A 56,020-nucleotide genomic window follows, 5' to 3' on the forward strand; every position below is an offset into this window, starting at 1 on the left:
GGCATCACCTTGTACTCACCGCTGCGGCACTGGAATGCCGGCCCCGGCAAGAAGGTCGCCATCATCGGGTTCGGCGGCCTCGGTCACGTCGGTGTGAAGATCGCCAAGGCGCTCGGCGCGGAAGTCACCGTCCTGAGCCAGACGCTCGGCAAGAAGGAAGACGGCCTTCGTCTCGGTGCCGATCACTACTACGCGACCAATGACCGTGAGACGTTCAAGGCTCTTCGCGGCGAGTTCGACCTGATCCTCAACACGGTCTCGGTCAATCTCGATATCGACGCCTACATGTCCTTGCTCGCCATCAACGGCACTCTCGTCGAACTGGGCCTGCCGGAGAAGCCGATCGAAGTTCGAGCATTCTCGCTCGCCGCAAACCGTCGTAGCCTCGCCGGCTCCATGGTGGGCGGCATCCCGCAGACGCAGGAGATGCTCGACTTCTGCGCCGAGCACGGCATCGGTGCAGAAATCGAACTGATTCCGGCGAGCGATATCAACGACGCTTACGAGCGCGTGATCAAGAGCGACGTTCGATACCGATTCGTGATCGACACCGCAACAATCTGACCCGCTCGGTCCCGCTCAGTCGAGTTGCTCGCGAAGATTACTCAATGTCTTCGCGAGCAATCTCGACACGTGCATCTGGGACACACCGACCTTCTCGGCGATCTGTGTCTGCGTCAGGTTTCCGAAGAATCTGAGCATCAACACCGTCCTCTCTCGCTCGGGAAGCTTGTCGAGAAGTGGACGTAATGCCTCGTGATTCTCGACGTTCTCGAGTGCGGCGTCGTAGTCACCGAGTGTTTCGACGAGCGGAAGATCGTCGGTGTGATTGGACGCGGCACCATCGACCGAGACGGTCTGGTACGCGTTGCCGGCGATCAGCGCCTGGGCAACTTCTTCACGTTCGATCCCCAACGTCTCAGCCAACTCGTCGACGGTCGGCGCGTGCCCGAGTTGTTGTGACAGCTCGCTGATGGCTTGCCCGAGTTGGAAGTGCAACTCCTTCATCCGGCGTGGAACCCGCAATGCCCAACCGGTGTCGCGGAAGTGTCGTCGAACTTCGCCCATCACGGTGGGAACCGCGAACGAGACGAAATCGGATCCGCGCGTGGAATCGAAACGGTCGACGGCGTTGACCAGACCGAGGCGCGCCACCTGAACCAGATCGTCGTGTGCCTCGCCGCGTCCGTCGAATCGTCTGGCGATGTGTTCGGCCAACGGTAGGCACCTGGTGATCAGTGCGGTGCGCACTCGTTCGTACTCCGGACTGTGGGGCTCGAGGGTCCGCATTTCCTCGAAAACGGGTATGACGTCCCGATATTCGTCGGTGGACCGCCGGCGCGGGCGTGACGGGCCGTCTGCGGAAGCGGTCACAGGCGCCCGCTGAGGGCCTTGGTGAACTTCATGGTCGTGATGTAGCCGACGCCGCCCAGGTTCTCTTCCTGGTCGAGCGAAATCGAATCGGTGAGTTCGGTGAGGATGTGCCACCCGAACGATCGCTGAGTGCTGTCCTCGTACTCCGTGGTTGTCGTCGATACGGATACGTGCAGTTGCGGGGGAGTGAACACGAACCGACACACCAGAACCGAATCAGGCGCAGCACGAACAATCAGATGCGTACAGATTTCGTCCATGGCCAATTTGATGTCGGCGATGGCGTCGAGGTCGAAGTTTTCCTGAATGGCAACAGTGGCGGCCAGTGCACGCAAAATCGACAGCTGATCGAGAGTCGCTTGAATCCTCAACTCCACAACTGGCTGAGTCTGATCCTGATCGGGCTCGAGTGCGCTGAGGTGTGCCATAAGTTCTCCGGATCGTCGTACCAGGGGTCGCGGTGAAGTCTGGTGCCGAGAACGATACCCATCTCGACCTTCACAGTGACCCCCGAACACGAAATTTGGTCGATGGTGGTGCCGGGGTAAACGACACGATTCTGCTCACGACCGTTGGCGATCGCAACATCGGATTACCTCGCGGAACCGCAGACCAAACCACATTTTTGTTCGGAACACCGAAACGAATGGTCGCAACGCACTTGTGACGCCGGTCATGCTGGCGTACTGTTTCAAACCGAGGTTGAGCACACAGCCGATGAGGGATTTATCCGTAATTCTGGAGACCCGTTCATCGTGCGGCTCCTTCGGAGGTCCCTTCTCTTTTGCAGAGTGTAAACCGTTGCGGGATGGGAGAACCATGACTGTTGTTCCAGGATCATCTATTTCAGGCTTTACGAACGCGGCGAAGGGATCGGTAGATTACGGACCTCCCGCGACCGGGACAGCGACCGCATCGTTTCACGCGCACCGCATCAGTGCACATACCGCTGTGATCCACGTTCGTGGCGAGATCGACCTGATGAGCGCCAATGCTTTTCGTGACTTCTTGACGTACCACGTTGCCGCGGACCGGACGCTGGTTGTCGATCTCTCCGAACTCGAATTCATGGGGACGTGCGGCTTGTCCGTGCTGTCGGTCCTGTCGACGCGATCACGCGACGTGGGCGGCACACTCGCGCTCGTCTGCGCCCGCCCGGTTCAGAGGCTACTCAAAGCAGCTGGTCAGGAGTCGATGTTTGCCTGCTACGAGTCGCTGGATCATGCAATCGGACTCGAAGAGACCCGACGTTTCCCGGCTTGATACCGCCCTTTCGCCGATAGTTTCGAGTCACCCCCAGTTCCGAGAAATCAGCTTCGTAGAGCCCGTCAGCGTCAGTGCACTTCACTTCGGTGAGTGCCCTTGTGTTGGCGGGCTCTCGGCGGTGCTGTGACGCAGCGGCCGTAGGTTCGGACCACCTCGGTGGCGACGTGATCCCATGAATACGATTCGCACGCTCGGGCCCGACTCTGCCGTGCAAACGCCGCGCCCTCGTCTTCGTCGTCGAGAAGATGCCGGACCGCGCGCGCGGTTTCCACGGGGCTGTTCACCGGTACCCGACGCCCGGTGAGTCCGTCGATCACCGTATCCCGCAGTCCGCCAACAGGAGTCGCGACTACAGGAACTCCGCACGCCATCGCTTCCAGCGCCGCGATTCCGAAAGGTTCGTATCTGGGGGTGCATACGAGGGCGTCGGCCGACCGCATCAGTTTCGGTAGTTGGCGGTGCGGAACGCGTCCCAACAATTGGACTCGATCTGCGACGCCGAGCCGCTCGGCGAGCTTGACCAAGCGGATCGCAACCTCGTCGGTGCTCAGTTGCGCGACGGGTGGCCCGCCGATCACCACCAACTCCGTGTCCGGCAGCGAAGCCAGCGCGGCGACGGCAACATCGAAGCCCTTCTGCTCCACCAGCCTTCCGACGCAGATCAATCGATGCGGCGCGGTCTTCTTCGCGGCGGGTCCCTCCGGGGTGAACGCTTCGGTATCGACGCCCGAGGGCACCATCGTGGTCCGTGATCGTGGTGATCCCTGCCGAACCAGATCGAAGATTTCGTCCGAACTTGTCGCGATGACATGGGTTGCGCCCCTGGCGATCAATGGTTCCAGGTGAGTCCGCTCCGATGGGCTGTCGTCGGCTGCTCCGAGGTGTCGGTGCGCCGCAGATCCCAGGGAATGGAATGTCTGAAGTACGGGGATGCCGAGTGAGCGGGTCGCGAGTTCCGTTGCCACACCAGACATCCAGAAGTGCGAGTGCACCACATCGGGTCGGTCGGTACTCCACTGAGCGCGCAGAATGCTGGCAAAGGTGCCCAGGTGGGGGAGTATTTCGGCGTCCGGGAGAGCGTGTGTCGGGCCGGCTTCGAGATAGTCGACGGAGTACCCGGCGCGGGCGCGAACGCGGTCCGGTCCACCGACGTGTGCCCGCCTGGTGAAGACGGTGACATCGTGTCCGGCGCGAACCAGGGCCGCGGACAGTTCGTCGACGTGCAGGTTCTGTGCACCGGCTGCTGAGCAGCCCACCGGTGCGAGTGGATCGGCGTTCACCGACACCATGGAGATCTTCAGCATTCGTCCGGGAGCCATAGCGGGCGAGTACTTCATCGGGTCCCCTCTCCACTTGATCGGTTCGTCTGGGGATACCCGGAGTCCGTGATCTGAACCGGGTTTCGGCGCGGTCAGCGCTGGGCACATTCCAAACACGATGGCGAGGAGTGAGGTTCGATGACAGAACAAATGCTGGTCGACGCAACCGTCGGACTCGGGTTCGAGCGGTACGTACAACGGGTGGCGGTCGGCGTGGGGGCCGGCATAGAGCAATGGTGTTGCAGGCGCGAGCATCCACTGGAGGCCTACATCGCGTTGGATCGAACTGTGCCGCGTTTCCCTGGGCGTGAGGTGGCGTTGCTGTGGGAGGAGACGTGCGGTTGGGCCCTGGCCGTGGAGACTCGTTCAGGGGAGGACCTCATCGTTCTCGGATATCTGGGCGAACACGCAGTGCCGACCCCGGACGCCGTCGCCGACTTTGCCGCGACACTGGGCACGCGCAGCCCGCACTGGGTCATGAACAGGCCACTGGCGGATTCGGACGAGACCGCGCGAGAACTACGGAGCTACTCCGGAAGTGCTTACGCCTGAATAGTATTGAGGTCCGATCAGCTCAGTTGACCACGTCCAGGATGGGATCGAGAACCGGAGTCGCTGCAGCCTCGACGGCAGGATCGTCCATGAGTTTGAAAACGATGTGACCGCCGAGCGCGCCACCGACACCGACCGCGGTGAGCCCCAGCACCGACAGAACTCGCGCCAGCGCGAGTGAATCCTTGCCGCGTAGCCTGTACGACGCGGCAAAAGACCAGATCCCCACAGCATTCGATGCGGCGTGTACCAGCCCCACACGGCGTGCGACGTCGCCACGTTCGGACCAGTCCAGCCAGCCTGTCAGCAAAGCCGGCGGCGTCGAGACCAGTCCGAGCCCGATCAACCGTCGTGCAGTCTGCGGATCGCCTGACACGTCGAAGATCAGCGAAGCCGTCCACGCGCCCGCGGGAATGGTCACGAGGGCGGGATGGATGGGATGCCCGACGAGGGCGCCGCGCAGAAGTGCGGCGACAGTACGCGATCTGTCGGATCGCTCGGTGATCTCGAGGATTCTGCGTCTGATGCCAGTGGACGGACCGTCCAGTCCGCGCGCCGATTCGATTCCGCGGTAAAGAGTTCCGATGTCCATGCAATTCGGCTACCCGGCGTAGACGTCGGGAAACCTCACGACAGGAGTGTCTTGTCGACCGTCATGCTCCGGCGTACGGTCGAAACGAAAGAGATCCGACCGGAGGAGCGAACGATGAAGCTCAATCTCTTTGCAGCGTGGGCGTCGTATTTCCTGGTGCTGGCCACAGTTGTCTGTCTCGGCAGCTTTCTCGTGGCCGCCGGTTCAGGGCACGGTGGTTGGGCGTTGATTGCCGGGCTCGCCGGCGTCGCGTCCATCGGACTGGCGGTTGCCCTGTACACCAGCACCGTTCATCACGACCACAAAGTGCACCGCGAATCCCCACACCTGTTCTGATCAGGACTGCTTCTGATCAGGACTGTGCCAGTCGCGCTTTTTCCGCCTCGATGTCGAAGTTGGCAGACGGCCAGTCGAGATCGAGCTTTTCCAGAGCGTCGATCAGTAGCTCCGTGACCGCAATTCGGCTGTACCACTTCCGATCACACGGCACGACGTACCACGGCGCGTGCTCGGTCGACGTCTTGTCGAGCATTGCCTGATACGCCTGTTGATATGCAGGCCACAAACCGCGTTCGGTCACGTCACCCGGGTTGTACTTCCAGTACTTGTCCGGGCGGTCGAGACGCTCTTCGAGCCGCTTCTTCTGCTCGTCGAGCGAGACGAACATCGCCACCTTCACGATGGTGGTTCCGGCGTCGACGAGTTCCTTCTCGAACTGGTTGATCTCGTCGTAGCGCGTGCTCCAGACATCCTCAGGGACAAGATCGTGGACGCGCACGACCAGGACGTCCTCGTAGTGGGAGCGATCGAACACACCGAGATAGCCGCCGCGGGGGAGTTCCTTCTTGATCCGCCAGAGGTAGTGATGTTGCTTTTCCTCTTCGGTCGGGACGCCGAAGGCCGCGTGCTGAACTCCCGAAGGATCCACGTGACCGATCACGTGTCGGACCATGCCACCCTTGCCTGCGGTGTCCATTCCTTGCAGGACCAGCAGGATGGAACGGCTGTCCCCGGACCTGCCGTTGGCGTAGAGCAACTCCTGCAGGTCGGACAGAACCGCGCCGCGCTCCTCGAGTAGACGTTCGCCGTCAGCTTTGTTTCCGGTGAATCCCGGAGTGCTGTTGCGATCGAGTTGATCGAGTTCGAACCCGGGCTCCGCCCGCAGTGTCTTGGCGGCCGGTGTTTCCCACAGCGAGTCTTGTGCCATGCCGAAAGAGTGCCACAGGATCGACCCCTGTGGCTCGAAAGTTCGGTCTCGGGCGAGTCAGTCCTCGGCAGGCTTGACGAGGGGATGCGGAACCGACTTGAACTTGGCCGGTGATCCGTTGACCGCAGCAATGCCGGTGATGCCGCCCCACGTCATCATGGTGAGGTAGTCGATCAGCGATTCTGCGGACATCGACTTGTTGGAGATCCACCAGTGCGTCGCGAGCTGAATTCCGCCGACGATCCCGAACGCCCACGGCAGGGAACCGCCGGAATCCATCTCCATCTCGCGAAGACGATTGCCCAACACCGTGGAGAGCAATTCGGCGATCATGCGCTCGGAATCGGCAACGACGTCGCGGTTGGCGCCGGCGCCGTTGGCCATGACGTAGAGGTAGATGTCGGGGTCGGACGCCACCGTCTCGACGTACGCGGTGATGCTGGCCTGGGTGAGTTCGAAATCGTCGAGATCACCGCTGATCGCTTCGTAGATACGCGGCGACAGGATGGTCTCGACGTACCGCATCATCGTGGCGGTGGTGAGGTCGCTCTTGTCGGCGAAGTACCGGTAGAGCACGGTCTTGGACACACCGATCTCGGACGCGATCTCGTCCATGCCGATCTCACGGCCGCGTGCCCGGATAGCGGCAATGGTGCCGTCGACGAGTTCCTCGCGGCGAGCGATCTTGTGTTCGCGCCACCGACGCTTGCGACCGTCGGATTTCTCGGGCTTCGCATCAGCAACGACTGGGCCGTCTACCTGCTCGTTGTCCTGCACGGCATTCTTGGCCACGAGTCATCTCATATCTGTGGTGCGAGCCACGTCCGATCGGTCTACTTTCTGGTCCAGCTTAATGTCCGTGCCTTTATCTCGGGCACTCACATCCGCAGTTCGGGGGATTAAGTCCTAGCGAATCGGACATCGTGTCGCTCGCGCTACGCCGCGTCACACCTTTCGGCACAATGGCGAGGGTGCAGCAACTGAGCCTCTCCGCCTTCGACGACGCCGCCAAGCGTCGGGACCTTCGCAAGATGAAAGTCTTCGCCACTGGCCTCCTCGGCTTCGCGACGGTGGTCTACATCTTCTGCCGGTGGCAGGAATCCCGCGGCGCCGGAGAGTGGGTCGGGTACGTCCGGGCTGCGTCCGAGGCGGGCATGGTCGGCGCGCTTGCCGACTGGTTTGCCGTCACCGCGCTCTTCCGTCATCCGATGGGGCTTCCCATCCCGCACACTGCCATCATCAAGCGTAAGAAAGACCAGCTCGGAGCCAGTTTGAGCTCGTTCGTCGGTCAGAACTTCCTGGCTCCCGAGGTTGTGTCGGCCAAGGTGCAGCAGGCGCAGATTCCGCTCCGCCTCGGTACGTGGATGGCTGAACCTGCCAATGCCGCTCGCGTCGCTGCCGAGACGTCGACGGTATTGCGCGGGATGGTCGAGGTTCTTCGCGACGAGGACATTGCCCAGATCATCGACAACACGATCGTGAAGCGGCTGGCCGAGCCCATGTGGGGACCGCCGATCGGCCGAGTGCTCGGGGAGTTGCTCAAGGACAACAAGCAACTGCCGATCATCGAATTGCTTGCCGAGCGCGCGCATCAGTGGGCACTCGGCAGCCAGGAGACGGTCGACCGTGTGATCGTTCGCGATTCGCCGGCGTGGTCGCCGAAATTCGTCGACGCGATGCTGGGGGAGAAGATATACAAGGAACTCGTCGAGTTCACCTGGAAGGTCCGTTCCAACCCCGAACACGAGGTACGCCTCGCCGCCAACCGCTTCCTGATCGACTTCGCCGATGATCTGCAGAACGACCCGGAGACCATCAAGAAGGCCGAAGGGATCAAGGCGGAGATCATGGGCCGCGAGGAAGTGACGGGTCTGGCGTCCTCGACGTGGCAGGTCGCCAAGCGCCTCATCATGGAGTCGGTCGACGATCCGAACAGCACCCTGCGGACCAAGGTCGCCGAGAACGTGGCCGGCTTCGGAATCAGGCTGCGAGACGACGAATCCATGCGTGAGAAGGTCGACGGCTGGCTGGTGCAGGGCACCAAGTACATCGCGGAGAACTACACCGACGAGATCACCGGAGTCATCAGCGACACGGTCGAGCGGTGGGATGCCGACGAAGCGAGCCAGAAGATCGAGCTGCAGGTCGGTCGAGATCTTCAGTTCATCCGTATCAACGGCACCGTTGTCGGCTCGATCGCCGGGCTGCTGATCTACACGATTTCGACGCTCATCTTCGGCTGAGCTGTCCGGTATGTGACGTCCACCACGAGTGCTAGCAGTAGTGCTTGCAATAGTTAGCACCCTCTCCTATCCTGGGAAATGTCCACTGGAAAGGGAGGACGCAATGCCAGCGAAGTCGACGAACTCCGATGACGGAGATCGTGAATTATCCGGTGCCGCAGCCGGAGCAAGCGACTTGGCAGCTCGCGTCGTCAGCTCTGCGGCACACGACATCGGGGGGTTCATTCGTGCACAGCGGGAAGCCGCCCAAGTTTCGATGCGCCAACTTGCTCAACTCGCCGGCGTCAGCAATCCGTATCTGAGTCAGATCGAACGCGGATTGCGCAAACCGTCGGCAGACGTACTGGCGCAAATTGCCAAGGGTCTTCGGGTCTCATCAGAAGTCCTGTACGTCCAAGCGGGATATCTCGAACAACGCCCGCACAGTCCCATCAGGGACGCGGTGTTGGCCGAGACGGCCATCAACGAACGGCAGAAGCAAGTACTGCTCGAAATCTACGACTCGTTCTGTCGCGAGAACGAGTCGTCCAGACCAGCCGCAGCGCCCGATTCCGCTGAATCGGCCGCAATTCCAGACACCGAGACTTCACTAGGAGAACAAGATGACTGACAAGAACGCCATCGACAGCGTCAAGACCTCGCTCTACGCCGCTGTCGGCGCAGGCGACCTGGTTGTCCAGGCCGTGGCCGATGTAGTCGCTCAGGTTCGTGAGCGCGCCGAGAACACCCAGGGTGACGTCAACGGCCGTGTCGACGGTGCCCGCGAGAAGCTTGCTTCCGTTCAGGGTGACGTTGCCGAGAGCGTCGAGGCACTGCGCGAGCGTCTCGCCGGCCTGCCGTCCGAGCTGCCCGAAGAGCTCGCCGAGCTGCGAGAGAAGTTCGCACCCGAGGAACTCCGCAAGGTCGCCGAGGCATACCTCAAGGTTGCCGGCGATCTGTACAACTCCCTCGCAGAGCGTGGCGAAGACGCAGTCGAGCGCATCCGCAAGCAGCCCGCAGTCGAAGAGGGCATCGCTGCTGCAGAGTCGGCACTCGGCGACGCCGTCGAGCTGACCGAAGATGCACTCGGAACCGTTGCTCGTCAGACGCGCGCCGTGGGCGAGCAGGCTGCCAAGCTGGCCGGCCGCGCCGCCGGACGCATCTCCGACACCGCAGAAGAGGTCGGCGAGAAGATCGCTGACGCCGGCGAGAAGATCGCCGATGCAGGCGACGAGGCTGCACTGAAGGTCCTCGACCTCGGTGACCAGGCAGACGAGGCTTCCAAGGAAGCTGCCGCTCGCGTGACCGCTGCTGCGTCCGACGTCCAGGAGCGCGCAACCACCGCCGCCAAGAAGGCTGCTCCGGCCAAGGCTGCACCGGCCAAGGCTGCTCCGGCCAAGGCCACCGCGCCGGCTCCGGCCAAGAAGGCTGCTCCGGCCAAGAAGGCCTGATTTTGCCCAGCTCCACCTGACGAAGGCTCCCGCGCTCAGCCGAGTGTGGGAGCCTTCGTGTTCGTCGGGAACCGGATGAGAACTTAGGATGTAGTTGTGACTCAAGTCGATGGGCTAGTCGGTCTGATCTTTCTCGCACTCAAAGTGCTCGCGTTGGTGGGTGCTGTCTACGCGATCGTTCATGCCGTCAGGCAGCGTCCGGACGCCTTTACCGCGGTCAACAAATTGACCAAGCCGATCTGGCTCGGAATTCTGATCGTTGCGGCGTTGATCCTGCTGGCGACATCCCCAGTCGGTCTCCTGGGCATCATCGCGGTTGTTGCAGTGTGTGTATATCTCGTCGACGTTCGACCGCGCGTGGACGACATCCAGCATGGCGGTTCCCGCTGGTAGTGGGCCGCGGTTTCTGCTCATCCGGTGACGCGGTTCCAGGTCACCGTGTGTTGCCCCACTCTTCGCTCCAACGCTGACAACGCGCGTTGTTCGAGTGATAGTGTCGGTTAACGGCAGTCACACATAGATTGCATCCGTCTGTCGTCAGCAGCAGTCAGGGGTAAATGCATGTCCAGTCGTTCGCGCACCACAGAGCTTCGAGTACTGGCAGGCGCCGTCGGAGTGGGAGCACTCGTCGCGGCAGTCGCTGGGATCCGTCATAGGCGATCCACGCGCGGGTTGACTCTTTCGAGCGACGTCGAGCCCAACGCACTCCTGAAGACTCCGACGCTCAAAGCTGATATCAGCGAACTGACCACCGACGACGGTGCGATCATCAATGTCCGGGCTTACGGTCCCGTCGACGGCGATCCGATCGTTCTCAGTCACGGCTGGACATGCTCAACCGAATTCTGGTACCCGCAGGTCAATGCGCTTGCCGGTGAATATCGCGTCATCACCTACGATCAGCGCGGTCACGGACGCAGCACCGTCGGTAATCTTCCGCTCGGCCCGGACGTCCTCGCCGACGACCTCTCTGCCGTGCTGGCAGCCACGGTTCGCGAGGACAAGAAGGCGGTCATCGTCGGTCACAGCATGGGCGGGATGAGCATCATCGCCTGGGCTGGTCGTCACCCCGACGAGGTCAAGAAGTACGCGTCGGCGGTCATGCTCGCGAGCACCGCGAGTGAAAGGTTGATCGCCGAGACCACGGTCATCCCACTGCCCAATCGCTTTCCTCGGGTGCCTGTCCCCGTGGGCCGCGCCATCCTCAGTTCGCCCGTTCCGTTTGTCTCCTCAGGCGCCATGACGAAGGCGATCCAGTACGTCTCGATGTCACCGAACGCGACCAAGGCCGAGATTCAGTTCTGCGAGAACATCGTTCGTGAGTGCAAGCCGCGTATTCGTGGCGGTTGGGGAGCAGCGCTGAGCACCCTCGACATTCACGAGGGACTCGACAATCTCGAAGTGCCGACCACCGTGCTCGTCGGTTCGCTCGATCGGCTCACTCCGCCGGTCCATGCGCGCAAGCTTGCGCAGGTCCTCGACGACGCCGGCAACCTCGAACGGTTGATCGTGTTGCCGGGCGTCGGTCACATGTCGTCGATCGAGAACATCGACGAGTTCGACAAGGAAATCGTGCGACTGCGCAATCTCTAGCGCGCGGTGACTCCGAATCTGCGTAGTTCGAGAGCCGGATTCTTCATCCGAACCTCCGCGATTCGTTCGAGGGAGACGGTTGCAGTCGCCATACCCACGCGTTCTCCCAGAGATGCGACGATGACGCCCATCGGATCCACAATCATGCTCGCGCCTGATCCCGCCGGTGCGCATTGGTCGGCCGCCGCGACGTAGATCGTGTTCTCGATCGCGCGGGCGCGGACGAGAGTTGTCCAGTGATCTTCCTTCAACGGGCCGGGCACCCACTCTGCCGGGAGGAGGAGAACGTCGGCGCCTGCATCGACGATCCGTCGTGTCGTTTCCGGGAAGCGAAGGTCGTAGCAAGTCTGAAGACCGAACCGGACGTCTTCCACGACAAAGGTTTCGGGGTCGTGAATCTCACCGGCACGGACGACGTCCGATTCCTTGTAACCGAAAGCGTCGTACAGGTGCAGCTTTCGGTAGATCGCAACGACACCGAGTTTCGGGGCCAGGGCGACCAAGGTGTTCGAGATCTTGTCGGAGCCCGTAACTGCCTCGTTGATCCCGGCGACTATGTGAATGCCGAGAGTTGTTGCGAGGTCTGCCAGCGCTGAGACGAATTCGCCGTCGAGCGACTCGGCGGTCAAGACGAAACGTGAGTCCATGCTCGGAGCCGTGAACATCGCGTACTCGGGAGCGACCACGATGCGAGCGCCGGATTCCGCCGCTTCGCTCGCCAGTTTCGTGAGTTGCTCGAGATTCGACTGCTTGTCGAGTCCTGGGGCGTACTGTGCGATTGCTACGTCGACCATGTGGTTGTGCCTTTCTGGGCTTGGGGCGCCGGCATTCTCTCGATCTTGCCGAGCACCACGGTGTAACAGAAGATTCCGCCGATGAGTACCGCACCGGTCGCGATGAACGCGCCGGCGAACGAACCGGTGGCGTCGACCACCATGCCGGTCACGATGGGCGCCGCGATTCCGAGCAGATTCGCCACGAAATTGACGATGCCGCCGAGCGACCCGGTGTATCCCTCAGGCGCAATGAGCGCCACGATGGACGAACCTGCGGGGACCGACACTGCCAGTCCTGCTGCTCCGATCGAGAGGAAGATCAGGGCGACTGCGATCGATCCCGCGTATGCCGCTCCCGTGACAGCAAGTGATGCCAGGAGGCTGACCACGAGGACCGTACGGCGGACCTTGGTGACGTCACCCGTTTTGGCCAACCACCTGTCCATCAGGATGCCGGCGATGAGGAACTGTGCGATCACGGCGACGAGCCACGGGATCATCGTGTAGATGCCGCCCTTGAGGAGGTTGACCCCGAAACTCTTCTCCAAGTAGGCGGGGAGCCAGGTCAAGAGCACGTAGTAGGCGTACGTATAGGACGCGTACCCGAGTGCGAGTCCCCAAGTCTTGCGTCGCCGCAGGAGGTAGCCCAGACCATTGAGCGAACCGCTGGTTTCTGCGTCCTCGTCTTCGGCGCCGCCCTCGCGGATGTAGTCGAACTCCGCTTGGCTCAGCCGACCTTTCGCCAGTGCCTCTTTGGGCGTCAGATACAGCAGCCACCAAATCGCGAGGTAGGCCACGGAGAGGATGCCGGTGAAGATGAAGGCCGCGTGCCAGCTGAACGTCGTGACCAAGAACGCCATGATCGGGATGCCGATCACGTTCGAGATCTTGGCACACCCGTCGAAGATGGAAGTCGCGGTCCCACGCTCCTGCTTCGGGAACCATTGGCCGATTGCTTTCCAGCCGGCCGGGACAGTAGGCGCTTCGCCGACACCGAGGACGAGTCGGGCGACCAGGAGCATTCCCAGTCCACCTGCCGCAGCGGAGGCGAACGACGCCACGGCCCAGAGAAACGCGGCAGCTCGATTGACCCACCGCACGCCGATGCGGTCGATGAACGAACCGATCGGCATCTGGAGCATGGCGTACGTCCACAGGAACGCGGACGAGACCATTCCCATTTGCGAAGCGCTGATGTCGAAGTCGCGCATGATCTCCGGTGCGGCAATGGAGAGGTTCACGCGGTCGATGTAGTTGACGAACATGCCGACGCCGAGAACTCCGGCGATACCCCAACGGGCACGGCCGATCTTCGGCGGGACGGCCGCCTTTATCGGTGACGAGCCGGGTTCCGAGGTTTGTGTTGTCATCGAGACTCCCGAATCCGAGTGATCTGATCGAGCGGTCCGGCAAAGCCGGCAGCGAGGGCACCGTGCTGCATGATCAACGCCATCTGATCAGCGCCGTGTCGGACGGCAAATTCTTTCTCTTCCACGCTCCACGCCGGCAGTACCCACGGCTTGCCTGCTTCGGCTGCCGCTGCGGCAACGATAGCGAGGTCGGCAAAATCGCCCTCGGTACGTGTGTATGCACCGCGTTCTCGGCGCAGCGAAAGATCGGACGGGCCAACGAAGACGCCGTCGACGGTGTCCAGTGCCAGGATGTCTGCGATGTTCTCGATTGCTCCGGCATCCTCGATCATCGGGTAGCAACGGGTGAAGGTGTCCTGGCGACGGACCCAGTCGTCGGTGAAACCGCCGTAGTTGGTCGTGCGCCCGCCGGCGAAACTACGGTCGCCTAGCGGTGGGAATTTGGCGAACGCAGTGACTTCCTTTGCATGGGAAGCATTTTCGATGTGCGGAATGACAACGGCAGTGGCGCCGAAGTCGAGAGCCTGCTGAATGGGTCCGCGCTCGGGTCCCAGTACTTTCGCGAGAACCTCCATGTCCAGGCCGCGAAGGAAGGGGATGAATCGCTCGAGGTCGGCAAGGTCGAACGACCCGTGTTCGATGTCGAGGATCACCGCGCCGTAGCCGAGCCCACGCGCAATTTCTGCTGCGGCAAAGCTTGGATCGGACAGCCAGATCGCGTGACGGCGGTCGGCGGGAGTGCTGAACATGCTGGTGGGCTCCTTGGCAGTAGGGATTTTACGACTGATCTGATCGGTGTGACGACCCGCACAGCTGTCGTATACGTCATGTATACACAGAGAATGCTTGGTGTGTCCAGAGTCGGTATGATGAATTTGTTACAAGTTCGTCAACCCGGCGGACGCCAGTGCGAAGGGATTGTGATGTCGACACCGGCAACTGCCGACCCGTCAGCCACCCAGGGGCCGGCACGCGACCGCGTCTACGTCTGGTTGCGGGACGAGATCATTCGTGGATCGATCGAAGGGGGGCGATTCCTGGACGAGCTGTGGGTCTCCGGGACCATGGGGGTGTCCCGTACGCCGGTCAGAGAGGCATTCCATCGGCTGGCCGCCGAAAAGTTCATCACTCTCCTGCCGCGCAAGGGCGCGCAGGTCCGAACCGTGACAGCCCGTGAGCTCGAAGAGGTCTACCAGAGCCGGCAACTGATCGAGGGTCACGCGGTGACGGTGCTGTGTGCCCGAGGCTTCGGCGCGCCGACGTCAATGATCGAGCTGATCGAACCGATGGAAGCTGCAGGGCGCGAACGTGATTGGTTCGAGGTTTCCGGTCTCGACCGGCAATTCCATCTTGCGATGGTCAGAGCTGCACAGAACTCGGTACTGACCGAACTCTACGAGTCGCTCCGGTCACGGCAACAGAGAGTTGCGGTGCGCGCCCTGAACGTGGGACCGCACCGCCTGGACACGATCAATGCGCAGCATCGTGCCTTGGTTGAGGCGCTGGACGAATCCGATGCAGACAAGGCTCTCGAAATTCTGGCCGCACACCTCCGGCCGGTACCGGAGGTCCTTGCCCTCTTGCCTGCCGATCAGCCTTAGCTGAATACGACCGTCTTGCGCCCGTGGACCAGAACACGATCCTCGAGGTGCCAGCGCAGTCCGCGTGAGAGCACGAGCTTTTCGATGTCTCGACCCTGGCGGACCATGTCGGCGACATCGTCGGCGTGGTCCACACGGATCACGTCCTGCTCGATGATCGGACCGGCATCGAGTTCGGCGGTCACGTAGTGGCAGGTGGCGCCGATCAACTTCACGCCGCGTGCGAACGCCTGGTGATAGGGGCGGGCACCGATGAACGACGGCAAGAAGCTGTGGTGGATGTTGATCGCGCGGCCGGCCCAGTGCTCGCACAGTGATTCGGGAAGCACCTGCATGAAGCGTGCAAGAACCACGGCGTCGGGGTTGTGGGCGTCGACCAGGGCGCGGACCTTCTCGAAGGACGGTCCCCGTTCGGCCGGGTCCTTGGCGAACGGAACGTGGTGGAAGTCGATCCCGTGGCGCTCGGTGACACTGCGCAGGTCCTCGTGATTTCCGATGACGGCGCTGATCTCTGCCGGAAGTTCTCCGCCCGCGGCGCGGCCCAGGAGGTCATGCAAGCAGTGACCTTCCTTGCTCACGAGCAGCACGATCTTCTTGGGTGCGCCGGAGTCGTGAAGAGTCCACTCGGTTTCCGGACCGATCTCGGCCGCAACAGCTTTGAACCGTTCACGAAGCTCGTCGATGCTCATGCTCACAGACGACGCACGGACCGCCTGACGCGTGAAGAACCATCCGGTGTCGGCATCGGCGTGGTACGCGGCCTCCACGATCCATCCACCGACGTCGGTGAGAAAGGTCGAGATGCGTGCGACGATGCCCGTGGTGTCGGGGCAGCCGAGGGAAAGAACATAGCGACGATCGTCGATCGAAGGTGCAGCGGTCATGCGGCCTAGTCTCTCAGGTGCGGCTGCGGCGACGGTCGCGTGGTGGTGTGCCAAGCTTTCCATCATGTCTGAAGCTGCACTCACTCGTTCCCAGGTTGCCGCGATGGTGGACCACACTCTCCTCAAACCCGAAGCCACCGCGGCCGATGTGACCGCCCTGATCGACGAGGCACGCAGCCTCGGTGTGCTGGCCGTCTGTGTCTCGCCGTCGATGTTGCCGATTCGCGCCGACGGACTGGTGACGGCGGCCGTCGTCGGATTCCCGTCGGGGAAGCATCATTCACTGGTCAAGGGTGCCGAAGCGCGACTGGCCGTCGATCAGGGCGCTACCGAGATCGACATGGTCATCGACGTAGGAGCGGCGGTCGCCGGCGACTACAGCGCTGTGCTCGCAGACATCCTCACCGTCCGTGAGGCGATGGGGGAGAGTGCGATCCTCAAAGTGATTCTCGAAACCGCTGCCCTGTCCGACGAGGCCATCGTCGAATGTTGCCGCGCAGCCGTGCGTGCCGGGGCGAACTTCGTCAAGACCTCCACAGGCTTCCACCCCGCGGGTGGGGCGACGGTCGAGGCCGTCGAACTGATGGCACGGACGGTCGGCCCAGCCGTGGGAGTCAAGGCCAGTGGCGGAATACGTACGACGCAGGCCGCACTCGACATGATTGCGGCCGGCGCCACCCGTCTCGGATTGTCCGGAACCCGAGCAGTATTGGACGGTCTGACCGACTAGGTCAGCAGGCCGCAGCTGTCCGGCACCGCCGAGGCGTTCTGGTTGTTCGCGTCGGCGACGGGCATGGCGTAAGCGCCGCCCTCCAGTGAGATCTGGATTGCGTCGTCGGTAACGGTCAGCTTGGTGGGCTTCATGTCCAGCGGGTACGTCTGCAGGCTGTCGGTGAGTGTCTGGACGATGCCGTCGACCAGGTCTGTCGGCAGACCCAATCCGAGAATCTCGGCGCCGACGGTCTGAACGTCGACCACACCGTTGGTGACGGTGGGCTTGACCGTGAGCTTCGCGAGCCCGACCGGTCCGACGTCGAACGCGAGTGTTCCGGCGCTCGAGTCGGCGGTGACGCCGGAGACGAGGCCACCGAAGGTCTGCTCCTGCAAGGTGGCGAGAATGCCTGCGGTAGACCAGGTGACGTCGGCGCTGGAGCTGCCGATGGTGCCGCTGTTACCCGCCGAGGGCTGCAAGTTGATGTCGTTCACCTTCGCGTGAACCTGCATGCCCGTTGCGGGGCCGAACGAAGAGTCGTCACTGTCGATGCTGATGTACGGCACCTTCTTGTCGACTGCCTGCAGGAGTACGGGCTTCCAGCTCAACCCGACGTCGACCTGGGATCCCAGTTCGCTCTGGAACTGATCGGCCATGCAGGTCTTCACCTGGTTGCGTACGTACAGTTCTCCACCGACGAGTGCCGCCACGAGCACGGCGATCACCACGAGAAGGATGACGAGCACTCGGTTGCGCGGACGAGGGTTGTTCGCTGCGACAGTCATTCGCCAGATTCTTCCCGACGAGTCTGAACGAACTCTGTGAATACGCACTTCCTCATTCCTGTGATGCGCGACACAGTCGCCCGTAGTCTGTTCGAAACGGCGTTTTCGACGGTCACCGGAGGTGGTCATGGCTTCGGACTACGAATCACTCGAGCTGCTTGCGCTGCGACAGTGTGGATTTGTCACGGCTCTCCAAGCGTCCGAACTGGGTTTCGGTCTGGCGTCGATGGAGGAGATGACGGAATCCGGAACATGGACATGTGAGTGCCGCGGACTCTTTCGCCTCGAACGCGTCAGGCATACTGCCTTGGACGAATTTGCGAAGTGGTGCACGTGGTTCGCCGGTAGCGCCACCGTCTCGCATTACAGCGCCGCAGATCTACATGGCCTCGGGCACCTGCAACCTCGCTTCATTCATCTCTCGACAGCGCACCCACTCGCGGCGCCGACCCGCCAAGTCGCCCTGCACCGACTGCCGCTCGCGGACGACGAGTGCGAACAGATTGGACCCATCCGCATCACCACGCCTTTGCGCACCGTGCACGACCTCGCATCCGGTGGAATTTCTCAAGTTCTGCTCAACGAAGTAGTCGCCGATGCGGTGGCGATAGGTCGACTCGACGCGCACGAGTTGTATCTCTCGTGTGAAAACGCGAGCATCGACGTTGCCGTCCGAGTGGAGTTGGCGCTCGCCGCAAGCCTGTAATCGAGATTTCTATGCTTCTGCGACCTTCTGGCATCACGTTCGAAATCGAATATGACACCAATATCAGAGATTTGAAATGCGCTACTTCGGGGCGAATATTCTCTCTTCAGTGCAGGTGGAGCGATATCTGGACCAGTACTTCGGGACTTTCGACCCATGATCGCTGCAGCTTGGTGATGTCGGCGATGAACTAATTCGGTGAAAAGCGTAGTTACTTTACAGTCAATGGGATAACGTCACGGCATCAAAAGCAGACGGACGCTTGTCCTGGACGGCTGTCTGCTCCCGTGTGCGAGAGGGATGTGGATGTCCGTGAGTGGTGTTCGTCGTGTTGTCGGTGGTTTGAGTGTGTTTGCTGTTTCTGCGGGTTTTGCCGTGGTTGCGGGTGTCGGGGTTGCTGGTGCGGCTCCGGTGACGGCGGAGTTCAATTCCGATGGGTACAAGGTGACTCGGACGATCAGTAACGGCACGCCGTCCGAGGGTGATGTGATCACGTCGAAGACGGTGTTCAAGCGAACTGCTGGAGTTCACAATCTGTATGCGGTGCGCGATTTTCATCCGGCGTGTATGACGTATGTCGATGGTTCGGCGACGGTGAACGGTAGTGCGTTCCGTGTCAACGAAGTGGCTACTGATTCTGTTCGGTTGAGTGCGGGTGCTACGGAGTGGCCGATGTGGGGCGGTGACGTCAAGACGTTCGAATTCCAGTATCGCGTCGGCGCGGATTGTGCTCGTGGTACCAATTTGTCGACGACGGTGCATTTCGACGGGACGGTGTTCGTTGACGACACGACGAATGGTCGTGGCCCGTCGATCAATGTTCAGAAGAACGTCTCGACGACGGCCGTGTCACCGGTCAGTGGCGCTCAGGTGGGGCAGCCGGTGACGTTGAGTGCGACGGTGACCGGTGGTGCCGACGGTGATTCGGTGGAGTTCTTCGACGCAGGTTCCAAGATCGGTGCGGGCGCGCTCGCCAATGGTGTTGCAACACTTGCCTGGACACCGACCACCCGTGGAGATCACTCGATCACAGCGAAGTTCGCCGACACGGCGCGTGCCGTCGGTTCCGCTTCGGCAGCGCTGATCGTGAACGTTTCGCAGGCCGATGCTCAGTCCAGTACGACGCTGGCGCCGATCTCGGGCGCGCAGGTCGGCAAGTCGACCACTCTCAAAGCGACTGTGTCCGCGTCGGGCACCGGTGGAACGGTCACGTTCAAGGTCGGCGGAACGGTGCTCGCTTCGGTGCCGGTGGCAGGCAACGGTGAAGCGACCTACGCCTGAGTGCCGACGGTTGCCGGTGCGCAGAACGTCGAGGCTGTGTTCGCCGGCAGATCCGGCGTCACCGGGTCGAGTACCACCGCGAATGTGACAGTCGCCGAACAGCCCGCCGGAACAACAAGCTCCACAACAGATCTCAGCGTAGTAGCGGGGCAGGTCGGCGTTGCACAGACGATCTCCGCTCAGATCAGTCCTGCAAATGCCGGTGGCACAGTCACCTTCAAGGACGGTGAGACCGTCATCGGCACGGCTACGGTCGATTCATCCGGGAAGGCCAGCCTTTCGTGGAAGCCCGCAACTCAGGGTCAGCGAATTGTCGCGGCGGAGTACTCGGGCGCCGGCACGGTGACGGCATCCTCCGATCAGGTCTCCGTCCAGATCGCCGCACCGGTCGACGGTGAAGAACCAGGCAACGGCACCGGTTCGCTCGGCAGCCTCGGCAACATCTTCGGCTCCTAGCAATCGATACCCGGTGATGCCCCGCCCGCTTCAGGTGGTGGGGCATCACCCATATCCCTCACTTCTCGAGAAGGAAAATCTATGTCTGTAGGTTCTGCACGTCGTGCAGTTGCAGGTTTGAGTGTGTTTGCTGTTGCTGCGGGTTTCGCGGCGGTTACGGGTCTCGGGGTTGCGGGAGCTGCGCCGGAGACACCGGGTTCGTTGACGTGGAATGCGAACAACTACGAATACACGCGGACGATCAGCAATGTGACTCCGTCCGAGGGCGAGACGATCACCGTGAAGACTGTGTTCAAGCGGAAGAACATCGTCGTGGATTACCTGTATGCGATCAAGGATGTTCATCCGACATGTCTGACGTACGTCGAGGGTTCGGCGAAGGTGAATGGTTCGACGCGGAGTGTCGAGTCCAAGGGTGCTGATTTTGTTCGTGTGAAAGGGTCACTGACAGAGTGGCCGCTGTACAACAACGACTCGAAGACTTTCGAGTTCAAGTACACGGTGGGCGCGGATTGTGCGCGTGAGGTGCCGTTGGATACTTCGGTGCATTACAACGCGTCAGTGACGAGTTCCGATTTCCAGAACAAGGGCCCGGCGGTGACGGTGTCGAAGAACATTTCGGCGACGACGCTGTCACCGGCCAGCGGCGTGAAGTTGGGACAACCGGTTCCGCTGAGCGCGACGGTGACCGGTGGTGCCGACGGTGATTCGGTGGAGTTCTTCGACGGTGCCACCAAGATCGGTGCGGGCGCGCTCGCCAATGGTGTTGCAACACTTGCCTGGACACCGGCTGACGTCCGAACCCACAGCGTGACGGCCAAGTACCTCGGAAATGCAAAGGTGGCGACCTCCACGTCGTCAGCTGTCGACGTCGTCGTGTCCGAAGCGGACAAGAGCACTGCAACCGCGATCACCGGTCCCGCAAGTGCAGTTGCAGGTGAGTCCGTGACCGTCGAGGCTACGGTGTCGCCTACTCCGGCGGGTGGCACGGTGCAGTTCAAAGACGGTGCAACCGACCTCGGCGGCGCCGTTACCGTCGATGCCAACGGCAAGGCTTCGCTGACGAATTCCTATGCAGTCGGAGCGCATTCGATCGTGGCGGTGTACTCCGGTTCCGGTGTCTACCAGACTTCGACGTCGGCGCCGCATGCGCTGACAGTCGCTCCGGTGGTGGTCGAGGAGAACACAACGACCACCCTCGTCGGCCCGTCGACGGCGTCGACCGGTGAGGCATTGTCGTTCACTGCCTCTGTCTCGACCGGTGTTGCAGGTGGCACCGTGCAGTTCAAGGAAAGTGGCAGGGATCTGGGCTCCCCGATTCCCGTGGACGCAACCGGAAAAGCGACAACCACGCCGATCTTCAACGTGGCGGGTGAGTACAGCATCACCGCAGTGTTCTCGGGTTCGGGTAACTACCTGGGCTCGACATCGAACGCCCAGACCGTGAACGTCAAGGCGCCGGCTCCCACCGACCAGCAGACCCAGACGGTCTTGACCGTTCCGGCGGATGCAAAAACCGGTACGGCAGTTGGTCTGTCCGTAACCGTCACGCCGACGCCGGTTGGCGGCACAGTGCAGTTCAAGGACGGCTCGGGCAATCTCGGCTCGCCGGTGCCGGTCGTCGAGGGCAAGGCGTCGATCATGCACGAGTTCGCGAGCGTCGGTACGCACGACATCACGGCCGTCTACTCGGGTGCAACAGGATTCCTCACTTCTACCTCGGCCGCTCAGTCGGTTTCGGTCACGGCTCCGGCCGCGGAGGATCAGGAAACGTCCATCACCGTGAGCGCTCCGGCGTCAGCGGTCAAGGGCGCGAAGGTTGATCTCGTTGCGGCAGTTGTTCCTACGCTCAGTGCGGGAACGGTCCAGTTCATGGACGGAACCACCCCGATCGGCGGACCGGTTGCGGTAGTGAACGGCAAGGCCACGCTCTCGCATACCTTCACCGAACTCGGTGATCGCCGAATCACCGCGGTGTTCAGCGGAACTGACGGCTATCTCGGTTCCGAGACCCAGGCCGCAGTCACCGTCAAGGTCACGGCAGAGTCCGACGGCGGCGATCCCGGCAACGGCGGCAGTTCGACAGGTTCGCTGGGAAGCCTGGAAAACATCTTCGGGTCCTAGCCCGACGCCTGCACACGGACGCCTCGCCGCGGAGACAACCTCTGCGGCGAGGCGTTTCCCGTCTGCGAGTTCAGGGGTTCGGCGCTACGACATGCCATGGCACCGTCAGGATGCAGTCGCGAAGACGTCGTCGCGCGGGTTGCACGGGAATTCCTTGCGCCCGAAGAATTTCCAATGCGGCAGCCCAGCGATGCCGAGGTCCGAACGAGGCGTGTGGCGCAGCGGTGGCCCAGGCTCGATCGGCCGCGCTGAGCAGCGCGTGGATCGGCTCACCTGGAACGTTGCGGTGGATGAGAGCCTTCGGGAGACGTTCCGCGATGTCGGAAGGACGCTCGATGTCGAAGGGGTCCCAGGCCAGTGTCAGGGTCAATGGACGATCGGCGTCGAGAAGCACCCAGGCGCAACGCCTTCCGAGCTCGTCGCAGGTTCCGTCGAGTAGCAGTCCGCCGGGGGCGAGGCCGGACTGAATGTGCGCCCACGCAGAGTCCACGGCGTCTTCCGGATACTGCCGGAGGACGTTGAAGGCGCGTACGAAAACGGGTGTGAGACCGGCCAGTTCGAATCCGCCACGGGCGAAGCTGACACCGTCACGACTCTCGACCACGCGGGCGGGGTCGATCTCGAGCCCGATGACGCGTCGATCCCGCCGGACAGCGGTGAGGCGGCTTGCCATCTCGAAGGTGGTGTCCGGCCTCGCCCCGTACCCGAGGTCGACGATCAACGGATCGGCCGCGTTGTTCAGGGCGTGCGCGATAGTGCGGTTGTGGACGATCCACCGGTCACTTCGTCGCAGTCTGTTGATCCCCGTCGTGCCACGGGTGATGACCCCCTCGATCTTCGGGGGTGGAGCCTTCTTCACGCCGGCTTCAGCGTGCGGCGAGCCAGGTCGCCGTGACCTGAGCTTCGGTGCGGAACAGATCGACGAGGTTGATGAGCATGAGCTGTTCCAACTTCGCGCCGATGAACGGTATGAAGACCTTCGCCTCGGACGTGGTTCGCAGCGTGGACCCGGTATCGGTCGCGAACAATTCCATGGTCCCGGACAGATTCCCCGGCCCGGCCGGGATGGACGCTTCGTACGTTCCGGTCACGGTGTCACCGAAGGCGCCGTACGACTCCTTGCGCGTGATGACCAGATCCTTCTTCATCACCGTCTGAGCAATGTCCGGCAAATCGGTGCGCGGAAGAATGTGGTGCAGTACGAGATCGATTCCGGAATCGGTGACCTCGAAATGTTCCACATGGTTCTCGGAATGCTTGCGCATCTCCTCGACGCGGGCCTCCCAGTACGAGCGGTCCGCCAGTGCCGCGTAGACCTGCTCGGGGGAGTGCTGATAGCGGGCGGAGTAGTCGATGCGGCGAGCCATGATCGGAAAGAATACCTGTTACGCGCTGTGACAAGCCAAATTGGCCGTATCCACAACTATCGCCGCCCGCAGGATTTTACTTCGCGATCCACTCCCGGGTGAAGTCCTGTTCGGCCTGGATGAGCCGGACAACCTCGTCGACGATCGCGCTTTCGATCTTTCCGCCGAGGAACGGGATCTTGACCTCGACCTCACCCTCGATTTCGAGAGTGGCGGAGTTCTCGTCGCCAGTCAGGACCTGCGTGCCCTCGATACGGGCGGGAACACCGTCGACGTGGGCGGAGAAGGTGCCAGTGGCCTTGCCGTCCTTGAAAGGAGCCATCGTCTCACTGCGCTTGATGACGATGTCGCCGTTGACGACCTTCGACACCATGCTCGGGAGATGCTCGGCAGCAATGATCTGCGACATCGTGACCGCGACGGTCTCGTCGCGAACGGTCAGCTCTTCGATCGCCGCGCCGGGACCACCGACAGCGACGATTCGGTCGCGCCAGTACTGCTCGGAGGTCACCGCCTCATGGACCTTCTCGGCGGGGACTGTGTACTTCGACGAATGCTCGATGCGACGGCTCACGATTGTGGAGGCTACCGTTTATCGATGTGTGGGACGTAACCATTGGCAGACGCGTCGTGGAATCAGGCGCTTTCGTGTCCGAGAACGTTGACTTGTCGGGATTGACGACGCTCCGAATCGGAGGACCGGCGCGGCTGCTCGCCGAATGCCCGACGACGCAGTCGTTGATCGACGTCGTGACGCTGCTCGATCGCGAGCAGATCCCGACGCTGATTCTCGCCGGCGGATCGAATCTCGTGATCTCGGACGCGGGATTCGACGGAGTTGTCGTTCGTGTGGCCAACACCACCGTGAGCCTCGACACGGACCGCGTCATTGCCGAAGCGGGCGCAGTGTGGGACGAAGTAGTCGGCCAATCCGTCGCCGCGGAACTGGGCGGCCTCGAATGCCTGTCCGGGATTCCGGGCTCGACCGGTGCGACGCCGGTGCAGAACGTCGGCGCGTACGGCGTCGAGGTGGGCTCGCGGCTCCGGCAGGTTCAATTGCTCGACCGACGCAGCGGCGAAGTGTCGTGGGTCGAACCGTCGAAACTCGAGTTGGGCTACCGGTCGAGTGTTCTCAAGCATTCCGATGCAGCAGTGGTTCTCGCCGTCGAATTCGATGCGTCGACCGACGGATTGAGCGCCCCGCTCGCGTACCGCGAACTGTTCACCGCACTCGGGGCCGAGGAAGGCGAGCGGTTGCCTGCGTCGCAGGTCCGCGAGGCGGTTCTGGGATTGCGGACAGGCAAGGCGATGGTGCTCGATCCGTACGACCACGACACTTGGAGCGCGGGTTCCTTCTTCACCAACCCCGTGGTGCCGGACGACAAGCTGCCCGCTGTGCTCGGAGCAATAACCGAACAGCTCGGAGACGTCACCGTGCCGCAGTTCCCGGGCAGTGGTGGAACCAAGCTCTCGGCCGGATGGTTGATCGAACGGGCCGGATTCTCCAAGGGTTATCCCGGTGAAGATGCACCGGCCAGGCTGTCGACGAAACACACCTTGGCGTTGACCAACAGAGGGTCGGCAACGAGCGCGGATGTGGTCTCGCTCGCGCGGACGGTTCGCGACGGCGTCGAAGCCGCGTTCGGTGTCCACCTTGAACCGGAACCGGTAACTGTGGGCTTCACCATCTGATTCCTGACGGAGCCCGCAGGTAGCCTGTTGAAGTGCATGAGCTGGGTGGTCGGAGAAGTCGTTCGCGTCTTGTTGCGTTGGTAGCTGTATTGCTCGCTGTGATGGTGGCCGCTGTCGGCTGCACGATCGGTGGCAAGGACGGACAGGGCGGTGCGGCGGCCGCCGAACCAGCACCTGTTGCGACCGTGGTGTCGACGCCGGCACCCGGTACCAAAGACGTCAGCCCGGTCGCGCCCGTCTCGGTTGCGGTGGCCCAGGGAACACTGGCCGACGTCAATCTGAGCAACGCGGCCGGTAAGGCCGTCGCCGGACAACTCTCGCCTGACAAGACGACGTTCACCGTCAGTGAGGCACTCGGCTACGGCACCACGTATTCGTGGTCGGGCTCGGCAACCGGAACCGACGGCAAATCCGTGCCAGTGCAGGGGAGCTTTACGACGGTCGCCCCGGAGTCGACCACCGGCGCCACCCTCAACATCGCCGACGGCCAGGAAGTTGGAATCGCGGCACCGATCACGTTGCAGTTCGACAACTCCGTCGTCGACAAGGCGGCCGTCGAGAAGGCGCTTGTCGTGACCACCGTGCCGCCCACCGCCGGATCGTGGGCATGGCTGGCCGACGACAACGGCGGGTCACGGGCCCATTGGCGTCCGGCCGATTACTGGGTGCCGGGCACAACTGTCCATCTGGACGCCAAGCTCTACGGCTTGAACTACGGCGGTGGCGCTTACGGCGACCAGGATCTCACGCTCGACTTCACGATCGGTCGTAGCCAGATCGTGAAGGCGAACGCGCCGAGCCACCGCATGCAGGTGGTGCGTGACGGTCAGACGATCATGGACATTCCCGTCAGCTACGGCGAGGGAAACGAACCTCGAAACGTCACGCGCAGCGGCATTCACATGGTGACGGAGAAGTACGAAGACTTCATGATGTCCAATCCGCCGTTCTACGAGAACGTGCGTGAGCGTTGGGCGGTGCGCATCTCCAACAACGGCGAATTCATCCACGCCAATCCTGAGACCACCGGGGTGCAGGGCTCGTCGAACGTCACGAACGGTTGCATCAACCTGTCGACATCCGACGCGCAGGAATACTTCGGAACCGCCCTCTACGGTGACCCCGTCGAGGTGACCGGCACGTCGATCGACCTGTCGCCTGCGGACGGCGACATCTACGACTGGGCGATCGATTTGCCGACCTGGAAGTCGATGTCTGCACTGGCGTAAGTCTGTACTGCTGTGAACCGAGAAATCCGTCGACGAGCGGAACCATCCGGGCGTTGCTTGCGTCAATACAGGTAAGCGCTGTCGGCTCGGGGGAGTCTGACGGGGATTTCGACGTCAGGGGGCAGCGGTGGGCATTCCATTTCTGGAAGATGTGCTTGGCAGGATCTCCGAAGCGACGCATGCCGTCCCGTCCGGCGTGGCGGCGTTGCCAGTTGTCGGCGCTCCCATCGCGAGCGCAATCGCTACATCTGCTCTGGTGCAATCCGTAACCGACGACCGCGGCGCGTTCGACGACGAGATGGCTGTTGCGACCGCCGACGCCGATGCAGAGCGCGCACGAGCCTGGGGTGAGCGCGATGCCCTCACGGCCCAGACGTCATCGCTCGAGTACAGCGAACATGCAATCGTGGACGACGATCCTTTCGATGCGATGTCACACTCCGAAATCTTCGACCACGTCAACGAGATGAATCCGGCAACCCTGAGTGCAATCGGTGAGGCCTGGAAGGCCATTGCCGGCCGGGTGGAATCTGGCATCGGGAAGTTCCAGAACGATGTGAACGGTGCAATCACCGAAGGCTGGCAGGGGCGCGGCGGCTCGGCTGCGTTGGAAGCAGTGCTGGCCTACTCGGCTGATGCGGGTGAGCTGAAGGTGCGCGTCGATCTGATCTCGAACAAGATCGAGGAGGCGAAGATCGCACTCGACGAGGCCAAACGCTCGATTCCGGCACCCGACGGCGCCTCGACGGTCGAGAGGTTTCTCAGCCTGGTTCCCGGGGCTACGTGGAAGCAGGCCCAATACGAAGCGGAAGAAGCCGAACGTCAAGCGCGCCAGGTGATGAAGGACGTGTATCTGCCGTACATGAAGCGTGCGGACGACCAGGTGCCGATCCTCCCGGCCGCTTTCAATCCGGTCACCGGCAATGGCGGGGCTGGAAGTGGCGGCGCATTCGGTGGTGGTGGTTCCGGCGGAGGAATGGCCTCGGGAACGGGGAACGGGCTCGGCGCGCCATCGGCGTCGGGTGGCGGAGTTGGTGGAGGAGTGGACGGTGGAAACTCCGGCGGTGCAAATCCGGCCGGAGACGGTTCCGGTCAGAACCCTTTAGGCCCCAATTCCGGAAATGGTGACAATCGTAGTGGTGTTGACGCCCAAGGGAATTCCGGTGCCAACGCCGCCCGGTCCGCAAACGATTCCGGCCCGGCCGGGACCACCGCGGCACATGCCGGTCCACTGTCCGCCGGTGCAGCGCCGGATGGCCTTGCCCGTGCAACTCCGAATGGTGCTCAGCTCGGTTCCGGCGTGCCGTCAGGCCTGGCGGGTAGCGGTTCGGGTGGAGGTTCTGCCGGTGGAATCGGTACCGGCGGCTTCGGCCCAGGCGGAACCGGAGGTGGAGCCCTCGGACCTGGCGGACCTGGCGGCGGTGGCCTCGCCGGTGGCGGACGTGGGGGAGTCAACGGAACTGGCGGTACTTCGGCGACGGGCGCGCAGAGCGGTCGGGGCGCGATGGGTGGCGTCGGCGGGATGGCACCGGGACGAGGGCAAGGGCAAGACGAAGACAACGTTCACGACACCCCCGGCTACCTCGTCACCGTCGAGAACGGTAACGCCCTGATCGGCGACCTACCCATGGTCTCCCCGGCGGTACTGGGCGAATGACCACCATGCAATGGCAGTTCACCGGCCTCGAATTCCAGATTCTCTGGGAAGCGGTCGGACGTGACCGACTCCCGTACCCGCTGCGGTTTCGTCCGGCGGCCGACACCATGAACGAGCTGACAGCGGAGCGACGTCGAGCGGGAGCGCACCTGTCTGCCGTGCTCGACGATCGGCTGCATCACGTTCTCGGTGCTCTTGCGAATCCTGATGCTCGTGTGGAGGTTTCCGGTTTTCACGGGCAGAAAATGAGTACGGTGACGCGATTGCACGGTGTTGTTGCCGGCGACCTGGGTGTGCTCCTGACTCAACTGCCCGGCAGGACTGTCGACTGTGGCTCCGACGTGGTTTTCACCGTCGCACGCCCATCGGCAATTCCACGGATGCTCGTCGATCACCTGCCGACCTGCCCCGCTGGATCGGAGCGTGGCCTGAACATCGAAAGGCCGAAAACTGCCGGGAGGCAGAGCTTTCTGAGCAGCGCAGCCGGTGCGCGCGGGAGCGAGGAAGTGAGCAGATTCTTCGGCCGAGAGCGGACCTCGATCGGTGAAGTCACCGCATACCCGGGAGGAGCCGTCGACAGCAGGCCGACAGGCGACGGAATAACATTCCACTGGTACGACTATGCCGGCGACGGTCGGTACATCATCACCGCGGGTGAAACCGTGAGTGCCCGCGGCGCTTCCGCGGAAGTGACGGAGGCCGAGATTGCACGCAATCTCGACTCCGTCCTCCGTCAGTCGATTCGCCCGAGGCTCTAGCTGTTCGGTGCGATTCGAACTAGCTGGTGGTGCGGTGGAACCGACCGGGGCTTGCCTGATCCCGCGGCTTGACGATGATCTGATCGAGGTTCACGTGTGACGGCCGGGACGCGACAAACCCGATGATCTCGGCGATGTCCTGCGCTACCAACGGTGTGATTCCCTCGTACACCTTGTCGGCCTTGTCCTGATCGCCCTCGAACCGGACGAGTGAGAACTCCGTCTCGACGGCTCCCGGCGCGATTTCGGTCAGTCGAACGGGCTTACCCAACAGTTCACCGCGCAATGTCCGATGAAGGACGGCTTGAGCGTGTTTGGCGGTGGTGTAGCCCGAGCCGTTGTCGTATGCCTCCAGCGCGGCCACCGAGGTGATGGTCACGACCTGACCGTCACCCGAATCGATCAGCTTGGGCAGCAGTGCCTTCGTCACACGCAACGTGCCCAGGACATTGGTCTCCCACATCCACCGCCAGTCGTCCAGATCGGCGTCCAGGACTGTTGCCAGACCCTTTGCACCACCCGCGTTGTTGACCAACACGTCGACACGGGGGACCACGGCCGCGAACGCGTCGACGGAATCCTCGTCGGTGACGTCGAGTTCGAGAGCGGTACCACCGATCTCCTCGGCGATCTTCTCGAGACGATCGACGCGGCGAGCACCGATCACGACGTGGAATCCCTGAGCGGCCAGGGTGCGGGCGGTGGCCTCACCGATTCCGGAGCTGGCTCCGGTGACTACGGCGATGCGGGCATCGGAAGAAATGGTCATGACGCAATCGTAGGGCTAGTCGGCGGCATACTCTGCCTCCCGTTCGATGGATTCGATGTGACGACGCGGTACCTTGACCGGGCCAGGGGTGTAGGTGACGGCGCGCAGCGCGCCGCTGTACCGGAATGGTCCGTGGCGTCGTCGTACTTCCCACGACACAGGTCCTCTGGCGTCGACCCCGACCGAGATGCCGGTCCACGGCGCCATCCCGACCAGTTGTACTTGCCCGAGCAGTTGGCCCGCGTGAATGCCGTCGACGCTGACGTGGAGATCCCAACGCAACCGCGGTAACACCGCCACGGACACGTCGATTCGCTTGGTGCCGACCGGCAATGGCCCCGCATCGACCACGGAGTAGGAACCGAAGGCGTTGTATCCGAGATGCAGGTTGCCGTCCTCGACGTAGAGAAGATATCCACCTTGTGGATCCCCATGGGCGACAAGGACGCCGGCGTCGCCTTCGCGGTAACCGTCGAGTTCGATCGTGATGTCGAAGTCACGGAACCCGATCAGTTTGGATGAGCGGTAGCGCTCCAGTGGGGGCGTTCCCGCAAGTAGTCGCACCGGGCGTGAGAGTGCCTCCTCCTCCGGACGGCGAACCGCGCCGACGGTATTGCCCAGTAGAGGAAACACGGTGTTCGCCCACGCCGAGTGGTCCCAGGCCTCGGCGAGTTCGCGAACCTTGTCGGGAAACCGTGATGCGAGGTCGTCGAGCTCGGTCGGGTCGGCTCGGACGTCGAACAATTGCCAGTGCGGTTTGTCGATGTCAGCTGGAGCGAGCGCCAGCAGTTTCCATCCGTCCTTGTAGTAGCCGCGGATTCCGGTCACCTCGGTGTACTGCTCGGTGTGGGTACTCGGAGCGGTGGGTGAACGCAGAACCGGCGCGCTCGACACACCGTCGAACTCCTTGACCGGCAGCCCGTTTCGCACGGTGGGGGTTTCGATTCCGGCCAGTTCGAGAAGCGTCGGCGTCAGGTCGGTGACATACGCGAACTGGTCGCGGATCCCGTTGTCGCCCGCTTCGGGTTTCAATCCCGCGGGCCAGGACAGGAGGAAGGGAACACGGATCCCACCGGCAAAGGATTGCCCTTTGTAGAACCGGAAGGGGGTGTTGGACGTCTGCCCCCATCCACGTGGATAGTGCACGCCCAATTCAGGTCCGCCGATGAGGGATTCGTCGTGGGGGACATCGCCCACCCAGTCCGGATCCTGAATATGTGCGAACTGCGCGAAGTAGCTTCGAGTCCCGTCCGAACCGCCCTCGGCGGTGCCGCCGTTGTCCGAGGTGAAGACGATGATCGTGTTGTCGAGTTCGCCCAGTTCGTCCAGGGTGTCGACGATGCGTCCGACGCTCTGATCGATCGAGTCGACCATCGCCGCGTACACCTCCATGTAGCGGGCGAACCGAGACTGCACCTCCGGCGTGAGCGAATCCCATTCGGGCACGTCGAATCCGGGTTCGGAGTTACGCGGCGCCTGACGTGTCCCCTCCGGAAAGAGTCCTTGCAGGAGCTGAGAGGCGAACCGCGACTCGCGGATTCGATCCCAGCCCTCGTCGTAGCGACCGCGGTATTTCGCCTGATCGGCGGGCTTGGCCTGTAAGGGTCCGTGCATGGCGACGTGTGCGAAGTAGAGAAAGAACGGCTTGTCCTGATCGTGGGCGCGAAGGTCCTTGATGTACCCGACAGCCTTGTCGGTCAGATCGTCGGTGAGGTAGTAGCCCTCGGGATACTCGTCGACGTCGACCACAGAATTGTCGGAGATCAGTTGATTGGGGTAGTAGAAGGAGTTGAGTCCTTCGAGTGAGCCGTAGTAGCGATCGAATCCACGCTGTGTCGGCCAGGAGTCACGACTTCGTCCCGGGGCGAGGTTTGCGTCGCGCACGAGATGCCACTTGCCCACCGCATAGGTCGCATAGCCCGCGCCGCGGAGGATTTCGGGGAGTGTCTGGACGTCGTCGGCCAATTCCAGTCGCAGTCCGGGGTAGCCCGGATCGGCGTTGGCGACAAAACCGTACCCGGCCCGGTGCGGATTCAGGCCGGTGAGAAGCGCGGCGCGCGACGGCGAGCAGAGGGGCGTCGTGTGATAGTTGGTCATTCGAATGCCCTGCGAGGCAAGGCGGTCGAGGGTGGGAGTCTCGATCTCGGAGCCGAACGGTCCGATGTCGCTGTATCCCATGTCGTCGATCAGAACCACGACGATGTTGGGTGATCCGAGAGGCGGGGTCGTGGCTGTGGGCCACGCCGGGGTCGAATCGGCTCCGGTGCGGCCGATTCGACCCTCGAAGCCTTCGTAACCGCGCGCGTGCGGCGGAAGGGCGGAATCTGCGTGAGTCATGAGTTGTTCGAGGCACCTTCTGCCGCAACTGCACCTTCGATAACCGAATACTCGGAAGCGTCGCCGGCGATACTGCGGCTTCGTTCCCCATGAATGTTGACCGGGATGTCGCCGGCAAGTGTGATGCGCTCCAGACGCCGGTACTGGTCGTCGTAGTCGGCGATCGCGTAATGCTGGGTGGCCCGGTTGTCCCAGATCGCGACGTCACCCGCTTCCCAGTTCCAGCGCGTCGTGTACTCGAGCTTGATGGCGTGATCCTGCAAGAGTTTGAACACACCGTTCGACTGTTCGGTGCTCAACCCGACGAAGTTCTTGACAAAATGTCCGAGGACGAGCGTGCGTTCTCCGGTTTCGGGGTGGACACGCACCACGGGGTGCTCCGTCTCGAAGTACGTGGACTGGAACTCCTCGCGATAGGCGGCCGTGCGATCTTCGGTGAGACGCTCGGCGCTGGTGGCCGCGTAATCGTAGACGTTCGTGTGGCGAGCCCAGAGGTTCTCCGCGAGCGCCTTGAGTGGATCCGGCAGTCCGTTGTACGCAGCCACCCCCGACGCCCACGTCGTCGAACCGCCGTATTCGGGCAGCTGCACCGCGCGCAGGATCGAAGCCTTGGGGATGCGATCGACGAAGGTGACGTCGGTGTGCCAACTGTTGGCCTTGCCCAGGTCCGAATCGATGGGCAGAACTTTTGCGCCGTGCGACTTCACCGTGGGGTGGGCAGTGGTCGGGGTGCCCAACAGCTGGGCGAACTCGTACTGCGAATCGTTGTCGAGGTGGTTCTGTCCGCGGAAGAAGATCACCTTGTGTTCGAGAAGCGCCTGTCGGATGAGTGAGATCGTCGCCGGATCGAGGTGCTCGCCGAGAGTGATTCCGTCGATTCGGGCGCCGATATGCGCGCCGAGGGGGGTGACAGTGCCGCGAGCGGCGCCGGCAGCCGCCCCGTTCGTTGATGCCGCGTCCGTGAGGGTCGGCTTGGCGAAAGCTGTAGACATGGTGCACCTTTCGTGGGGAGTGCACCCACCCAAACACGCGAGAATCCGCCTCGACAGGGTTGTGGTCAGTGTGATCGTTACCGCACCTGATTTGTGAATCTCGGTGAAGCTGCTACTTTTGGAGCCATGTCGACCGACCAGCCTGCCGCTTTGCGGGTCACCTATGTGACCGCTGCGCTTGGTTCGCGTCTGCCCTTGGCGCGAGAGCTGTGTTGTCGCCGCCGTTCTTTCTGCAGCTAATTTCTGCGCCTTTCCTGTCTTTCTCTTCGCTTGACCAGCGCAAAAGCTGATTTCGCGGTCGACAGAGATATGCGCCTTCTCCTCCTTCTGCAAGGGACAGCCATGTCGACACCCACAATCTCCGCCATTCCGAACATCCGATCGCGAACCGCGCTCTCGGGAACGCGGACCCGTACCCAGATCGTCGTGCCCGAACTGCGCATTGCCGACGGACCGTCCGCGACGGTGTTGCGCATTGCTCGATCCCGCGGACCGCTCTCTCGCGATACCGCGGCGAAAGCGTCCGGACTGAGTATTGCCACCGTGAACCGTCAGGTCACGAGCCTGCTGGACCTCGGGATCCTGCGCGAACGCGCAGACTTGACGGCCTCCGGCGCCATCGGGCGTCCGCGGGTTCCGTTCGAGGTCAACCACGAGCCGTACTTGACCGTGGGCATTCACATCGGTGCCGTCGTCACCAGCATCATCGCCAGCGACATTCGTGGCAAGGTGCTCGGCGCCGTCGAGATTCCGACTCCCGCCACCAATTCTGCTGTCGCGCTTGCCACCATTGCACGCTCGGCCAAATCGTTTGCCTCACGGTGGCACAAGCGTCGTCCCCTCGCCGTCGGCGTGGCCATCGGCGGTCGCGTCGATTCGGCGACCGGAGTAGTCGATCACCCGCGCCTGGGGTGGAAGGGCGCCAAAGTCGGATCCATCATCGGAGCCGGCTTGGATCTCCCCGTCTCAGTCGCAGCCCACGTCGAGGCGATGGCTGCGTCGGAACTTCTGCTCAGCACCGACCGTGCCGAAGCCCCGACGCCGGGTACTACCGGGCTGTACTTCTACGCCCGTGAAACTGCCGGTATCGCAATCACTTTCGAAGGTCGAGTGCACACGCCGTCCAGCGGACCCGGTTCGATCGCGCACCTTCCGACGGGTTCGTCCGCACGGTGCACCTGCGGCGCCGTGGGTTGCCTTGAAGCAACGATCAGTGACCGCGCTGTAGTTGCGCAGGCTTTGTCTTCGGGCGAAGTGATACAGGGCAGTGAGCGAGTCACGATCGCGGACGTCTACCGGGCTGCGTCGTCGGGTTCCATTCCGGCACACGAGCTTCTGGTTGATCGAGCACGCGTCCTCGGCCGGACAGTGGCAATGCTGCGTGACCTGTTCAACCCGGATCGTGTGATTCTGGGTGGTCAGGCATTCACCGACTATCCCGCCGGAGTGCCCCATGTCGCCGAGGCTTTCTCGACGGCATCCTCGTTGGAGCGTAAGGACATTCGAATTACCGGTTTCGGTAATCGGGTCCAGGAATACGCTTCCACGGTCGTGTCACTGAGTTCACTGTTTGCTGATCCCGCTGCGGCCATGCGTCGCGCGTCGGCCGTCTGACTGCGAAGAGGGTAGTCAGAGTTCCGGTCGATCCAAGACTCGCAACCATGATCCGTCGGACTGGCGGCGCGCGACCTGCGTGCGCCCGCCGGTTCCGTCGGAAGGTTTGGTCGAGGTCATGGCCAGGTCGCCGCTGATCACCGTCGGTAGAGATTCCTCGACGGTGAATCTCGGTGCAACTGCCAGCATCTGAGAGATCACCTCGCGGATGGCTTGGCGGCCCACGGTGAGTGATCCGGGCGGGAAGGCCATCACCGCATCCTCCTCGTAGAGTGCGGCGACGGCGTCTGCGTCACCAGCGTTGGCGAACTGCACAAAAAGCTTCGCGATGTCTTCCGGGGTTCCGGCCTTCTGAACGTCATCTGTTGTTGTCATGCTTCCATCGTTCTACCGCACCGGCGATAAGTCCAAGATCTAGTTTGTCTCGCAGCTAGAATCAGTAGTTATGGAACTTCGGCAGCTCGAATACTTTGCCACGGTAGTGGAGGAAGCCAACTTCACCCGCGCCGCCGAGCGGCTTCACGTAGCCCAACCGGGTGTGAGTGCGCAGGTCAAACGGCTGGAACGTGAGTTGGGGCAGGAATTGCTCGATCGAAGTGGTCGAACCGTTTGTCTGACCGACGCCGGGCGAGCCGTCCTCCCGCACGCCTACGCTGCACTCGCTTCCGTTCAGAGCACCCGCGACGCTGTCGATGCCCTGAACGGACTGGTTCGGGGTTCCGTTTCGGTCGGGATGGTCACCGCCTGCGCTTCCGCCGACCTCACAGATCTGCTCAGTCGGTTGCACAACAAACACCCCGGACTGGACATTTCGCTGGCCGAGGACGATTCGCGCAGTTTGCTTGCCGGAGTGTTGGACGGAACCTTCGACATAGCCGTCATCGGGGTGGCGGGCAAGCTGCCGGAAGGGCTCGAATCGAGGGTGATCACCGACGAACGACTGGTGGCCGGAGTGGCGGCCGATCATCCGCTGGCCGAGGTGTCGTCTCTGCCGTTTGCCGAACTCGCGACGCAATCGGTCATCTGTCTGCCGGAGGGAACCGGCATCAGAACGTGTCTGGACTTCGCGTGCGCCGCAGCCGGCACCAAGCCGACGGTTGCGCTCGAGGCAAGCAACCTCGGCATCATCGTTTCATTGGCAGCGCAGGGGCTGGGAATGGCCGTGCTACCGGAGTCGACAGTGGGGGAGTTGCATCGGATCGATCTCGAACCGGAAGCACGATCTCGGCTGGAATTGGTCTGGCGTTCGTCGGGCGGCAAGAATCCGGCGGCCTCTGCTCTCATCGATCTTGCGAGAGCTGTTCCCGCCGAGTGAGTTCGGCCTGCGCCCGATCCAATCCGCCGTGCTCGAGAGCGGCCAACCGTGACCTGTCCTTCCAGACTATGGTGCCGCGCCGGCGGACGATGACCGACATGGTTCCACCGAGATGCTCGAGCGCTCCTGGCACGTTTCGACGCTCGGCAGGTATCGGAACAGGAAGAATATGTGCGTCGGCGATGGGCGCGGTCCCGTCGATGTCGACGCTCCACTTCCGGCTGTAGCCGCGAAGAGTCCAGCGATCGTCGGACACCGTCGTCTCCACCTGTGACGTCAGCGGATTACCCAGCCGCAATACCGTTCCGTCCGGTAGCGCGGCAACGACGGCGGTGACTTCGGTGCGCAGAGGTCCGGCGCTGACCTGGCCGCCGGCAAACGCCACGCAGGCTCGAGGATCGGTGAACCCCTGTGCCTGTCCCCACCACCAGGATTCCGGGAATCCTCCCTTTCCCCAGTTCTTCTCGCCGTACACCTGTGCCCCGGTGAGATCCCAGTTCTGCCCGTCGATGACGGCGCTTCCCTCGACCCGGCCGCCGAGCAGCCACGGATGCCAGTATTGATTGAGTGCGGGAACTGATTGGAAGTAGCTCGATCCCCCGAAGCGGCGATGCGGCCAGAATCGCTGATTGCTGATCCGCACGTCGAGATGGCTGTCGCCGAAATCGACCTGCAGTCGATCGGCATTGCCGCGGAAAGCGTTGTCGGCGTAGGCCCCCAGGATCCGTGGATCGGCCGATCCGCTCGGATGTTCGGCGGTACGGAGGAATCCGCCTGGATGTGCCGCGAGACCGAGCGTCGACCAGTTGCCGCCGTCGGACTTGTTGATTCCGGCGAGCGCGATCACCACCCGTCCGCTGCCTGGCATCGTGAATCGCCAGAAGTAACCCTCCATCGCAACATCATGGGAGGCAAGCAGATTGCCGTACGGCAGGGTGGCACCCGAGGCGCGGTACGCGGGACGCTTCACGGTCCCAATACTGCCTGTGATGCGGTGACCTGAGCGACGAGGCGGCCCTCGTCGTCGCGAATCTCGGTCACGACCGCGACGGTGCTGCGCCCCGCATGCAGTGGCCGGGCGGTTGCGGTGACCGTGCCCTTGCGCACCCCGCGAGTGAACACGGTCGACGAACTGGTGGTGGAAGTGCTTGCACCGGGCGGAAGATTGAGGAATGCACAGACGGCGCCGACGCTGTCTGCCAGCGTCATCAAGGCGCCGCCGTGCATTCCGTTGCCGGCGGTGGTGCGGTGGCTGTCCCAATCCAGATGGCCGACAACCTGTTCGGGTGCCGCGCTGTCCAACTGAATTCCGGTGTGAACTGCAAAAGGCATGCTCGCGACAAGTTGTTCGAGGTCCATGCCTACCGATGGTAACGAGCCGCCGAAACCTCCGTCGGGACTTCGGTTTATCGAGGGCGGTGACTTCAGAGGGGAAGGGCGGTTTCGGACAGACCTTCCGGCGCGTTGCGGCGACGGAACCACTCGGTGCCGAATGCCGCGGCGAGCTGCTCCGTCGGCATTTCGAGGAACGGGCCGAAATCGCCGACCTGAGTTGCGTGCGCGTACATGGCCGCGCGCTTGGACGAGATCACCGAACTGACATCGACGGCGGTGGTGAGTTGGTCTGCGGGAAGCCCGAACGATTCGATGTCCGGCGGCTGCGCCTCTTCGGTCCACTCGGGGTTTGCCTGCATCAGCATCTTCATGTGATCGCGGTTGGTGGACGCCTCGTAGACGAACGGCGTGCCTGCGAGTTCTGCGGCCCGGACGCCGACGTGGTGGACCTGGATGTGATCCGGGTGCCCGTATCCGCCGTTGGGGTCGTAGATGGTCAGGACATCGGCGTTCTCTTCACGAAGAACCTCGGCAAGACGCTCGGCGGCCTTCTCGACGTCGACGTTGCAGAACGCTTCCGGATTCTCGTTCTCGGGCGTACCCACCATCCCCGAATCCGGGTAATGCAGGGACACGACGCGATTGGCGCCCAACGCGTCGGTGGACGCCTCGAGTTCACGGCTGCGGCGCTGAGCCAACGTCTCGTATTCGTCCAACAGGCCGTCGGGGAATTCACCGAGAGCACCGTCGGTAGCGGTGACGACTACGACGCGGTGACCTGCGTCGGCGGCCATTCTCATCACGCCACCCGTAGTGAAAACTTCGTCATCGGGATGGGCGTGGAAACACACCAGGACACTCATTCGCGCAATCGTAAGGCAAGTTACCGACAGGTCAACCCGAGCGCACAGTGAAAACGATTTGTCGAGTCGGCCTCGGCTCTGTGAACCTTGTTCAGTGCACGAGAAGCTGACATGAGCGAATCCACCAACAAAGGCCTGCTGAGCGCCTACCGCGAGATCTTTGCCGCCCCCGGATCGGTCGCCTTCTCAGCCGCCGGATTTGTCGCAAGGCTGCCGATCGCCATGATCGGCATCGGAATCGTGACGATGATCTCGCAACTTCGTGGTGACTACGCGCTCGCCGGCGCGCTCGCCGCGGTTTTTGCGCTCTCGTCGGCGATCATCGCGCCCGCGGTCTCACGTGCGGTCGACCGCTTCGGCCAGCGTGCGGTCCTGCCGATTGCCGCAGCCGTGAGCGTCACGGCGATCGGGGCGCTCTTGCTCGCAGTGCGGATGGAAGCTCCCGATTGGCTGCTTTTCGTTCTGGTCGTCCCCGGCGGCGCCACCCCGACGATCGGCGCGATGATCCGCGCCAGGTGGGTGGCGATCTATGTCGGAAAACCTCAGCTGCGCACCGCCTTCGCCTTCGAATCCGTGGTGGACGAACTCTGTTTCGTGGCGGGCCCCGTCATTTCGGTCGGCCTGAGTATCGGGCTCTTTCCCGAGGCCGGACCGCTGGCGGGACTGATTCTGCTGGTCACCGGAACCCTGCTGCTGGTCATACAGCGAGGAACCGAACCGAAGGTGCATCCGCGCCGACCCGGCCGCGGACGGTCGGTTCTCGGTAACCACGTGATGTGGATCGTCATCGTGATCATGGTGATGCTCGGAACGATCTTCGGCGTCATCGACGTCGGCGCCATCGCGTTCACCGAGGAACAGAATTCGCCGGGATCCGCGACGCTGGTCCTCGCGCTGTTCGCCGGCGGCTCGGGAATCGCGGGACTGATCTTCGGGTCGATGCACCCGGCGCGATCGCTGCGCGGTCAACTGATGATCGCGTCCTCCGCGGTCGCCGTTCTCAGCGTCCCGCTTCTCCTGGTCGGAAACGTGGCCGCACTCGCGGGTGCGTACGTGCTGGCAGGCGCGACCGTCGCACCGACGCTCATCATCGCGACAGCCCTGGTCGAACAGATCGTCCCCCCGGAAAAGCTCACGGAGGGAATGACCCTGACGGTCACCGGCCTCGGCGTCGGCGTGGCGCTCGGGTCTGCGCTGGCCGGGCAACTGATCGACCGCTACGGCGTCCCGTCGGCGTACATGCTCGCGGTCGGCGCTGCAGTCGCAGCCTCTATCGTGACGGCATGTCTATTCGTGAAGCCGTCAGCGTCGACGGCACGTCCATCGTCTATCGAGTAACCGGAAATTCGGCGGGGACCCCGCTGGTGCTGCTGCACGGCTGGGCTCAGTCGTCGCAGTGCTGGGGCGAGCAGGTCCTCGCGGACCTGGCTGCGGACTACCGCCTGATCGCTGTCGATCTGCGCGGCCACGGTTACTCCGATGCTCCCGAAACCGGATACGACGACTCCGCGAACTGGGCCGGCGACGTCGCGGCTGTTCTCGCGGCAGAAGGCGTTACCGAGAACGCGATACTGCTCGGCTGGTCGTACGGCGGTCTGGTGATCTGCGATTATCTGGCAGCGCACGGAACCGGTGCGGTGGCGGGTGCGGTTCTGGTCGGTGCGATCACCAGCATCGGCCGCGGTGAGAAGGGCGGCAAGGTCGGCTCGGCGATGCGTAGCGCGGTTCCCGGCGCGATGTCCGAAGATCCCCGCGAGGCGATCAGGGCACTCGGCGCTTTCGGCAACGCTCTCACCGGCCCACCCGAGGGCAAGGGTGCAGCGTCGCAGGCCTTGTTCGGGTACAGCCTCTCGACCCGTCCGCGGGTACGAGCAGCATTGTTCAACCGTGCTGTCGGTCACGACGACTTGCTTCGCAACCTGGATATCCCCGTTCTCGTTCTGCACGGAACCGAGGACTCCGTCGTCGACGTGAGTGCAGGTAAGCACGCCGAGGAACTGATTCCCAAGTCCCAGGCGTCGTACTGGGAAGGCTGCAATCACGGCCCGTTCGTGGAGGATCCGACACGATTCGTGTCCGAAGTGCGAACCTTCATCTCGAGCCTCGGTTAGAGTTCGCGCCCGGTGAGGGGGCAGTATGGAGTCGTGACGCCCATGCACATTTCGCGCCCTCGCCGGGTGGCCGTTCTCTCGGTCCACACCTCGCCATTGGCGCAACCCGGCACCGGTGACGCGGGTGGGATGAACGTCTACGTTCTGCAATCCGCGATTCAGCTCGCCAAACGTGGCGTCGAGGTGGAGATATTCACCCGCGCGACGTCCTCGGCCGACGCACCCGTGGTGGACGCCGCTCCCGGAGTGCGGGTTCGGAACATTGCAGCTGGTCCCTTCGAAGGGCTGGACAAGGCGGATCTGCCGACTCAACTGTGTGCCTTCGTCGCGGGCGTTCTACGGGAGGAAGCGCGACACGAGCCCGGGTACTACAGCCTGATCCACTCGCACTACTGGTTGTCCGGGCAGGTCGGCTGGCTGGCTCGCGACCGTTGGGGCGTCCCCCTCGTACACACTGCCCACACCCTCGCGGCGGTGAAGAATCTTTCGCTTGCCGAGGGAGACACCCCGGAGCCGGCAGCACGTCAGATCGGTGAACAGCAAGTAGTCGCCGAGTCCGATCGCCTGGTCGCCAACACCACCGACGAAGCCAAGGCGCTGCACGAGTTGTACGGCGCAGACCCCACGCGTATCGACGTCGTGGCTCCCGGCGCCGATCTCACCCGCTATCGACCGGGCGAGCGCGATTCAGCCCGCGCGTCGTTGGGGTTGGACCCGGGCGAGATCGTCGTGACTTTCGTCGGCCGCATCCAACCGCTCAAAGCGCCGGACGTTCTGCTGCGTGCTGCCGCCGAAGTGATCAGCCGCAGCCCCGGGTTGCCGCTGCGCATCCTCGTCGTCGGTGGACCGTCCGGAACCGGCCTCGCGCGGCCGGACGTGCTGATCGAACTTGCACGATCACTCGGCATCACCGCGCAGGTGACGTTCTTGCCACCGCAGGCACCGGAGCGTCTCGCCGATGTCTACCGTGCCTCGGATCTGGTTGCGGTGCCGAGCTATTCGGAGTCCTTCGGGTTGGTCGCCATCGAAGCTCAAGCCTGCGGAACTCCCGTGATCGCCGCCGACGTCGGCGGACTGGGAGTAGCCGTACGCAACGGGGAGACAGGCCTGCTGGTTCAAGGACACCGCACCGAAGACTGGGCCGGCGCCCTCGAATCTTTGGTGACAGCGCCGACGCGCTTGGCCGAACTCGCCGCGCAGGCACCGCGTCACGCCGAGAATTTCTCGTGGGAACACACCGCGGACGGTTTGCTCGAGAGCTATCGCAAAGCCGCAGTCAACTACAACAACGGAACCGGTCCAAGCGACTTCTCGCCCCGCCGTGCGCGGGGTCTGTGGCGTCTGCGCCGGACCGGGGGAGTGCGTACATGAGCAGCATTTCGGACACCATCGAGCAGGCCCTCACCGAGCGCGATCTCGAATTCACCAGAAAAGACGACGCGCATTTCATCGTCGAACTTCCCGGTGAACACAAACTCAAGACGTCGACTCTGCTCACCGTCGGCAATCACGGTGTGCGGGTCGAGGCCTTCGTGTGCCGCAAGGTGGACGAGAACTTCGAAGGCGTCTACAAGTTCCTGCTCAAGCGCAACCGCCGTCTGTACGGGGTGGCGTACACACTCGACAAGGTCGGGGACATCTACCTGGTCGGCAAGATCGCGGAGCATGCCGTGACCGGCGATGAACTCGACCGAGTGCTCGGTCAGGTTCTCGAAGCCGCCGACGGCGATTTCAACGTCATCCTCGAACTCGGCTTCTCCTCGTCCATCAAGCGTGAGTGGGCGTGGCGGGTGTCGCGAGGCGAGTCGCTGGCGAATCTCGAACCGTTCAAGCACCTCATCGAGGAGGAGCCCGCGCAGAGCTGATCGAGCAGGGTGAGACACATCGTGGATGTGTCACGTAAAGTGACCTTTACTTGTGACTGTCGTCACGGAATAATACTGTTCCCGTGAGTCACAGTAAGTTGGTCACACCACCCCGCCGCGCAACTTTTCGAGGAGCACAGTGAGCTTCAAGAGTCCGTTCCCCGACGTTGAAATCCCCAACCTCAGCGTCTACGACTTCCTGTTCGGAAATACCGACCCCGCAGACCTCGACAAGACGGCATTCGTCGAGGGCAGTTCGGGCGCAGTCACCACATACGCTTCGCTGATCGCACAGATCAACGGCGTTGCAGGCGCTCTCGCAGCGCGCGGACTCGCCGTCGGCGACGTGGTCGGGCTGCATTCGCCCAACGTCCCGGCCTTCGGTTCCGTCTTCCACGGCATCCTTCGTGCCGGTGGCGTCGCGACCACGATCAACGCGCTCTACACCGCCGAGGACATCGCCAAGCAGCTCACCGATTCCAAGGCCAAGTTCCTCTTCACCGTCTCGCCGCTCCTGCCTCAGGCAAAGGCAGCTGCTGACCTGGTCGGTATCCCGGCTGAGAACGTCTTCGTGCTCGACGGTGCCGAAGGCCATCTGTCGCTGCGAGATCTGCTCGGCGAGGGCGCAGCGGCGCCCGAGGTCTCCTTCGATCCGGCTACCCAGCTCGCGGTGCTGCCGTACTCGTCTGGCACCACCGGCCGACCCAAGGGGGTCATGCTCACCCATCGGAACCTCGTGGCCAACGTCTGCCAGATCATTCCGCGGATGGGCATCGAGACCGACGACAAGATTCTCGCGGTCCTGCCGTTCTTCCACATCTACGGCATGACTGTCCTGCTCAACGCTGCGCTCTACCGCCGCGCGAGCCTCATCACGATGCCGAAGTTCGATCTCGTCGAGTTCCTGCGGATCGTCGCCGAGCAGAAGTCGACGTACATCTTCGTCGCACCGCCCGTTGCCGTCGCGCTGGCAAAGCACCCGCTCGTCGATCAGTACGACCTCTCGAGCGTGCACACCATCTTCTCCGGTGCGGCCCCGCTCGACGCGGCGCTCGGCAAGGCCGTCGCCGACCGGTTGAACTGCCATGTCCGCCAGGGCTACGGCATGTCCGAGATGAGCCCGGTCTCGCACGCGATCCCGTTCGATCGTGACGACATCGCCCTCGACACGTGCGGTCCGACCATCGCCAATATGGAATGCAAGCTCGTCGACCCCGGAACGGGCGAAGAGGTCGCGTACCCGACCCTCGGCTCGGACGGCGTCAGCGAGCCCGGCGAACTGTGGTGCAAGGGCCCGAACATCATGCTCGGCTACCTCGGCAACGACCAGGCCACCAAGGACACCCTCGACGACGACGGTTACCTGCACACCGGTGACATCGCGACCGTCGACGGCGACGGCGTCGTCAAGATCGTCGACCGCCTCAAGGAACTGATCAAGTACAAGGGCTACCAGGTTCCCCCGGCGGAACTCGAGGCTTTGCTGCTGACCCACCCGCAGATCGCCGACGCCGCAGTGATCGGCGTGCTCGACGCCGAGGGCGAAGAGGTCCCGAAGGCATTCGTCGTGCTCCAGGGCGGCGCCGAGTTGACCGAAGCCGATGTGATCTCGTTCGTCGCCGAGCGAGTCTCGCCGCACAAGAAGGTTCGCCAGGTTTCGTTCATCAGCACCGTGCCGAAATCCGCGGCCGGAAAGATCCTCCGCAAGGATCTGCGAACTGCGGAAGTAGCCCCGAGCTGATTTCCGGACAGGGTTGATCAAGAAGGGTTCCGGTACTCGTGCCAGGATGAACGCCATGAGTATCGGAACCCTGGTCCTGCTCCGCCACGGCGAGAGCGAATGGAATGCACTCAATCTGTTCACCGGCTGGGTGGACGTACACCTGACAGACAAGGGCATGGCCGAGGGCAAGCGCGCCGGCGAACTGCTCGCCGAGCACAACCTGTTGCCCGACGTTCTCTACACGTCTCTGCTGCGCCGCGCGATCAGCACGGCCAACCTCGCACTCGACGCCGCCGATCGCCACTGGATCCCGGTAGTGCGCGACTGGCGTCTCAACGAGCGCCACTACGGCGCTCTGCAGGGTAAGAACAAGGCGCAGACCAAGGAAGAGTACGGAAACGAGCAGTTCATGCTCTGGCGTCGTAGCTACGACACCCCGCCGCCCGCCATCGAAGCCGGCAGCGAGTACAGCCAGGACACCGATCCCCGGTACGCGAACCTCGACGAGGTTCCCTTGACCGAGTGCCTGCTCGACGTCGTCAAGCGTCTGATCCCGTACTGGGAGGACACCATCTCCCAGGAGCTGCTCGCCGGCCGGAACGTGCTGGTCACCGCGCACGGCAACTCGCTGCGTGCATTGGTCAAGCACCTCGACGGCATCTCGGACGAGGACATCGCGGGCCTGAACATCCCGACCGGAATCCCGCTGCGCTACGACCTCGACGAGAACCTGAAGCCGCTCAATCCCGGCGGCACCTACCTGGATCCGGAGGCCGCAGCTGCCGGCGCCGCCGCGGTGGCGAATCAGGGCGGAAAGTAGCAACCCGATGATGTGCGTCGAGGCCCCCCGAACAGTGTTTTCGGGGGGCCTCGGCCAACAACAGATGAACGACGAACCAACGCCGTCCACCTGGCGGATTACGCGGGCGGGAACGTCCGAACCCGCCGTAACCGACACTTCGCGCGAACGTACGATTGCGCCGTGAGTGTCGTGATTGCAGTGCTGCTGGTCGTGGTCGCCGGCTTGGTCGGCTACCTCGTCGGCGGGGTGCTGGTACCCAGGCTGTCGTCGCGCCAGAGTCAGCGCTCGGACGAACAGACCGGGCTCACGATGTCTCAGGTTCTCGACCTCATCGTGTTGGCTTCGGAAAGTGGTATCGCCGTCGTCGACGGTTTCCACGACGTCGTGCTCTTCAACCCTCGCGCCGAGGAACTCGGCCTCGTCAAGAATCGTCTGGTCGACGAGCGAGCTTGGCGGGCTGCTCAGGAAGTTCTGCGGACGGGCCAAGCCGTCGAGGTCGATCTGACGGCGCAGACCGCTCAGCGCGGCCGCGACAAGATCGCGGTACGTGGCACGGCCCGGTTGCTCAGCAAGGACGATCGCAATTTCGTGGTCCTGTTCGCCGATGACGATTCCGAGCAGGTCCGCATGGAGGCGACGCGACGCGATTTCGTCGCGAACGTCAGCCACGAACTGAAGACGCCGGTCGGTGCGATGAGTTTGCTCGCGGAGGCACTGCTCGAATCTGCTGACGACCCGGAATCGGTGCGGCACTTCGGCGAACGGGTGCTGGGCGAGTCGATTCGTCTGGGCAAGATGGTCACCGAGTTGATCGCACTCTCGCGTCTGCAAGGTGCCGAGAAGCTGCCGGATCTCGACGTGGTCGACGTCGACACCGTGGTGTCCGAGGCGCTGTCGAGGTCGAATCTGTCGGCCGAGGCCGCCGGGATCACCGTCACCACAGACCATCCGAGTGGGCTGGAAGTGCTCGGGGATCAGACTCTCCTCGTCACAGCATTGTCCAACCTCATCGAGAACGCTATTGCATACTCGCCCAAGGGTTCTCCGGTGTCCGTCAGTCGGTCGGTACGCGGTGACAATGTCGCGATCGCAGTCACCGACCGAGGAGAAGGCATCGCGAAAGCGGACCAGGAGCGAGTGTTCGAGAGATTCTTCCGCGTGGACAAGGCGCGGTCACGGCAGACCGGCGGAACCGGTCTGGGGCTGGCGATCGTCAAACACGTCGCGGCCAATCACAACGGCTCCATCGAACTGTGGAGCAAACCGGGAACAGGGTCTACCTTCACGTTGCAGATACCGGCACACGTGGAGTCGGACGACGACATCGACTCTGACGACGCGGGAACCGCCGGTTCCACGCGGATCGGCAGACGAGAACAAGGCAGTAGAGAAAACGGCATGGAGGCCAAACGATGACGAGTGTGCTGATCGTGGAGGACGAGGAGTCCTTGGCGGACCCGCTGGCGTTCCTGCTCCGCAAGGAGGGCTTCGAGACCACCATCGTCAACGACGGACCGTCGGCGTTGGCGGAATTCGATCGCTCCGGAGCGGACATCGTCCTGCTCGACCTCATGCTGCCCGGTATGAGTGGCACCGACGTCTGCAAGGCGCTGCGGTCGCGCTCCGGCGTTCCCGTCATCATGGTGACGGCGCGTGACAGTGAGATCGACAAGGTCGTCGGCCTCGAACTCGGCGCGGACGACTATGTGACCAAACCGTATTCGGCGCGCGAGCTGATCGCCCGCATCCGTGCGGTGCTGCGTCGCGGGGTGGAGAACGAGGCGGATCTCGCCTCCGACAACGGGGTGCTCGAGGCCGGACCGGTACGGATGGACGTCGAGCGTCACGTCGTGCAGGTCGCCGGTAACCCGGTGACGTTGCCGCTCAAGGAGTTCGACCTCCTCGAGTACCTGCTCCGCAACTCCGGTCGGGTGCTGACCCGTGGACAGTTGATCGACCGCGTCTGGGGCGCCGACTACGTCGGTGACACCAAAACCCTTGACGTACACGTGAAGCGGTTGCGTTCGAAGATCGAATCGGATCCGGCCAAGCCCGAACACCTGGTCACGGTCCGAGGATTGGGCTACAAGCTCGAAGCGTGATCGAACCTCGAGACGAATTCAGCCGCCCACACGATCGTGTGAGCGGCTGAATTCTTTTTGTTTACGTGGAGTCAGCCCTGAGCTTTGTTCTGAGCGATCGTGGTCGCCGGATGGACTGCTATGAGGCCGAGGCCGGCGCGACGCCTGCAGAGGCGAGCCAGCTCGTCGTACGCACGCTTTCCGAGAAGCTCTGTCAGTTCCGGCCCGTAGGACTGCCAGACCTGCCGCTCCCCGACATGAGCGTCGGGGGAGCCGGAGCAGTACCAGGCGAGGTCGTCGCCGCCCTCACCCCAGCCGCGGCGGTCGTACTCGGTGATCGTGGTCTTGAGGATCTGAACGCCGTCCGGCCGGTCGACCCAGTCCTGGGTGCGGCGGATGGGTAGCTGCCAGCACACGTCCGGCTTCACCTCGAGCGGCTCGATGCCCTTCTTGAGCGCCATGGAATGCAGTGCGCAGCCCTCGCCGCCGGCAAAACCCGGCCGGTTGAGGAAGATGCATGCACCTTTGTAGCGGCGGGTGCGCAGCGCGGGCTCGTCCTCGAGGTCGTCTTCTTCGACGTAGCCCTTCTTGCCGAGACCCTTTTCCATGAACTGCCAGTCTTCGGCTGTGAGCATTTTCACTGACGCATCGAGCTTGTCCTGATCCTCCTGATCGGAGAGGAAAGCGCCGTGCGAGCAGCAGCCGTCGTCCGGGCGGTCGCCGATGATGCCCTGACACGCCGGCGTGCCGAACACGCAGGTCCAATGCGAGAGCAACCACGTCATATCAGCGGAAATGAGGTGCTCGGAGTTGTCCGGATCGACAAATTCGACCCATTCGCGCGGGAAATCGAGATCGACCTCGGGGCTCGGAGTCATCTTGTGGGACCGGTCTGGGTTACCTGCTGTCACAAGGGCCGACGGTAGACCCAGTAACGTGGCGATGTGCGACTAGGGGTACTCGACGTCGGAAGCAATACCGTCCATCTATTGGTTGTGGACGCCCATCGGGGCGGCCACCCAACACCCATGAGCTCGACCAAGTCCACGTTGAGGCTGGCAGAAAACACTGACGACCGCGGCGATATCACCACGTCAGGGGCCGATCGCTTGGTGTCGACGGTCTCCGAATTCGCCGGTATCGCCAAGACGTCCGGGTGCGAGGAAATGATGGCTTTTGCCACTTCCGCCGTCCGTGACGCCAACAATTCCGAAGCTGTGCTCGCCCGCGTCCGCGCCGAGACCGGAGTAAATCTCGAGGTTCTCTCCGGGGTCGACGAAGCCCGCCTGACCTTTCTGGCCGTGCGCCGCTGGTACGGCTGGAGCGCCGGACGCATCCTGAACCTGGACATCGGCGGCGGCTCGCTCGAACTCACCGCAGGCGGTGACGAGGATCCGGACGTCGCCTTCTCACTGCAACTCGGTGCGGGACGGTTGACGCGCGACTGGCTACAGGCCGATCCGCCGGGCAAGCGCCGGGTCGCTGTATTGCGCGACTGGCTGGACGCGGAGTTGGTCGGACCAGCCAAGGAGCTGCGCGCCGCCGGCGACTGGGACCGCACGGTCGGGACCTCGAAGACCTTCCGATCGTTGGCTCGGCTCACCGGCGCGGCCCCTTCTGCCGCAGGCCCCCGGGCAAAACGGACCCTGACTTCCAGCGGACTCAGGCAACTCATAGCCTTCATATCCAGGATGACGGCAGCGGACCGTGCAGAATTGGAAGGAGTGAGCTCGGATCGGTCACAGCAGATTGTGGCCGGCGCGCTCATCGCAGAGGCAACCATGCGGGCGCTCGGAGTGGACGAACTGGAAATTTGTCCCTGGGCACTGCGTGAGGGTCTGATTCTGCGAAAGCTCGACACAGAAATGGGCGGTGAATTGGTGGTGAGTGCTTGATGACCGAGGACAGTCAGCAGATTTCCGTAGCGGAACTGCTCAAGCGGAACGGTCAGAGCGTCGAATCCCGAGGTGGACGACGCCGGCGCGGCGTAGCCGGTGGCATCTCCGTCGCCGAACTGACGGGTGAGATCCCGATCGTTCGCCAGTCGGGGTCGCGGGCGGCCGCCGAGCCAGAGTCGGACGAACCAGCAGCCCAGCCTGAAGCAGCTGCGCCAGAAAACGCTGCACCTTCTGCGCCGGCCGAGGCTGTCGCGGAAACCGCCAAGTCAGCCGAACCGGCACCGAAGGTTCCCGCCGACCGCACCGCCGCCTTCGCCGTCTCGTTCGACGACGACGATGACGATGACGAGCCGCAGGCACCCAAGGCCGAATCGAAGCCGGTTGCCACACCGCCGGTCACCACTCCGAAGCCGACTTCCACGCCATCGCCGGGACAGACCTCGAAGTCCTCGCCCGGACAGTGGGTGAGCCGGGCACCGCTCAACTCCTCGTCACCGACGCAGGTAACGCAGGAACCAGCACTGCTGTCGGGTCAGACCCTGGCGGGCGACCTGATGCGTCAGGAGCGCGCTGCAACGCAGTCGCTGTCGTTGCGTCCGCCGATCCTGCCGCCGCGTGTCCCCACTCCTGTCGTGAAGGCACCTGCACCGACTGCTCCTGCTCCGGCCGCGCCGGAAGAGAGCACCGAACTGATCGACAAGATCGCAGACGCGGATGCCGGCGAGGCCGAATCGACCGCCGTTGTCGATCTGGTCAAGGCGCCGGCTGTCGATGACAGTGCAAAAAAGTCCAGTGCCGCCGCGGAGTCCGATGTCGAAGCCGAACCGGCAGCGGAAGAGGCAGGCGAGCGTAACTCGATCCGTGAATGGGCAGTGCTTGCCGGTCAGGTGGTTGTTGCACTGATCGTCGGCGGCGCGATGTTCAAGGGCTTCGAGAAGCTGTGGGACATGCTGCCGTGGGTGGCGTTGGTGCTCGCGCTGATCGTGATCGTCGGCTTGGTGGCCGTCGTGCGGGTTCTGCGCAAGACGGACGACATCACGAGTTTCGTGATCGCGGTGGTCGTCGGCATGATCGTGACGCTCGGTCCACTGGCGTTCTTGTTGACCTCGGGTTGATCGGACGATGATCGGGGGATCGCAGCGCATGGTTCGTCGGCCGATAGCCGTCGGCTTGTCGACGGCTTCGGTATATCCGGAGAACACGGAAGCAGCATTTCGCTACGCCGCTGATCTCGGATACGACGGTGTCGAACTGATGGTGTGGGCCGAATCCGTGAGTCAGGACATCGGTGCTGTGGCTGCCCTCGTTCGCAAGTATGCGATTCCGGTGCAGGCCGTGCATGCGCCGTGTCTGCTGATTTCGCAGCGCGTGTGGGGTTCCGATCCGGTCGAGAAGCTCGAGCGTTCGGTACGCACTGCCGAAACCTTGGGAGCGACGACGGTGGTCGTCCACCCGCCGTTCCGGTGGCAGCGCAAGTACGCCGAAGGCTTCGCGGAACAGGTTGTCGATCTCGAATCGAAGAGCAGCGTCGTGGTGGCGGTGGAGAACATGTTCCCCATGCGCGCCGACAGCTTCTTCGGCGGCAAGGACAAGTCCGCGGAGCGTCTGCGTAAACGTGGTGGTCCGGGGGCAGCGTTGTCCGCGTTCAGTCCGTCGTACGACCCGACCGATTCCGATCACGCTCACTACACACTCGACCTGTCGCACACCGCGACGGCGGGCATGGATGCCTTGGAGTTGGCCTCCCGTATGGGCAAGGGGCTCGAGCACCTGCACCTGGCCGACGGTCGCGGGGCGTCGATGGACGAGCACCTGATTCCGGGGCATGGCTCACAGCCGTGCGCGGAGTTGTGTCAGCAATTGGCTGCGAGCGAATTCAGCGGCCAGGCTGTCATCGAGATCAACACGCAGAACGCGCGCACCCGGCGGGAGCGGTCGTCGATGCTGGCGCAGGCGCTCGCGTTTGCACGCGAGCACCTGGCACGCTCAGCGGTGGCCGGCAAGTAGCGCAGCTTCGAACTGCGCGCGTACCTTCTCGACGTGTGCGTCGAGGTCTTTGGTCTCCCAGCCTTCGGTCGAGATGGGATCGAGCACCGAGACGTAGACCGGGCCTGGATGGGCGACAAGCGAATTGCGCCACATCCGTTCACCCGCGTTGTGAATCACCACGGGCACGATCGGCACACCGGCTTGGATCGCCAAGTGGAATCCGCCCTTCTTGAAAGGGCCCAGGCGTGGCGTCGGAGAACGGGTGCCCTCCGGAGCTATGACTATCGAGACACCATTCTTGAGCTTGTCGACTGCCGGTTGCAGTGCAGCCTTCGCTTTTGTGGTGTCGGTGCGGTCGATGTACGCGACGTCGAGCAGTGCGCCGACGGGCATGAACCGCGGATCGCTTGCCGCTTCCTTCTTCGCGACCCCGGTCACGTCACGCTTGATCACAGTTCCCAGGACCAACATGTCCAGGGAACTCTGATGGTTGAACATGAACACCGCCGGGCGGTGGTCCCACACGTTGTGCTCGCCGTCGATCTCGACGTCGATGCCGAGCAGTGAGAGCGAGATGTCGGGGCCGTAGGTGCCGACCAGGTTCGCACCCAGTTGACGGTTGCCGGTGACGATGCCCGCCGACGCGCCGAGGGCGGCGGTGGCAGCAAGCGCACCCATGGCGGTTGCCGTTCGGATCGTCGAGATCGGTGTTGCGCCGCGTTGCGGTTTACGCAGGCTGACCGAAGGCCAGTGATTGCGCAACGCGATCCTGGCCAGACCACGATCGGGATTCAACGCGACAGGTCGCCCGACGGCCTCGAGCATGAAGACGTCTTCGACACCGTTGGAGTACGCAAACGCGTTCTTCAAGTCGGCGCCCATCTTCTCGGCATAGCCCGCAAGGGCATTGGCCTTGGCCGGCCCCCACAGAGCGGGCGAGGACAGTTCGCCGGTGAGCATGCCGTCGACGACTTCGGGTTCGGTGCACAGCACGTCTTCGATGTCGAGATCTTCGGCGACGTACTTGGCCTGGAACGGAGTCGCCGACGTGGCCATCACGATCGTGTGGCCGGCTCGCCGGTGCGCCGCCAGTAGCCCACGGGCTTCCGGGTAGATCATCGCGGCGATCTCCTGCTTGAACAACCGTCGGCCCCAGTCGTTGAGTTCCTCGACGGTACGGCCGCCCAGGGCGCGAACGCCGATGTCCATCAGCGCTCCGACATCAGCGCCACGGAACTGGGTGTCGATCGCGGCGCCGGTGGTGCGCAACAATTCGCCGACGCTGATATCCAAGCGTCGCAGGCGGTCTCGGTACACAACGCTGGCTGAGTACCCGCTGATCAACGTGCCGTCGAGGTCGAAGGCGGCGATCGTTCCGGGCCCGGGAGGCGCGGCTTCGATGGCGGAGTGCAGACGCTCGAGTCCGGTCACAGTCCTACTTCCTCGTTCTCGGCGGACGCTCGGTTTGCTTCTGGAATGGTCACTACTGCTGCGGCGTCGGGCACGGGCATGGCCACCTGATCGAGCCGTGCATGCGCGAGTGCTCGGATATGGCGCAGACGTTCGACCTGGACCTTGATCTCCGCGGCAAACGCCAGGCGCCTGGCCCGGACTCCGTCGTCGTCGACTTCGATCAAGTTACGGTTGCGCGCCAAATTCAGTGCAGTGGCAAACAACTCACCGGAGACCGATTCGTTGCTGGCGATCTGCTGCCGCAGGCGACGCTGATGTGCGACGTCGATGCAGTTGCTGATGAAGGACTTTTCGTCGAACGACGTCGAAATCGGCGCGAGCACAAGCTGATCGGCGACAACCTGGTACGCCTCGAGGAACGGTTGCAGCACTCGGTGCGCGAGGTACGGCCGCACGGTCTCGATCATGTGCTCGGTTCGTTTGTCGGCGGCCATGACGGTTTCCCACTCGGGATCGATCAGGGTCAGCTCGGTTCGCATCTCCTGCTCGAACGTGTCCCGGTCGCTGAAGAAGAACTCGAACTTCATCAGGTCGCGGATGCGCTTGGCCTCGGCCCAACCGTCTCCGACGGGATCCTCGAACCGCTCTTCGACGGCTGCCTGGAGCACGAGTTCGGTGATGGCGCGCACGACGAGAAAGTGAATTGTGTTGTTGCGGTAGAAGGCAGCAACAAGATGCTGGTCCTTGCCGAGGTAGAAGACCTGCTCGCCGCCGCGATCGAAGCGCTCGAGCACACCGGAATCGACGTGTGTCTGCAACGCCTTCTCGATGACACGCGGATCGGACAGTTCGACGTCGCCGGCGATCGGAAGATTACGCGCGGTGATGTATCCGAACAGCGGCGTGAGAATCGCGGTGAGTTCACGAACTGTCAACGCCCGGTCTTCGATTCCGAGGAACGCCAACATCGCCAGTGAAGACACGGTCACCGGTGTGACCTCGTTGATGCGGTGACACACCTCGATGCCGGCCTTTTGAATGGCGAGGCGCTGATCGGTTTCCTGGCTGAGTGCATCCGCGAGTGAGAGCGGCCGTCCGATGGTCACGTGCGCGACGCCGTTGCGTTTTCCCTGTGCGCGTACGTAACCCACCATCCAGCGCAGGCCTTCCGGTGTCTTCTCGGCGCCGAGTGCCTCGGCAGCCATTGCCCCGACCTCGTAGAGCTGGTCGTAGCTCAGCGCAACCGGGACGAGGTACACGTCGGATGCGCCGCTGACCTGAAAGGCCTTGGTCAGGTAGGTCAGGAGACCGAAGCGCGGCGGGCGTAGTTTCCCGGTACGTCCGCGTCCACCTTCGATGTACCACTCCAGATTGAAGCGTTTGGTGAGCAGGTAGCGCATGTACTCGTGCATCGACCACTTGTAGACCTCGTCGTTGCCGATGCTTCGACGAATGAAGACGGTGCCGCTGCGCTTGAGGATCGAGCCCATGGGCCAGAAGCTGATGTTGAGGCCGCCCATGACGTGATTGAGCGGCAAGCCGTTCGCGATCAACGCCGGACGCAGGACGAGGGGATCGAGGTATGAACGGTGACTGGGGAGGAAGACCAGTGAGTGTTCCTTGTTCAGCTCACGGAGTTCCTCGAAGCGGCTCGTGTCCACGTCCAGCTTGTAGGCGCGAGCGAAGTAGCGGCCCAGGCGATCCCACACCGCGATGGCCTGGCGACTCTGGGTGGCAACCATTTCTTCGAGAGCTTCACGGGCGCGGCGGTCGACTTCGGCGACGGCGATGTTCAACCGGTCGGCCAAAGCCATCACCTCGGTGGTGAACCGGCGGGTGTCGGTGATCTCGTCGACGACGAACCGCGACACCTTGTACTGGCCACCCAGAAGGCCCAATTCGGCGCGCTCGAGTGCGAGGGCGGCCTGCCGTCGGATGAACTCGGGTAGTGAACCGCCACCGCTCTTTTCGAGGCGACGCTCGAGATCGCTCAGTGGTGCTGGCTCACCTTCGATGACCTGGCACCGTGAAGGGTCGGTGCGCAGGGTTCTGCGTTGCGCACCGCGTCCGGGGTGGAGGGGATCGCGTGGTGCCAGCGCATCACGCAGTCGCACCGCGACATTGTGTTTGGTGTGGGTGTCCGGAATCCACACCACGCGAAGCGGTGCGAGCATCGGGTCGTCGGTCCGTGCCGCCAGTTCTGCCAGGGTCTTGTCGGTGATGTTCACGGTGACCGGCCGAGTTTCGGATGAGGTTGCCTTGTCGGCAAGCCACTTTCGCAGCACGCCGGCTTCGGCCTCTGTCATGGTTTCGGTGAGGTACACGCGCGGGTTGGTCGTGTTCTCGCTCATGACTCACGCACCTTCCGTTGTGACTCCGAGAGCCACGATCTCGTCCAGGCTCTCCTGCAAGCACTGCATCAGCAGCGCGGGCTTCGTGATCGCGGCGGTGTCGAGATTGATTCCGATGCAGCACACCCCGACGTGGGAGACCAGTGTCGCCATCGCCGCGCAACCGGGCGCCGGGCCGAATGGGAACATCCGCTCGATCTTCGCTCCGGCGAGATAGACCGGTACCGGTACGCCGGCGACGTTGCTAGCCTGCAGGTCCAGTCCTGTCGACTGGGACAGATACCAGTTCGCGAGTAGATAATTCGGCAGGCGAGCGAGGATCGGGGCGGCGACGTCGAGAGCGTCCAACGCGGGTTCCTCACGCAGACCCAGTACGATTTCTCGCACCTGCCTGATGCGTTTGGCCGGATCTGTTTCGGCGACCGGGCCGTTGAAGCGAACGGCTGCAAACCGGTTGCCGCCGTTGGCATCCGCGCCGGTGCGCATGCTGATCGGCATACCCATCGGGATGCTCTCGACAGCTTGTCCGAAGGCTTCGTGGTAGCGATGGAAGCCGCCGAGCAAAGCGGCGACGTAAGCGTCGTTGAGTGAGCCGCCGGCAGCTTTTGCTCCGGCCTTGAGCTCGGGAACACCCACTTCGAGAGTTCCGAACCACCGTCCGAGACCACGATCGTGGAGCAGAGGGGAACCGGAACGAGCTGGGGGAGTGACGATCTTGCGGAGTGAATTGGCGTACCCGAGGACCTCGGAAGCCGTGCTGAACGGACTCGAGATCGCCGTGGTCGCAACATTGGTGGCGCCGCGAACCAGCTTGGCGATACGGGATGGCGCACGCCGGATCTCGCTGACGACCTCCTCGCCGAATGCACCTACCGACGACAGGTGCTCCGGAGCCGGCGGTGTGCGGTCGGGCTTGTTCGGAGTGGGATCCGGGCGCCTGCTGTGCAGCAGCGTCATCATCTGGATGCCGCCCATGCCGTCGGTGATGGAGTGGTGAGTCTTGACCACGAACACGGCACGACCGTCGTCGAGACCCTCGATGAGCAGCGCGCTCCACGGCGGCCGAGCCTTGTCGAAAGGTTCGGTCGCAAGGTGACGACACATGCGCAGTGCGTGATCGAAGTCCGCCGGTGCAGGCAAGCGGACGCGTCGTAGGTGGTAGCCGATGTCGAACTCGGGATCAACCGACCACACCGGATTGCCCAGTTGCATCGCCGGTTCCACCGCGCGCATACGAATACGCGGAACCACGTGTGATGCCCACTCGACTGCGTCGAGAAGTCGATCCCAGTCCGGAGCTCGATCGAGAACCTCTACCGCAACGATCGGTGAGCGCAGTTGCGGCTGCGCCTCTTCCATCCGCCACATGCCCGTCTCGAAGTCGGACATCGTGCGGTTCGCCCCCCAGGCAACCGCGGAAAGGTCGACGTCGACCGCGCTCGGAGGAACAAATGGATTGCTGTTGGCCATACGTCAAGAACTCCCTCGGTCTGCGGATCCACCCCGCGCATCTCTGCTTCTAAGTGTGGACCCGTGACAGTGGGCGCGTCCCGGTTTCGGTGTCAGCCGACAGGTGTGACGTTCGTCA

At 63.0% G+C, this 56,020-nt stretch carries 57 protein-coding genes (1 of these 57 only partly in view); 32 read left to right on the plus strand and 25 right to left on the minus strand.

What is annotated here, in order from left to right; genetic code table 11:
- Positions 1-564, plus strand: the 3' portion of a protein-coding gene (locus GJB56_RS00830) for an NAD(P)-dependent alcohol dehydrogenase (RefSeq protein ID WP_019744429.1). It extends 477 nt beyond the left edge of the window; the window shows 564 of its 1,041 coding nt (coding positions 478-1,041); its start codon lies beyond the left edge, outside the window; it ends in the stop codon at positions 562-564.
- A 15-nt stretch (positions 565-579) separates the two neighbouring features.
- Here GJB56_RS00830 and GJB56_RS00835 read toward each other — a convergent pair whose 3' ends face one another.
- Both GJB56_RS00835 and GJB56_RS00840 read right to left on the minus strand, forming a co-directional pair.
- Positions 580-1,374, minus strand: coding sequence for an RNA polymerase sigma factor SigF (locus GJB56_RS00835; protein WP_020906739.1), 795 nt, complete (start codon positions 1,372-1,374; stop codon positions 580-582).
- Positions 1,371-1,802 (minus strand): ATP-binding protein, encoded by a 432-nt coding sequence (locus GJB56_RS00840; protein WP_020968899.1) that lies wholly within the window; start codon positions 1,800-1,802, stop codon positions 1,371-1,373. The genes GJB56_RS00835 and GJB56_RS00840 overlap by 4 nt, the downstream gene beginning before the upstream one ends.
- A gap of 523 nt (positions 1,803-2,325) precedes the next feature.
- On the opposite strand from GJB56_RS00840, the gene GJB56_RS00850 reads away from it, so the two are divergent.
- Complete coding sequence (locus GJB56_RS00850; RefSeq protein ID WP_019744425.1) at positions 2,326-2,637, plus strand: STAS domain-containing protein; 312 nt, start codon at positions 2,326-2,328, stop codon at positions 2,635-2,637.
- A gap of 71 nt (positions 2,638-2,708) precedes the next feature.
- Here the strand turns inward: GJB56_RS00850 and GJB56_RS00855 are convergent, their stop codons facing one another.
- Positions 2,709-3,977 (minus strand): glycosyltransferase, encoded by a 1,269-nt coding sequence (locus tag GJB56_RS00855; RefSeq protein ID WP_020906742.1) that lies wholly within the window; start codon positions 3,975-3,977, stop codon positions 2,709-2,711.
- A gap of 120 nt (positions 3,978-4,097) precedes the next feature.
- Here GJB56_RS00855 and GJB56_RS00860 point away from each other — a divergent pair, with 120 nt between their 5' ends.
- Positions 4,098-4,511 carry a DUF6292 family protein gene (locus GJB56_RS00860; RefSeq protein ID WP_003941464.1) on the plus strand — a complete coding sequence of 138 codons (414 nt, stop codon included), beginning with the start codon at positions 4,098-4,100 and terminating at the stop codon, positions 4,509-4,511.
- Positions 4,512-4,533: 22 nt separating this feature from the next.
- Here the strand turns inward: GJB56_RS00860 and GJB56_RS00865 are convergent, their stop codons facing one another.
- The gene (locus GJB56_RS00865) at positions 4,534-5,103 is read right to left on the minus strand and encodes a DUF2231 domain-containing protein (protein WP_020968903.1); all 570 of its coding nucleotides are present in this window, start codon (positions 5,101-5,103) and stop codon (positions 4,534-4,536) included.
- A 114-nt stretch (positions 5,104-5,217) separates the two neighbouring features.
- Between GJB56_RS00865 and GJB56_RS00870 the strand changes: the two genes are divergently transcribed.
- On the plus strand, positions 5,218-5,439 hold the full coding sequence (locus tag GJB56_RS00870) for a hypothetical protein (protein ID WP_020968904.1): 222 nt from the start codon (positions 5,218-5,220) through the stop codon (positions 5,437-5,439).
- A 16-nt stretch (positions 5,440-5,455) separates the two neighbouring features.
- Here the strand turns inward: GJB56_RS00870 and GJB56_RS00875 are convergent, their stop codons facing one another.
- The gene (locus GJB56_RS00875) at positions 5,456-6,310 is read right to left on the minus strand and encodes a polyphosphate kinase 2 family protein (RefSeq protein ID WP_042951170.1); all 855 of its coding nucleotides are present in this window, start codon (positions 6,308-6,310) and stop codon (positions 5,456-5,458) included.
- Between the two features lie 57 nt (positions 6,311-6,367).
- A complete protein-coding gene (locus GJB56_RS00880; RefSeq protein ID WP_003941527.1) occupies positions 6,368-7,102 on the minus strand; it encodes a TetR/AcrR family transcriptional regulator in 735 nt (244 codons plus the stop codon).
- A 170-nt stretch (positions 7,103-7,272) separates the two neighbouring features.
- Between GJB56_RS00880 and GJB56_RS00885 the strand changes: the two genes are divergently transcribed.
- The 5 genes from GJB56_RS00885 to GJB56_RS00905 all read left to right on the plus strand — a co-directional run bounded on the left by GJB56_RS00885 (position 7,273) and on the right by GJB56_RS00905 (position 11,576).
- Entirely contained in the window at positions 7,273-8,553 is a 1,281-nt protein-coding gene (locus GJB56_RS00885) for a DUF445 domain-containing protein (RefSeq protein ID WP_113682344.1), read from the plus strand.
- 103 nt (positions 8,554-8,656) lie between these two features.
- Positions 8,657-9,163: a helix-turn-helix domain-containing protein gene (locus GJB56_RS00890; RefSeq protein ID WP_021333907.1), complete on the plus strand. Its 507-nt coding sequence runs from the start codon at positions 8,657-8,659 to the stop codon at positions 9,161-9,163.
- Positions 9,156-9,983 (plus strand): heparin-binding hemagglutinin, encoded by an 828-nt coding sequence (locus GJB56_RS00895; protein WP_019744417.1) that lies wholly within the window; start codon positions 9,156-9,158, stop codon positions 9,981-9,983. Before GJB56_RS00890 ends, GJB56_RS00895 begins: the two co-directional genes overlap by 8 nt.
- 96 nt (positions 9,984-10,079) lie before the next feature.
- Positions 10,080-10,376, plus strand: coding sequence for a DUF2516 family protein (locus tag GJB56_RS00900; protein ID WP_003941505.1), 297 nt, complete (start codon positions 10,080-10,082; stop codon positions 10,374-10,376).
- A gap of 168 nt (positions 10,377-10,544) precedes the next feature.
- Complete coding sequence (locus GJB56_RS00905) at positions 10,545-11,576, plus strand: alpha/beta fold hydrolase (protein WP_021333908.1); 1,032 nt, start codon at positions 10,545-10,547, stop codon at positions 11,574-11,576.
- On the opposite strand, the gene GJB56_RS00910 is transcribed toward GJB56_RS00905, so the two are convergent.
- From GJB56_RS00910 to GJB56_RS00920, 3 genes are read right to left on the minus strand one after another with little or no spacing between them, the layout of a single operon-like run.
- A complete protein-coding gene (locus GJB56_RS00910; RefSeq protein WP_003941519.1) occupies positions 11,573-12,370 on the minus strand; it encodes a carbon-nitrogen hydrolase family protein in 798 nt (265 codons plus the stop codon). The genes GJB56_RS00905 and GJB56_RS00910 overlap by 4 nt on opposite strands.
- Positions 12,358-13,722 (minus strand): MFS transporter, encoded by a 1,365-nt coding sequence (locus GJB56_RS00915; RefSeq protein WP_003941494.1) that lies wholly within the window; start codon positions 13,720-13,722, stop codon positions 12,358-12,360. Before GJB56_RS00915 ends, GJB56_RS00910 begins: the two co-directional genes overlap by 13 nt.
- Positions 13,719-14,471, minus strand: a complete 753-nt coding sequence (locus tag GJB56_RS00920; RefSeq protein WP_020968908.1) for an HpcH/HpaI aldolase family protein — start codon at positions 14,469-14,471, stop codon at positions 13,719-13,721. Before GJB56_RS00920 ends, GJB56_RS00915 begins: the two co-directional genes overlap by 4 nt.
- A 174-nt stretch (positions 14,472-14,645) precedes the next feature.
- On the opposite strand from GJB56_RS00920, the gene GJB56_RS00925 reads away from it, so the two are divergent.
- Entirely contained in the window at positions 14,646-15,323 is a 678-nt protein-coding gene (locus tag GJB56_RS00925) for a GntR family transcriptional regulator (RefSeq protein ID WP_020968909.1), read from the plus strand.
- On the opposite strand, the gene purU is transcribed toward GJB56_RS00925, so the two are convergent.
- A complete protein-coding gene (gene purU, locus GJB56_RS00930; protein WP_003941509.1) occupies positions 15,320-16,207 on the minus strand; it encodes a formyltetrahydrofolate deformylase in 888 nt (295 codons plus the stop codon). The genes GJB56_RS00925 and purU overlap by 4 nt on opposite strands.
- A gap of 64 nt (positions 16,208-16,271) precedes the next feature.
- Between purU and deoC the strand changes: the two genes are divergently transcribed.
- A complete protein-coding gene (gene deoC, locus GJB56_RS00935) occupies positions 16,272-16,937 on the plus strand; it encodes a deoxyribose-phosphate aldolase (protein WP_113682444.1) in 666 nt (221 codons plus the stop codon).
- On the opposite strand, the gene GJB56_RS00940 is transcribed toward deoC, so the two are convergent.
- Positions 16,934-17,704 carry an LmeA family phospholipid-binding protein gene (locus tag GJB56_RS00940; protein ID WP_029254824.1) on the minus strand — a complete coding sequence of 257 codons (771 nt, stop codon included), beginning with the start codon at positions 17,702-17,704 and terminating at the stop codon, positions 16,934-16,936. The genes deoC and GJB56_RS00940 overlap by 4 nt on opposite strands.
- Positions 17,705-17,831: 127 nt before the next feature.
- Between GJB56_RS00940 and GJB56_RS00945 the strand changes: the two genes are divergently transcribed.
- The 4 genes from GJB56_RS00945 to GJB56_RS00955 all read left to right on the plus strand — a co-directional run bounded on the left by GJB56_RS00945 (position 17,832) and on the right by GJB56_RS00955 (position 22,271).
- The gene (locus GJB56_RS00945; protein ID WP_020906750.1) at positions 17,832-18,410 is read left to right on the plus strand and encodes a type IV toxin-antitoxin system AbiEi family antitoxin domain-containing protein; all 579 of its coding nucleotides are present in this window, start codon (positions 17,832-17,834) and stop codon (positions 18,408-18,410) included.
- A 312-nt stretch (positions 18,411-18,722) separates the two neighbouring features.
- Positions 18,723-19,691, plus strand: coding sequence for an Ig-like domain-containing protein (locus tag GJB56_RS00950; RefSeq protein WP_230091109.1), 969 nt, complete (start codon positions 18,723-18,725; stop codon positions 19,689-19,691).
- A complete protein-coding gene (locus tag GJB56_RS31570; protein WP_230091110.1) occupies positions 19,692-20,147 on the plus strand; it encodes an Ig-like domain-containing protein in 456 nt (151 codons plus the stop codon).
- An 81-nt stretch (positions 20,148-20,228) separates the two neighbouring features.
- Positions 20,229-22,271 (plus strand): Ig-like domain-containing protein, encoded by a 2,043-nt coding sequence (locus tag GJB56_RS00955; RefSeq protein WP_113682345.1) that lies wholly within the window; start codon positions 20,229-20,231, stop codon positions 22,269-22,271.
- Between the two features lie 70 nt (positions 22,272-22,341).
- Here the strand turns inward: GJB56_RS00955 and GJB56_RS00960 are convergent, their stop codons facing one another.
- The 3 genes from GJB56_RS00960 to GJB56_RS00970 all read right to left on the minus strand — a co-directional run bounded on the left by GJB56_RS00960 (position 22,342) and on the right by GJB56_RS00970 (position 24,212).
- A complete protein-coding gene (locus GJB56_RS00960) occupies positions 22,342-23,130 on the minus strand; it encodes a hypothetical protein (RefSeq protein WP_020968914.1) in 789 nt (262 codons plus the stop codon).
- A gap of 7 nt (positions 23,131-23,137) precedes the next feature.
- Positions 23,138-23,638 carry a DUF2505 domain-containing protein gene (locus GJB56_RS00965; protein ID WP_019744409.1) on the minus strand — a complete coding sequence of 167 codons (501 nt, stop codon included), beginning with the start codon at positions 23,636-23,638 and terminating at the stop codon, positions 23,138-23,140.
- A 76-nt stretch (positions 23,639-23,714) separates the two neighbouring features.
- Positions 23,715-24,212: a DUF2505 domain-containing protein gene (locus GJB56_RS00970; RefSeq protein ID WP_019744408.1), complete on the minus strand. Its 498-nt coding sequence runs from the start codon at positions 24,210-24,212 to the stop codon at positions 23,715-23,717.
- Between the two features lie 74 nt (positions 24,213-24,286).
- Here GJB56_RS00970 and GJB56_RS00975 point away from each other — a divergent pair, with 74 nt between their 5' ends.
- The 4 genes from GJB56_RS00975 (at position 24,287) to GJB56_RS00990 (ending at position 28,974) form a co-directional block, all read left to right on the plus strand.
- Entirely contained in the window at positions 24,287-25,330 is a 1,044-nt protein-coding gene (locus GJB56_RS00975; RefSeq protein ID WP_020906754.1) for a UDP-N-acetylmuramate dehydrogenase, read from the plus strand.
- Between the two features lie 32 nt (positions 25,331-25,362).
- Positions 25,363-26,559 (plus strand): L,D-transpeptidase, encoded by a 1,197-nt coding sequence (locus GJB56_RS00980; RefSeq protein WP_020906755.1) that lies wholly within the window; start codon positions 25,363-25,365, stop codon positions 26,557-26,559.
- Positions 26,560-26,686: 127 nt separating this feature from the next.
- A complete protein-coding gene (locus GJB56_RS00985) occupies positions 26,687-28,216 on the plus strand; it encodes a hypothetical protein (protein WP_113682346.1) in 1,530 nt (509 codons plus the stop codon).
- A complete protein-coding gene (locus tag GJB56_RS00990) occupies positions 28,213-28,974 on the plus strand; it encodes an ESX secretion-associated protein EspG (protein ID WP_113682347.1) in 762 nt (253 codons plus the stop codon). Before GJB56_RS00985 ends, GJB56_RS00990 begins: the two co-directional genes overlap by 4 nt.
- A 19-nt stretch (positions 28,975-28,993) precedes the next feature.
- Here the strand turns inward: GJB56_RS00990 and GJB56_RS00995 are convergent, their stop codons facing one another.
- Genes GJB56_RS00995 through GJB56_RS01005 form a run of 3 tightly spaced genes read right to left on the minus strand, consistent with a single transcriptional unit; the run spans position 28,994 to position 33,072 of the window.
- A complete protein-coding gene (locus tag GJB56_RS00995) occupies positions 28,994-29,743 on the minus strand; it encodes an SDR family NAD(P)-dependent oxidoreductase (protein ID WP_113682348.1) in 750 nt (249 codons plus the stop codon).
- A 15-nt stretch (positions 29,744-29,758) separates the two neighbouring features.
- Positions 29,759-32,080, minus strand: a complete 2,322-nt coding sequence (locus GJB56_RS01000; protein ID WP_113682349.1) for an arylsulfatase — start codon at positions 32,078-32,080, stop codon at positions 29,759-29,761.
- Positions 32,077-33,072, minus strand: coding sequence for a TauD/TfdA dioxygenase family protein (locus GJB56_RS01005; protein WP_020968920.1), 996 nt, complete (start codon positions 33,070-33,072; stop codon positions 32,077-32,079). The genes GJB56_RS01000 and GJB56_RS01005 overlap by 4 nt, the downstream gene beginning before the upstream one ends.
- A gap of 342 nt (positions 33,073-33,414) precedes the next feature.
- On the opposite strand from GJB56_RS01005, the gene GJB56_RS01010 reads away from it, so the two are divergent.
- Positions 33,415-34,686 carry an ROK family transcriptional regulator gene (locus GJB56_RS01010; RefSeq protein ID WP_195849574.1) on the plus strand — a complete coding sequence of 424 codons (1,272 nt, stop codon included), beginning with the start codon at positions 33,415-33,417 and terminating at the stop codon, positions 34,684-34,686.
- 15 nt (positions 34,687-34,701) lie between these two features.
- Here the strand turns inward: GJB56_RS01010 and GJB56_RS01015 are convergent, their stop codons facing one another.
- Positions 34,702-35,061 (minus strand): YybH family protein, encoded by a 360-nt coding sequence (locus GJB56_RS01015; RefSeq protein ID WP_113682351.1) that lies wholly within the window; start codon positions 35,059-35,061, stop codon positions 34,702-34,704.
- Between the two features lie 70 nt (positions 35,062-35,131).
- On the opposite strand from GJB56_RS01015, the gene GJB56_RS01020 reads away from it, so the two are divergent.
- Complete coding sequence (locus tag GJB56_RS01020; protein WP_113682352.1) at positions 35,132-36,001, plus strand: LysR family transcriptional regulator; 870 nt, start codon at positions 35,132-35,134, stop codon at positions 35,999-36,001.
- Here the strand turns inward: GJB56_RS01020 and GJB56_RS01025 are convergent.
- The 3 genes from GJB56_RS01025 to GJB56_RS01035 form a co-directional block, all read right to left on the minus strand.
- Positions 35,967-36,971, minus strand: a complete 1,005-nt coding sequence (locus GJB56_RS01025) for a tocopherol cyclase family protein (RefSeq protein WP_019744398.1) — start codon at positions 36,969-36,971, stop codon at positions 35,967-35,969. The two genes, GJB56_RS01020 and GJB56_RS01025, sit on opposite strands and share 35 nt — an antisense overlap.
- Positions 36,968-37,360, minus strand: a complete 393-nt coding sequence (locus GJB56_RS01030) for a PaaI family thioesterase (RefSeq protein ID WP_003942017.1) — start codon at positions 37,358-37,360, stop codon at positions 36,968-36,970. Before GJB56_RS01030 ends, GJB56_RS01025 begins: the two co-directional genes overlap by 4 nt.
- Before the next feature lie 65 nt (positions 37,361-37,425).
- Complete coding sequence (locus tag GJB56_RS01035) at positions 37,426-38,199, minus strand: PIG-L family deacetylase (protein ID WP_019744397.1); 774 nt, start codon at positions 38,197-38,199, stop codon at positions 37,426-37,428.
- Positions 38,200-38,310: 111 nt separating this feature from the next.
- Between GJB56_RS01035 and GJB56_RS01040 the strand changes: the two genes are divergently transcribed.
- From GJB56_RS01040 to GJB56_RS01075, 8 genes are all read left to right on the plus strand, one after another.
- On the plus strand, positions 38,311-39,537 hold the full coding sequence (locus tag GJB56_RS01040; protein WP_069146217.1) for an MFS transporter: 1,227 nt from the start codon (positions 38,311-38,313) through the stop codon (positions 39,535-39,537).
- Positions 39,483-40,310, plus strand: coding sequence for an alpha/beta fold hydrolase (locus GJB56_RS01045; RefSeq protein WP_020906763.1), 828 nt, complete (start codon positions 39,483-39,485; stop codon positions 40,308-40,310). Before GJB56_RS01040 ends, GJB56_RS01045 begins: the two co-directional genes overlap by 55 nt.
- A gap of 42 nt (positions 40,311-40,352) precedes the next feature.
- Entirely contained in the window at positions 40,353-41,681 is a 1,329-nt protein-coding gene (mshA, locus tag GJB56_RS01050) for a D-inositol-3-phosphate glycosyltransferase (RefSeq protein WP_113682353.1), read from the plus strand.
- Entirely contained in the window at positions 41,678-42,175 is a 498-nt protein-coding gene (locus tag GJB56_RS01055; protein ID WP_113682354.1) for a YbjN domain-containing protein, read from the plus strand. Before mshA ends, GJB56_RS01055 begins: the two co-directional genes overlap by 4 nt.
- A gap of 139 nt (positions 42,176-42,314) precedes the next feature.
- Positions 42,315-43,916: an AMP-binding protein gene (locus tag GJB56_RS01060; RefSeq protein ID WP_113682355.1), complete on the plus strand. Its 1,602-nt coding sequence runs from the start codon at positions 42,315-42,317 to the stop codon at positions 43,914-43,916.
- A gap of 46 nt (positions 43,917-43,962) precedes the next feature.
- Positions 43,963-44,718 carry a phosphoglyceromutase gene (locus tag GJB56_RS01065; protein WP_003941992.1) on the plus strand — a complete coding sequence of 252 codons (756 nt, stop codon included), beginning with the start codon at positions 43,963-43,965 and terminating at the stop codon, positions 44,716-44,718.
- Between the two features lie 162 nt (positions 44,719-44,880).
- The gene (locus tag GJB56_RS01070; RefSeq protein WP_019744391.1) at positions 44,881-46,116 is read left to right on the plus strand and encodes a sensor histidine kinase; all 1,236 of its coding nucleotides are present in this window, start codon (positions 44,881-44,883) and stop codon (positions 46,114-46,116) included.
- Positions 46,113-46,802 carry a response regulator transcription factor gene (locus tag GJB56_RS01075; protein WP_003942020.1) on the plus strand — a complete coding sequence of 230 codons (690 nt, stop codon included), beginning with the start codon at positions 46,113-46,115 and terminating at the stop codon, positions 46,800-46,802. The genes GJB56_RS01070 and GJB56_RS01075 overlap by 4 nt, the downstream gene beginning before the upstream one ends.
- Before the next feature lie 71 nt (positions 46,803-46,873).
- Here GJB56_RS01075 and GJB56_RS01080 read toward each other — a convergent pair whose 3' ends face one another.
- Complete coding sequence (locus tag GJB56_RS01080; RefSeq protein ID WP_003941928.1) at positions 46,874-47,659, minus strand: hypothetical protein; 786 nt, start codon at positions 47,657-47,659, stop codon at positions 46,874-46,876.
- Between the two features lie 66 nt (positions 47,660-47,725).
- Between GJB56_RS01080 and GJB56_RS01085 the strand changes: the two genes are divergently transcribed.
- The 3 genes from GJB56_RS01085 to GJB56_RS01095 are packed head-to-tail and all read left to right on the plus strand — an operon-like array spanning position 47,726 to position 50,686.
- On the plus strand, positions 47,726-48,676 hold the full coding sequence (locus GJB56_RS01085; RefSeq protein WP_003941975.1) for a Ppx/GppA phosphatase family protein: 951 nt from the start codon (positions 47,726-47,728) through the stop codon (positions 48,674-48,676).
- On the plus strand, positions 48,676-49,794 hold the full coding sequence (locus tag GJB56_RS01090) for a hypothetical protein (protein ID WP_113682356.1): 1,119 nt from the start codon (positions 48,676-48,678) through the stop codon (positions 49,792-49,794). The genes GJB56_RS01085 and GJB56_RS01090 overlap by 1 nt, the downstream gene beginning before the upstream one ends.
- A 7-nt stretch (positions 49,795-49,801) precedes the next feature.
- Positions 49,802-50,686, plus strand: coding sequence for a sugar phosphate isomerase/epimerase family protein (locus tag GJB56_RS01095; RefSeq protein ID WP_019744388.1), 885 nt, complete (start codon positions 49,802-49,804; stop codon positions 50,684-50,686).
- Here the strand turns inward: GJB56_RS01095 and GJB56_RS01100 are convergent.
- Genes GJB56_RS01100 through GJB56_RS01110 form a run of 3 tightly spaced genes read right to left on the minus strand, consistent with a single transcriptional unit; the run spans position 50,666 to position 55,902 of the window.
- Entirely contained in the window at positions 50,666-52,099 is a 1,434-nt protein-coding gene (locus GJB56_RS01100; protein WP_019744387.1) for an HAD-IB family hydrolase, read from the minus strand. The genes GJB56_RS01095 and GJB56_RS01100 overlap by 21 nt on opposite strands.
- A complete protein-coding gene (locus tag GJB56_RS01105; RefSeq protein WP_113682357.1) occupies positions 52,096-54,432 on the minus strand; it encodes a glycerol-3-phosphate 1-O-acyltransferase in 2,337 nt (778 codons plus the stop codon). Before GJB56_RS01105 ends, GJB56_RS01100 begins: the two co-directional genes overlap by 4 nt.
- Before the next feature lie 3 nt (positions 54,433-54,435).
- Positions 54,436-55,902, minus strand: coding sequence for a wax ester/triacylglycerol synthase domain-containing protein (locus tag GJB56_RS01110; protein WP_113682358.1), 1,467 nt, complete (start codon positions 55,900-55,902; stop codon positions 54,436-54,438).
- Positions 55,903-56,020: the final 118 nt, after the last annotated feature.

The organism is Rhodococcus sp. AQ5-07 (genome assembly GCF_009707305.1).
GTDB lineage: Bacteria > Actinomycetota > Actinomycetes > Mycobacteriales > Mycobacteriaceae > Rhodococcus_F > Rhodococcus_F erythropolis.

Bases quoted from the DNA above. Each gene is read 5' to 3' on its own strand.
- GJB56_RS01045 (WP_020906763.1), top strand. From the start codon at position 39,483: ATGTCTATTCGTGAAGCCGTCAGCGTCGACGGCACGTCCATCGTCTAT.
- GJB56_RS01090 (WP_113682356.1), top strand. From the start codon at position 48,676: ATGACCGAGGACAGTCAGCAGATTTCCGTAGCGGAACTGCTCAAGCGG.
- GJB56_RS00955 (WP_113682345.1), top strand. From the start codon at position 20,229: ATGTCTGTAGGTTCTGCACGTCGTGCAGTTGCAGGTTTGAGTGTGTTT.
- GJB56_RS01065 (WP_003941992.1), top strand. From the start codon at position 43,963: ATGAACGCCATGAGTATCGGAACCCTGGTCCTGCTCCGCCACGGCGAG.
- GJB56_RS01105 (WP_113682357.1), bottom strand. From the start codon at position 54,432: ATGAGCGAGAACACGACCAACCCGCGCGTGTACCTCACCGAAACCATG.
- GJB56_RS01080 (WP_003941928.1), bottom strand. From the start codon at position 47,659: ATGACTCCGAGCCCCGAGGTCGATCTCGATTTCCCGCGCGAATGGGTC.
- GJB56_RS00915 (WP_003941494.1), bottom strand. From the start codon at position 13,722: ATGACAACACAAACCTCGGAACCCGGCTCGTCACCGATAAAGGCGGCC.
- GJB56_RS01035 (WP_019744397.1), bottom strand. From the start codon at position 38,199: ATGAGTGTCCTGGTGTGTTTCCACGCCCATCCCGATGACGAAGTTTTC.
- GJB56_RS00870 (WP_020968904.1), top strand. From the start codon at position 5,218: ATGAAGCTCAATCTCTTTGCAGCGTGGGCGTCGTATTTCCTGGTGCTG.
- GJB56_RS00865 (WP_020968903.1), bottom strand. From the start codon at position 5,103: ATGGACATCGGAACTCTTTACCGCGGAATCGAATCGGCGCGCGGACTG.
- GJB56_RS01095 (WP_019744388.1), top strand. From the start codon at position 49,802: ATGATCGGGGGATCGCAGCGCATGGTTCGTCGGCCGATAGCCGTCGGC.
- GJB56_RS00890 (WP_021333907.1), top strand. From the start codon at position 8,657: ATGCCAGCGAAGTCGACGAACTCCGATGACGGAGATCGTGAATTATCC.
- mshA (WP_113682353.1), top strand. From the start codon at position 40,353: ATGCACATTTCGCGCCCTCGCCGGGTGGCCGTTCTCTCGGTCCACACC.
- GJB56_RS00855 (WP_020906742.1), bottom strand. From the start codon at position 3,977: ATGAAGTACTCGCCCGCTATGGCTCCCGGACGAATGCTGAAGATCTCC.
- GJB56_RS00920 (WP_020968908.1), bottom strand. From the start codon at position 14,471: ATGTTCAGCACTCCCGCCGACCGCCGTCACGCGATCTGGCTGTCCGAT.
- GJB56_RS00875 (WP_042951170.1), bottom strand. From the start codon at position 6,310: ATGGCACAAGACTCGCTGTGGGAAACACCGGCCGCCAAGACACTGCGG.
- GJB56_RS01030 (WP_003942017.1), bottom strand. From the start codon at position 37,360: ATGGACCTCGAACAACTTGTCGCGAGCATGCCTTTTGCAGTTCACACC.
- GJB56_RS00895 (WP_019744417.1), top strand. From the start codon at position 9,156: ATGACTGACAAGAACGCCATCGACAGCGTCAAGACCTCGCTCTACGCC.
- GJB56_RS00965 (WP_019744409.1), bottom strand. From the start codon at position 23,638: ATGGCTCGCCGCATCGACTACTCCGCCCGCTATCAGCACTCCCCCGAG.
- GJB56_RS00995 (WP_113682348.1), bottom strand. From the start codon at position 29,743: ATGACCATTTCTTCCGATGCCCGCATCGCCGTAGTCACCGGAGCCAGC.
- GJB56_RS01015 (WP_113682351.1), bottom strand. From the start codon at position 35,061: ATGACAACAACAGATGACGTTCAGAAGGCCGGAACCCCGGAAGACATC.
- purU (WP_003941509.1), bottom strand. From the start codon at position 16,207: ATGACCGCTGCACCTTCGATCGACGATCGTCGCTATGTTCTTTCCCTC.
- GJB56_RS01075 (WP_003942020.1), top strand. From the start codon at position 46,113: ATGACGAGTGTGCTGATCGTGGAGGACGAGGAGTCCTTGGCGGACCCG.
- GJB56_RS00885 (WP_113682344.1), top strand. From the start codon at position 7,273: ATGGCGAGGGTGCAGCAACTGAGCCTCTCCGCCTTCGACGACGCCGCC.
- GJB56_RS00940 (WP_029254824.1), bottom strand. From the start codon at position 17,704: ATGACTGTCGCAGCGAACAACCCTCGTCCGCGCAACCGAGTGCTCGTC.
- GJB56_RS01110 (WP_113682358.1), bottom strand. From the start codon at position 55,902: ATGGCCAACAGCAATCCATTTGTTCCTCCGAGCGCGGTCGACGTCGAC.
- deoC (WP_113682444.1), top strand. From the start codon at position 16,272: ATGTCTGAAGCTGCACTCACTCGTTCCCAGGTTGCCGCGATGGTGGAC.
- GJB56_RS01005 (WP_020968920.1), bottom strand. From the start codon at position 33,072: ATGTCTACAGCTTTCGCCAAGCCGACCCTCACGGACGCGGCATCAACG.
- GJB56_RS01055 (WP_113682354.1), top strand. From the start codon at position 41,678: ATGAGCAGCATTTCGGACACCATCGAGCAGGCCCTCACCGAGCGCGAT.
- GJB56_RS00840 (WP_020968899.1), bottom strand. From the start codon at position 1,802: ATGGCACACCTCAGCGCACTCGAGCCCGATCAGGATCAGACTCAGCCA.
- GJB56_RS01000 (WP_113682349.1), bottom strand. From the start codon at position 32,080: ATGACTCACGCAGATTCCGCCCTTCCGCCGCACGCGCGCGGTTACGAA.
- GJB56_RS00910 (WP_003941519.1), bottom strand. From the start codon at position 12,370: ATGGTCGACGTAGCAATCGCACAGTACGCCCCAGGACTCGACAAGCAG.
- GJB56_RS00990 (WP_113682347.1), top strand. From the start codon at position 28,213: ATGACCACCATGCAATGGCAGTTCACCGGCCTCGAATTCCAGATTCTC.
- GJB56_RS00860 (WP_003941464.1), top strand. From the start codon at position 4,098: ATGACAGAACAAATGCTGGTCGACGCAACCGTCGGACTCGGGTTCGAG.
- GJB56_RS00925 (WP_020968909.1), top strand. From the start codon at position 14,646: ATGTCGACACCGGCAACTGCCGACCCGTCAGCCACCCAGGGGCCGGCA.
- GJB56_RS01020 (WP_113682352.1), top strand. From the start codon at position 35,132: ATGGAACTTCGGCAGCTCGAATACTTTGCCACGGTAGTGGAGGAAGCC.
- GJB56_RS00905 (WP_021333908.1), top strand. From the start codon at position 10,545: ATGTCCAGTCGTTCGCGCACCACAGAGCTTCGAGTACTGGCAGGCGCC.
- GJB56_RS00945 (WP_020906750.1), top strand. From the start codon at position 17,832: ATGGCTTCGGACTACGAATCACTCGAGCTGCTTGCGCTGCGACAGTGT.
- GJB56_RS01040 (WP_069146217.1), top strand. From the start codon at position 38,311: ATGAGCGAATCCACCAACAAAGGCCTGCTGAGCGCCTACCGCGAGATC.
- GJB56_RS01010 (WP_195849574.1), top strand. From the start codon at position 33,415: ATGTCGACACCCACAATCTCCGCCATTCCGAACATCCGATCGCGAACC.